Annotated in this window: 61 protein-coding genes and 2 pseudogenes (1 of these 63 running past the window's edge); 28 read left to right on the forward strand and 35 right to left on the reverse strand. The window is 44.5% G+C overall.

From position 1 onward, the window contains the following. Positions 1–181: 181 nt before the first annotated feature. From GVY04_21285 to GVY04_21300, 4 genes are all read right to left on the reverse strand, one after another. Positions 182–1,384, reverse strand: coding sequence for a family 10 glycosylhydrolase (locus GVY04_21285; protein NBD18565.1), 1,203 nt, complete (start codon positions 1,382–1,384; stop codon positions 182–184). Positions 1,385–1,460: 76 nt separating this feature from the next. Continuing rightward, positions 1,461–2,108, reverse strand: coding sequence for a cobalt transporter CbiM (cbiM, locus tag GVY04_21290; protein NBD18566.1), 648 nt, complete (start codon positions 2,106–2,108; stop codon positions 1,461–1,463). Continuing rightward, positions 2,108–2,581, reverse strand: coding sequence for a carboxypeptidase regulatory-like domain-containing protein (locus GVY04_21295; protein ID NBD18567.1), 474 nt, complete (start codon positions 2,579–2,581; stop codon positions 2,108–2,110). The genes cbiM and GVY04_21295 overlap by 1 nt, the downstream gene beginning before the upstream one ends. A gap of 18 nt (positions 2,582–2,599) precedes the next feature. Next, a complete protein-coding gene (locus GVY04_21300; protein NBD18568.1) occupies positions 2,600–3,445 on the reverse strand; it encodes a DUF4382 domain-containing protein in 846 nt (281 codons plus the stop codon). A gap of 335 nt (positions 3,446–3,780) precedes the next feature. Here GVY04_21300 and GVY04_21305 point away from each other — a divergent pair, with 335 nt between their 5' ends. After that, positions 3,781–4,902 (forward strand): tetratricopeptide repeat protein, encoded by a 1,122-nt coding sequence (locus GVY04_21305; protein NBD18569.1) that lies wholly within the window; start codon positions 3,781–3,783, stop codon positions 4,900–4,902. Here the strand turns inward: GVY04_21305 and GVY04_21310 are convergent. Continuing rightward, entirely contained in the window at positions 4,888–7,437 is a 2,550-nt protein-coding gene (locus GVY04_21310; GenBank protein NBD18570.1) for a DUF3536 domain-containing protein, read from the reverse strand. The two genes, GVY04_21305 and GVY04_21310, sit on opposite strands and share 15 nt — an antisense overlap. A 191-nt stretch (positions 7,438–7,628) precedes the next feature. On the opposite strand from GVY04_21310, the gene cax reads away from it, so the two are divergent. Beyond that, positions 7,629–8,750 (forward strand): calcium/proton exchanger, encoded by a 1,122-nt coding sequence (gene cax, locus GVY04_21315; GenBank protein NBD18571.1) that lies wholly within the window; start codon positions 7,629–7,631, stop codon positions 8,748–8,750. Between the two features lie 28 nt (positions 8,751–8,778). Here cax and GVY04_21320 read toward each other — a convergent pair whose 3' ends face one another. Further along, positions 8,779–9,354, reverse strand: a complete 576-nt coding sequence (locus GVY04_21320) for a hypothetical protein (protein ID NBD18572.1) — start codon at positions 9,352–9,354, stop codon at positions 8,779–8,781. Positions 9,355–9,521: 167 nt separating this feature from the next. Here GVY04_21320 and ilvD point away from each other — a divergent pair, with 167 nt between their 5' ends. After that, positions 9,522–11,207 (forward strand): dihydroxy-acid dehydratase, encoded by a 1,686-nt coding sequence (gene ilvD, locus GVY04_21325; protein ID NBD18573.1) that lies wholly within the window; start codon positions 9,522–9,524, stop codon positions 11,205–11,207. A gap of 53 nt (positions 11,208–11,260) precedes the next feature. Here ilvD and map read toward each other — a convergent pair whose 3' ends face one another. The 13 genes from map to cysE all read right to left on the reverse strand — a co-directional run bounded on the left by map (position 11,261) and on the right by cysE (position 18,877). Beyond that, the gene (gene map / locus GVY04_21330) at positions 11,261–12,025 is read right to left on the reverse strand and encodes a type I methionyl aminopeptidase (GenBank protein ID NBD18574.1); all 765 of its coding nucleotides are present in this window, start codon (positions 12,023–12,025) and stop codon (positions 11,261–11,263) included. A 39-nt stretch (positions 12,026–12,064) separates the two neighbouring features. Continuing rightward, the gene (locus GVY04_21335; GenBank protein NBD18575.1) at positions 12,065–12,718 is read right to left on the reverse strand and encodes an ATP-binding cassette domain-containing protein; all 654 of its coding nucleotides are present in this window, start codon (positions 12,716–12,718) and stop codon (positions 12,065–12,067) included. 195 nt (positions 12,719–12,913) lie between these two features. After that, positions 12,914–13,129 (reverse strand): 4-oxalocrotonate tautomerase, encoded by a 216-nt coding sequence (locus GVY04_21340; GenBank protein NBD18576.1) that lies wholly within the window; start codon positions 13,127–13,129, stop codon positions 12,914–12,916. A gap of 136 nt (positions 13,130–13,265) precedes the next feature. Next, on the reverse strand, positions 13,266–13,874 hold the full coding sequence (locus GVY04_21345) for a (2Fe-2S) ferredoxin domain-containing protein (GenBank protein ID NBD18577.1): 609 nt from the start codon (positions 13,872–13,874) through the stop codon (positions 13,266–13,268). Positions 13,875–13,894: 20 nt separating this feature from the next. Then, positions 13,895–14,857 carry a cysteine synthase A gene (cysK, locus tag GVY04_21350; GenBank protein NBD18578.1) on the reverse strand — a complete coding sequence of 321 codons (963 nt, stop codon included), beginning with the start codon at positions 14,855–14,857 and terminating at the stop codon, positions 13,895–13,897. Positions 14,858–14,872: 15 nt separating this feature from the next. Continuing rightward, positions 14,873–15,139 carry a hypothetical protein gene (locus GVY04_21355; GenBank protein NBD18579.1) on the reverse strand — a complete coding sequence of 89 codons (267 nt, stop codon included), beginning with the start codon at positions 15,137–15,139 and terminating at the stop codon, positions 14,873–14,875. Between the two features lie 18 nt (positions 15,140–15,157). After that, positions 15,158–15,313 carry a hypothetical protein gene (locus GVY04_21360; protein ID NBD18580.1) on the reverse strand — a complete coding sequence of 52 codons (156 nt, stop codon included), beginning with the start codon at positions 15,311–15,313 and terminating at the stop codon, positions 15,158–15,160. Positions 15,314–15,403: 90 nt separating this feature from the next. After that, complete coding sequence (gene fdxB, locus GVY04_21365; GenBank protein NBD18581.1) at positions 15,404–15,703, reverse strand: ferredoxin III, nif-specific; 300 nt, start codon at positions 15,701–15,703, stop codon at positions 15,404–15,406. 78 nt (positions 15,704–15,781) lie between these two features. Further along, a complete protein-coding gene (gene nifT / locus GVY04_21370; GenBank protein NBD18582.1) occupies positions 15,782–15,982 on the reverse strand; it encodes a putative nitrogen fixation protein NifT in 201 nt (66 codons plus the stop codon). A 46-nt stretch (positions 15,983–16,028) separates the two neighbouring features. Then, positions 16,029–17,153 (reverse strand): homocitrate synthase, encoded by a 1,125-nt coding sequence (gene nifV, locus GVY04_21375; protein ID NBD18583.1) that lies wholly within the window; start codon positions 17,151–17,153, stop codon positions 16,029–16,031. A gap of 43 nt (positions 17,154–17,196) precedes the next feature. Then, a complete protein-coding gene (locus GVY04_21380; protein ID NBD18584.1) occupies positions 17,197–17,739 on the reverse strand; it encodes a DNA starvation/stationary phase protection protein in 543 nt (180 codons plus the stop codon). A gap of 12 nt (positions 17,740–17,751) precedes the next feature. Beyond that, positions 17,752–17,994 (reverse strand): hypothetical protein, encoded by a 243-nt coding sequence (locus tag GVY04_21385; protein ID NBD18585.1) that lies wholly within the window; start codon positions 17,992–17,994, stop codon positions 17,752–17,754. Between the two features lie 145 nt (positions 17,995–18,139). Beyond that, positions 18,140–18,877, reverse strand: coding sequence for a serine O-acetyltransferase (gene cysE, locus GVY04_21390; protein ID NBD18586.1), 738 nt, complete (start codon positions 18,875–18,877; stop codon positions 18,140–18,142). Between the two features lie 858 nt (positions 18,878–19,735). On the opposite strand from cysE, the gene nifB reads away from it, so the two are divergent. The 3 genes from nifB (at position 19,736) to nifS (ending at position 22,914) form a co-directional block, all read left to right on the forward strand. After that, complete coding sequence (nifB, locus tag GVY04_21395) at positions 19,736–21,178, forward strand: nitrogenase cofactor biosynthesis protein NifB (GenBank protein ID NBD18587.1); 1,443 nt, start codon at positions 19,736–19,738, stop codon at positions 21,176–21,178. Positions 21,179–21,239: 61 nt separating this feature from the next. Continuing rightward, entirely contained in the window at positions 21,240–21,605 is a 366-nt protein-coding gene (locus GVY04_21400) for a 4Fe-4S dicluster domain-containing protein (protein ID NBD18588.1), read from the forward strand. Between the two features lie 103 nt (positions 21,606–21,708). After that, the gene (gene nifS / locus GVY04_21405; protein NBD18589.1) at positions 21,709–22,914 is read left to right on the forward strand and encodes a cysteine desulfurase NifS; all 1,206 of its coding nucleotides are present in this window, start codon (positions 21,709–21,711) and stop codon (positions 22,912–22,914) included. Between the two features lie 3 nt (positions 22,915–22,917). On the opposite strand, the gene GVY04_21410 is transcribed toward nifS, so the two are convergent. Further along, a complete protein-coding gene (locus GVY04_21410) occupies positions 22,918–23,286 on the reverse strand; it encodes a four helix bundle protein (GenBank protein NBD18590.1) in 369 nt (122 codons plus the stop codon). A gap of 110 nt (positions 23,287–23,396) precedes the next feature. On the opposite strand from GVY04_21410, the gene nifU reads away from it, so the two are divergent. From nifU to GVY04_21500, 18 genes and pseudogenes are all read left to right on the forward strand, one after another. Then, positions 23,397–24,290, forward strand: a complete 894-nt coding sequence (gene nifU, locus GVY04_21415; protein ID NBD18591.1) for a Fe-S cluster assembly protein NifU — start codon at positions 23,397–23,399, stop codon at positions 24,288–24,290. A 171-nt stretch (positions 24,291–24,461) separates the two neighbouring features. Beyond that, on the forward strand, positions 24,462–25,340 hold the full coding sequence (gene nifH / locus GVY04_21420; GenBank protein ID NBD18592.1) for a nitrogenase iron protein: 879 nt from the start codon (positions 24,462–24,464) through the stop codon (positions 25,338–25,340). Positions 25,341–25,428: 88 nt separating this feature from the next. Then, positions 25,429–26,874, forward strand: coding sequence for a nitrogenase molybdenum-iron protein alpha chain (nifD, locus tag GVY04_21425; GenBank protein ID NBD18593.1), 1,446 nt, complete (start codon positions 25,429–25,431; stop codon positions 26,872–26,874). A 184-nt stretch (positions 26,875–27,058) separates the two neighbouring features. Further along, the gene (nifK, locus tag GVY04_21430; GenBank protein NBD18594.1) at positions 27,059–28,633 is read left to right on the forward strand and encodes a nitrogenase molybdenum-iron protein subunit beta; all 1,575 of its coding nucleotides are present in this window, start codon (positions 27,059–27,061) and stop codon (positions 28,631–28,633) included. Between the two features lie 84 nt (positions 28,634–28,717). Then, positions 28,718–28,978: a nitrogen fixation protein NifZ gene (locus GVY04_21435; protein ID NBD18595.1), complete on the forward strand. Its 261-nt coding sequence runs from the start codon at positions 28,718–28,720 to the stop codon at positions 28,976–28,978. A gap of 60 nt (positions 28,979–29,038) precedes the next feature. Next, positions 29,039–30,412 carry a nitrogenase iron-molybdenum cofactor biosynthesis protein NifE gene (gene nifE, locus GVY04_21440; GenBank protein ID NBD18596.1) on the forward strand — a complete coding sequence of 458 codons (1,374 nt, stop codon included), beginning with the start codon at positions 29,039–29,041 and terminating at the stop codon, positions 30,410–30,412. Between the two features lie 102 nt (positions 30,413–30,514). Continuing rightward, complete coding sequence (nifN, locus tag GVY04_21445) at positions 30,515–31,840, forward strand: nitrogenase iron-molybdenum cofactor biosynthesis protein NifN (protein NBD18597.1); 1,326 nt, start codon at positions 30,515–30,517, stop codon at positions 31,838–31,840. A gap of 19 nt (positions 31,841–31,859) precedes the next feature. After that, positions 31,860–32,252, forward strand: a complete 393-nt coding sequence (nifX, locus tag GVY04_21450; protein ID NBD18598.1) for a nitrogen fixation protein NifX — start codon at positions 31,860–31,862, stop codon at positions 32,250–32,252. A 26-nt stretch (positions 32,253–32,278) separates the two neighbouring features. Then, complete coding sequence (locus GVY04_21455) at positions 32,279–32,755, forward strand: NifX-associated nitrogen fixation protein (protein ID NBD18599.1); 477 nt, start codon at positions 32,279–32,281, stop codon at positions 32,753–32,755. 142 nt (positions 32,756–32,897) lie between these two features. Next, a complete protein-coding gene (locus tag GVY04_21460; protein ID NBD18600.1) occupies positions 32,898–33,134 on the forward strand; it encodes a hypothetical protein in 237 nt (78 codons plus the stop codon). After that, positions 33,131–33,475, forward strand: a complete 345-nt coding sequence (nifW, locus tag GVY04_21465) for a nitrogenase-stabilizing/protective protein NifW (protein NBD18601.1) — start codon at positions 33,131–33,133, stop codon at positions 33,473–33,475. The genes GVY04_21460 and nifW overlap by 4 nt, the downstream gene beginning before the upstream one ends. Further along, on the forward strand, positions 33,472–34,260 hold the full coding sequence (locus tag GVY04_21470; GenBank protein NBD18602.1) for a protein hesA: 789 nt from the start codon (positions 33,472–33,474) through the stop codon (positions 34,258–34,260). The genes nifW and GVY04_21470 overlap by 4 nt, the downstream gene beginning before the upstream one ends. A gap of 101 nt (positions 34,261–34,361) precedes the next feature. Next, positions 34,362–34,730, forward strand: coding sequence for an iron-sulfur cluster assembly accessory protein (locus tag GVY04_21475; protein NBD18603.1), 369 nt, complete (start codon positions 34,362–34,364; stop codon positions 34,728–34,730). 35 nt (positions 34,731–34,765) lie between these two features. After that, complete coding sequence (locus GVY04_21480; protein ID NBD18604.1) at positions 34,766–35,080, forward strand: 2Fe-2S iron-sulfur cluster binding domain-containing protein; 315 nt, start codon at positions 34,766–34,768, stop codon at positions 35,078–35,080. Positions 35,081–35,145: 65 nt separating this feature from the next. Then, positions 35,146–35,943 (forward strand): TSUP family transporter, encoded by a 798-nt coding sequence (locus tag GVY04_21485; protein ID NBD18605.1) that lies wholly within the window; start codon positions 35,146–35,148, stop codon positions 35,941–35,943. A gap of 90 nt (positions 35,944–36,033) precedes the next feature. Beyond that, positions 36,034–36,657, forward strand: a complete 624-nt coding sequence (locus GVY04_21490; GenBank protein NBD18606.1) for a GTP-binding protein — start codon at positions 36,034–36,036, stop codon at positions 36,655–36,657. After that, a pseudogene (locus GVY04_21495) lies at positions 36,623–37,979 on the forward strand (ferrous iron transporter B). The gene GVY04_21490 and the pseudogene GVY04_21495 overlap by 35 nt, the downstream one beginning before the upstream one ends. A 1-nt stretch (position 37,980) precedes the next feature. Beyond that, positions 37,981–38,235, forward strand: a complete 255-nt coding sequence (locus GVY04_21500; protein ID NBD18607.1) for a ferrous iron transport protein A — start codon at positions 37,981–37,983, stop codon at positions 38,233–38,235. Between the two features lie 93 nt (positions 38,236–38,328). On the opposite strand, the gene GVY04_21505 is transcribed toward GVY04_21500, so the two are convergent. Further along, entirely contained in the window at positions 38,329–38,538 is a 210-nt protein-coding gene (locus tag GVY04_21505; protein ID NBD18608.1) for a transporter, read from the reverse strand. 93 nt (positions 38,539–38,631) lie between these two features. Here GVY04_21505 and modA point away from each other — a divergent pair, with 93 nt between their 5' ends. Beyond that, positions 38,632–39,459 carry a molybdate ABC transporter substrate-binding protein gene (gene modA / locus GVY04_21510; GenBank protein NBD18609.1) on the forward strand — a complete coding sequence of 276 codons (828 nt, stop codon included), beginning with the start codon at positions 38,632–38,634 and terminating at the stop codon, positions 39,457–39,459. A gap of 38 nt (positions 39,460–39,497) precedes the next feature. Here the strand turns inward: modA and GVY04_21515 are convergent, their stop codons facing one another. Together GVY04_21515 and GVY04_21520 are read right to left on the reverse strand one after the other, a co-directional pair. Further along, the gene (locus GVY04_21515; protein NBD18610.1) at positions 39,498–39,752 is read right to left on the reverse strand and encodes a CopG family transcriptional regulator; all 255 of its coding nucleotides are present in this window, start codon (positions 39,750–39,752) and stop codon (positions 39,498–39,500) included. A gap of 2 nt (positions 39,753–39,754) precedes the next feature. Further along, positions 39,755–40,021, reverse strand: coding sequence for a BrnT family toxin (locus GVY04_21520; GenBank protein ID NBD18611.1), 267 nt, complete (start codon positions 40,019–40,021; stop codon positions 39,755–39,757). 113 nt (positions 40,022–40,134) lie between these two features. Between GVY04_21520 and GVY04_21525 the strand changes: the two genes are divergently transcribed. After that, positions 40,135–40,722, forward strand: a complete 588-nt coding sequence (locus GVY04_21525) for a methyltransferase domain-containing protein (GenBank protein ID NBD18612.1) — start codon at positions 40,135–40,137, stop codon at positions 40,720–40,722. Beyond that, positions 40,719–42,551 (forward strand): molybdate ABC transporter permease subunit, encoded by a 1,833-nt coding sequence (modB, locus tag GVY04_21530; GenBank protein ID NBD18613.1) that lies wholly within the window; start codon positions 40,719–40,721, stop codon positions 42,549–42,551. The genes GVY04_21525 and modB overlap by 4 nt, the downstream gene beginning before the upstream one ends. A gap of 106 nt (positions 42,552–42,657) precedes the next feature. Here the strand turns inward: modB and GVY04_21535 are convergent, their stop codons facing one another. Beyond that, on the reverse strand, positions 42,658–44,265 hold the full coding sequence (locus tag GVY04_21535; GenBank protein ID NBD18614.1) for a helix-turn-helix domain-containing protein: 1,608 nt from the start codon (positions 44,263–44,265) through the stop codon (positions 42,658–42,660). 488 nt (positions 44,266–44,753) lie between these two features. After that, positions 44,754–44,918: a CopG family transcriptional regulator gene (locus tag GVY04_21540; GenBank protein ID NBD18615.1), complete on the reverse strand. Its 165-nt coding sequence runs from the start codon at positions 44,916–44,918 to the stop codon at positions 44,754–44,756. 653 nt (positions 44,919–45,571) lie between these two features. On the opposite strand from GVY04_21540, the gene GVY04_21545 reads away from it, so the two are divergent. Beyond that, positions 45,572–46,255, forward strand: a complete 684-nt coding sequence (locus tag GVY04_21545; GenBank protein ID NBD18616.1) for a dinitrogenase iron-molybdenum cofactor biosynthesis protein — start codon at positions 45,572–45,574, stop codon at positions 46,253–46,255. A gap of 106 nt (positions 46,256–46,361) precedes the next feature. Here GVY04_21545 and rsgA read toward each other — a convergent pair whose 3' ends face one another. From rsgA to GVY04_21595, 10 genes and pseudogenes are all read right to left on the reverse strand, one after another. After that, the gene (gene rsgA, locus GVY04_21550) at positions 46,362–47,414 is read right to left on the reverse strand and encodes a small ribosomal subunit biogenesis GTPase RsgA (protein NBD18617.1); all 1,053 of its coding nucleotides are present in this window, start codon (positions 47,412–47,414) and stop codon (positions 46,362–46,364) included. Positions 47,415–47,416: 2 nt separating this feature from the next. After that, positions 47,417–47,683 (reverse strand): sulfurtransferase TusA family protein, encoded by a 267-nt coding sequence (locus GVY04_21555; protein ID NBD18618.1) that lies wholly within the window; start codon positions 47,681–47,683, stop codon positions 47,417–47,419. Beyond that, positions 47,680–48,816, reverse strand: coding sequence for a molecular chaperone DnaJ (gene dnaJ / locus GVY04_21560; protein NBD18619.1), 1,137 nt, complete (start codon positions 48,814–48,816; stop codon positions 47,680–47,682). Before dnaJ ends, GVY04_21555 begins: the two co-directional genes overlap by 4 nt. 103 nt (positions 48,817–48,919) lie before the next feature. Beyond that, positions 48,920–51,130 (reverse strand): molecular chaperone DnaK, encoded by a 2,211-nt coding sequence (dnaK, locus tag GVY04_21565; GenBank protein NBD18620.1) that lies wholly within the window; start codon positions 51,128–51,130, stop codon positions 48,920–48,922. Between the two features lie 115 nt (positions 51,131–51,245). Next, entirely contained in the window at positions 51,246–52,001 is a 756-nt protein-coding gene (grpE, locus tag GVY04_21570; protein ID NBD18621.1) for a nucleotide exchange factor GrpE, read from the reverse strand. Between the two features lie 151 nt (positions 52,002–52,152). After that, the gene (gene chlP, locus GVY04_21575) at positions 52,153–53,373 is read right to left on the reverse strand and encodes a geranylgeranyl reductase (GenBank protein NBD18622.1); all 1,221 of its coding nucleotides are present in this window, start codon (positions 53,371–53,373) and stop codon (positions 52,153–52,155) included. A 132-nt stretch (positions 53,374–53,505) separates the two neighbouring features. Beyond that, entirely contained in the window at positions 53,506–54,072 is a 567-nt protein-coding gene (locus GVY04_21580) for a DUF2854 domain-containing protein (protein NBD18623.1), read from the reverse strand. Positions 54,073–54,323: 251 nt separating this feature from the next. Further along, a complete protein-coding gene (locus tag GVY04_21585) occupies positions 54,324–54,719 on the reverse strand; it encodes a response regulator (protein ID NBD18624.1) in 396 nt (131 codons plus the stop codon). A 144-nt stretch (positions 54,720–54,863) separates the two neighbouring features. Next, on the reverse strand, positions 54,864–56,870 hold the full coding sequence (gene speA, locus GVY04_21590) for a biosynthetic arginine decarboxylase (GenBank protein ID NBD18625.1): 2,007 nt from the start codon (positions 56,868–56,870) through the stop codon (positions 54,864–54,866). 331 nt (positions 56,871–57,201) lie between these two features. Then, positions 57,202–57,203 (reverse strand): annotated as a pseudogene (locus GVY04_21595) (transposase) (it continues 809 nt past the right edge of the window).

The raw sequence follows: 57,203 nt of genomic DNA on the forward strand, positions 1-57,203 counted from the left end.
GTTTCTTGAAAGAGAGATTTTCGAGAGTCGGTTAATTCGATGGAGTCTGTGTTCATTAACCTTCCGTCGATACATGACTTCTCTTTCATTGTAAAAGGACGATTTATTTATTGCAGCACTCTAAAGGGTAAGGCGTGTTGTCTCATTCTTGACTCGCTTTTTCCTACTCTGTCAACAGAACCTAGGAAAATGACATAAAAATTTCTCGACTGGCTGGAAACAAAAAGAGATTGTAAAGGGCTTTTTCTCGTTCAGTGGGCGACTCTTCTCCCCATTTCCAGAGACTTTCATAGAAAAAGAACGACATTCCGGCAAAACCGCGATCGCGCACTTCTTTGACTTGCTGCTCAAGAATGGGCATCGGCATCGAACGATTTTTTAAGCCACTTAAAATGCCAATCGCAACTGGAATATGAGAGTTGGCTAGCTGCACTTCTGTGCGTTGTAATTCATCTACAAAACGCTCCATATCGGAGCGATAAACTTGTAAGACTAGTTCTTCAATATAACCTTTTCGTTCCCAAGTTAACCAATCTTGCAAATGGGCCGGTAAAGCAAAATGAAGGGGGTTGGGAGAAACCGAAACCAAACAATCCGGATTGGCCGCTTTAATTGTATGAAAAACTTTCCCCATAAATTCATTGAGTTGATCCGCACGCCAACGCACCCAAAAGGTTTCTCGGGGTTCCTCAGGGGGAGTCTCATTCACATCCCACTGGTAAAGCTGAGTCGTGTAGTCATCATAACCAAACGCAACCGGTAAACCAAAATGATCGTCAAATTGAATCCCATCCACATCGTAATTGCTAACAATTTCTGTGATTAAATCCAAAATAAATTGTTGCACGTCGGGATGAAAGGGGTTTAACCAGACGACTTCATCTTCACCTTTGACCTCAACCGTACTGCCATCGCGGCGCTGGGTTAACCATTCGGGATGTTGTTTAGCCAAGGGCGAATCAACGGGTAGCATAAAACCAAACTCAAACCAAGGAATCACGGTCATTCCTAATTGATGACCTTTGTCTAGCACTTCTTGCAACATATCTCGTCCTTGCAAGCGTGAGTCAGGATAAATGCTTTCGCCAAAGCGATTGGTGGTGACCTGACTGGGATAGAGAGAATAGCCTCCTTGCCAAACGGTCGGATAAATCGTGTTCAGGTGAATATTATCTAAACGCTTTAAAGCCGACTCAACGCCCCGGGCTGAAAATAAAATTTCGCTATCTACATTCGTCAGCCAAGCCCCTCGAATTTCTCTTTGGCTTGGCAATCCATAACTTTTAACAACCGCTTGTAAACCGACAATAACACTGACAAAAACGGCCAGAAAAATAATGAATTGATGTTTCCTTCTCAAGGATGGCTTCCCCCAAACAATCATGGATCTGTAATTGTGCGATTAGTTACAGTTAACCAGCAACTTCATTCCTAATCCCTCTATTTTTCAGGGGAATTGATCAATTGTCAATTGCATCGGAAAGGAGTTCCGGTTTAACCCGTCGGAAAAAGGAAACGAGCAGCATGGTAAAAGTTCCCTCAATTACGGCTTGCACACTGTAACCGGCTAAACCAATATAGATCGCTCGCCGTTCTAATTCTGCATTAACTTCTGCCGGAATGGTTGTCACTACTAAAACCGTAAAAATCAGTGCGGCTAGCCCTAAGGCACCGCCACCGGCGAGGAAAGCAAAGGCATTTGCCCACCGTTCTCCTTGGGGGAAAGAATGATGGAGTTGAAAAAGATGATAAGCGAGTATGGCAGGAATCCCCATCATCGCTGCATTCACTCCCAGAGAAGAAAGTCCGCCATGTTGGAACATAACCGCTTGAAAAAATAAACCAATCAAAATGGCAGGAAAGGCAAAGTATCCTAAGACGACGCCGACTAACCCATTCAATACTAAATGAATACTCGAAGGGGGAATGGGAATATGAATTAAGGAAGCGACAAAAAAGCCAGCTGTCAGTAAAGACGCTTTCGGAATTTGCTCACTGGGGTTATGAGAACGACTAATTTTCCGTAGAGAGTACCAAGTCATCCCCCCGGTGATCGCATAACCGCCGATGGCAACTGTAGGTGGTAAAATTCCGTCTGGAATGTGCATTATTTTTTCTCGGATTGATTACGGGCAAAGAAAAGGGCAGTACCAATAAATCCCCAAATCCCCAAAGCAGCCATCATTGCTTTTTGTAGTGGGGTGTAATTTCCCCCTCGCCAACTATCACTCGCTTGGGCTTGATTAGCAGCGGTAGTTGCTTCCGTATTCTCTACCGGAATACTCACCAAGTCGCCATGTCCGGACTGACGGACTTTCACATCCCAATCACCGCTGATATCGGGATCCGGAACAAAGACAAATGTCCCCTCTTCTGTCGTCGTTCCCTTTAACCAAGGCTTGGTGGGATCACTGGGGGCATAAACGGTAACTTGCGCGTTTGCCATCGGTTCCCCACTGTCGTAAGTGGCACGAATTTCGATCGCGCTGGTTCTCCGATGTTCAATCGCCGCCCCATGAGCGAATACGGGGGCAGCACTGAAGAAAGAAAGGGTTAAATAGAGAAAAAATTGCCAACGCATATCAAAATTGAGTGGAGTTTAAGCTTCTGTTTCTTTACAATGTCCTTCGCCCACATGACCTAACCCTTGAATCGCTTTCTCTAGAGTTTGATAGTTTTCTGGGGAAAGTTCTTGCTCTAAGGTTGCCAGATCGACATTCAGGCTACCATTATCGGCTAGTTCTGCCATGGGATCAAAGCCCACGGCACCGGTATTAATCGCATCATCAGCCGGTGCTTCGGCATCCCCAAAAATATGATCAAAGTGGAAGGTGGTTTCTAATTCCGTTTGCGTGTCGGCTTCTAAGAAACCTTTGCGGGCATCGCCCACATATTCCCCACATTGATAGGCCAGGGGTTTGTCTAGATTTAAGACAAAATCAATGGTGCGGTCCTCTTTTTGTGCCGTTCCTTCTAGAACCATCGCACTATTCACGTCTCCCGCTTCTGGCGTGACAAGTTGCCAGGCCAGGGCATTGTACATACCGGGGCTGGCTTTTTCTTCCGTCACCTGAATTGGAGCGGCTTCTGCGCCTCCAGCGGCTAAATCAACTGTTGTCGGTTCACTGACTAAGGTCACTTCGTTTTTTGCCTGAATGTCTTGATCTTGATCAGGGTCAAACGCTGGCTCACTTTGATAGGCGGTCACATCATTAAGGGTGACGTAAACATGATCAAAGTCAACTTGCCAACCATCTTTAGTAACAAATCCTTGACGCACAAAATCTTCACCATTGGCAACGAGTGTAATTGTTCCGGAACCGCTTGTTGATGGCGATTCGCTGGTTGTTGTTTCTTCATCGGAGGGGGTTGTTCCACCACAACCGAGTGTAAATAAGGGAAGTCCAATCGCGAAAGCGGTTAATAATACTTGTTGTTTCACCAAATTTTGCCCCTACAATCTTCTTACAATCTCTCTTGCTTAGCTTGCTAGTTTTTGCTTAGAATTTCAATACCCCCCTAGGGGATATCTCAAAATTGGATCAGAGTGACCATTATTTAAACATTAGGGAAATACTGTCTTGATGCAAGCGTTTTTTCATCGTTGATAACCCCTAATTTTCCTAGCCGTTCATCATCCCCAATCCAAGCGAAAGCAATAACCAATGTTGACGATTGGGAACACAGATCAAAACAAGCGTTTGCGATATTGTTAATTTGTCCCTTGCACCATAAGATATCAATTGTTAAGTCTTGCTTTATTTAAAAGTGATTGAATGAATGATTGTGCATAAAATTAGCCGTCTGGGAAGTCTCGTCATTGCTGCTGCTGTTGCGCCAATTGTTTTCTTGCCCTCGATCTCGCTCAGTGAAAGGATAGAAGTGAACTTTCAGGAAAATACCCAGCTTGGCCAAGAAAATCGCCAAGATGAATTGCGTCAGTTATTGGAGCGCGGACGAAAATTGGCAGATGCGAAGGAATATGAAGCGGCAACGGCAGTGTATAAAAAAGCGGCTGGTCTCGGTGCGAATAATCCTAAGATTTTCTCAGGTATTGGCTATCTCGAAGCCCAACAGGGGAATTATGAGACGGCGGTTTGGGCGTATCGCCGAGCGGTAGAACTGGCGCCCGATAATGCTGAGTTCTATTATGCTTTGGGTCATACCCTAGCGAAAATTGAAAAGTATTCCGAAGCGTCCACCGCTTTTTTCCGGGCAACCGAATTGGACGAGCAAAAGCTAGAAGCCTATTTAGGGTTAGGGGCAGTGCTCTTACGTCAAAATGATCGGGCAGGCGCTTCGGCAATCTACCAAAAACTTTTGACCATTCAACCTAATCACGTAGAAGCGAATGCAATTTTGGGGTCTTTACTCGTCCGACAAGGGAATTATCCCGCCGCGATCGCGCACTTAAAAAACGTTATTCAGATCGCTCCCCAGGAAAGTTCAGCCTGGTTTAATCTCAGCACAGCTTATCAGCAACAGGGCCAATTCTCTCAAGCTTTGGCAACCATTGAAACGTTCTTGCAACGCTACCCGAATCAGGGGATGGGCTACTATTACCAAGGAAAACTACTGGAACAAGGAGGTGACCGACAAGCGGCAATATCAGCTTATCAACAAGCGATCCGTCTCGATCCGCAACCGGTTACAGCCTTAGTTGCCTTAGGAGAAATCCAACTGAAGCAACAAGATTATTCACAAGCGATCGTTACGTATCGTCGCCTCACCGAACTCGTTCCCGATAATCCCAGTATTTATTACAATCTAGGGCTCGCCCTCAAAGGACGCGAGCGACCCAGTGAAGCCAGACAAGCCTTTCAAACCGCTTATGAACTGTATCGGAAAGTGAAGCATCAAGATGGCAAAGATCGCTCCCAGATGCAACTACGAACCCTGTGATTCCAATTTTTGTAGCCAAGGACGAACATCAACTGCTAAATCGAGTCCCAGTTGCAGCAAACTGCGTAGTTCTTGAGACAATCCTTGTTGGGAATGGTTTTGTAACCAGTTGTAGTAGAGTTCTTGGCAGCGATCGAGCATTAGTCCGACATCGAGTAAGTGTCCCAAATCAATCAGCCGTTTCGTATATTTGCCAGTTGTCGGATCTTGGGGACAGTTATGAAGTAAATGCCACAGCGATCGTAAAGTGAGCCGTTCTAAAATTTTTCTGCCCTCTGGAATCTCCAAGGTGAGTTCTAAACGATGGGCTTCATTGGTCGTCATTTCCAATTCCTGCAACAGCTCGTTGCGCGCGGCAATATCCTCTTCCACTTGTTCTAGCTGCTGTAAACTGTTTAAGCAGCGCTGAGAAAGCGTAATTTCGGCAGCCACCTGTAGCTCTCGGGGAACGGGTAAGCGATCTTGATGAAATGCCACTAAAATACTGTAATTATCGCGATAGATCTGAGTGTAAAGTTCGTGCAAGCGGTTTTTAGTTTGTTGGGCGAGTTGCTGCATAATCTCCATCCGCTTCTCCACCAAGAGATTTTCTAAGCCCAATGACTGTTCTCCAAAGTGGGCTTTCATAGCTAGAATTGTCTTCCCTACGCTGCCGTGTTTAAAGGTGCCAAAGATTTGTTCGAGCTGCATAACATAAGTAGTTCGTCCCGGAAAGGGTTGCACGCAGCAATGAAAGTCCCATCCCCCTAGATGTAAGACAGCAAAAACGACATGGGCAATTTCTCCGGTGGTGCGGGACTGCATTTTTAATTCCCCCATGGCTAAGGTGAGAGCGCCAATGGTTTGACGATGGTAGTCTTTTTGTGTCACATTATATGCGTAATGATAATCTTGCTTCGGTTGCGCTTGGAATAAAGAACTAAAGGCGTAGTGGGCAGCAATTTGTTCGAGGGTAATTTGAGCGGGCTTGACCAGATACTGATAAACCTCAGCACCATTTTGGAAATTTTGGTTATTACTGGGGGCTTGGGCGAGTCGTCCTATAAACTCAGTTTCCAGGAATTGGCCGGAGACGGTTTCTGCTAATTCGATCGCGCGGCAGGCATACTGTAAAATTTGTACCCCTTCGGGACGAGAAATTTCCTCAAAGAACCAACCGCAACTGGTGTACATGAGCAGGGCATTGCGTTGCATTTCTAGCAAGCGTAAAGCGGTAACTTGTTCTTGGGGGCGGAGCGGGTGATTGCGATGATGCAGGAGAAACGACATGACCTGAGCGCGATCATGCAAGACTTGCAGATAGTCATTACGAGCTGCCCACGGATCAACAAACAGTTTGCTCCCTTCTGTCGTAAAAATTTCTGCCAGCTGATCTCGCAACCAATCTAAACTTGTTCGCAGCGGTTGGCGCCAATTTTGCTGTGAGTGAGCACTGCCCCCGCAACCGCAAGCACTGCGCCAGCGTTCTATCCCATGGGGACAACTCCAAGAACTGACGGGCTTAAGCATCACTTCCCAGGTTGGGAGATTTTGGCTAAGATAATGCCCATAGTTGGTCACTTGCCAATCTCGGGCAGGAAATTCACGAGTAAAGGCATAAGCTAGGGATTTTTCGGTTCCGGGTTTATGGTGACCAAAGGTTTCGCCATCTGTCGCCACATTAATCAATTGTGAGGGCAGATGACCCCCTTGAATGGCTTGTCGGAGGCGTTCGGCAAAATATTGCGAGGTCTGTAAGACATCATGAAAGCCCATATCTGCCGAAATTGGACCATCGTAGAAAAAGATATCAATAAATTGGTCAGAGTCAACAAAACAGCGATAGGGGCGGGAGGGATTAATTTGAGACCCGCCGACTTCGTGCCAGATCCGAGGGGTCGAATTGTCCTGACTCGGCAGAGGACGACAGCGCTGGGCTTGGGAAGGAGAGAGGATAATGAAACGAATCTTTTCTGCAATCAGGGCTTCTAAGGTGGGATAGTCCACAGCGGTTTCCGGTAGCCACATGCCTTCCGGTTTCCGTCCAAACCGCCGTTGAAAATCTGCTTTTCCCCAGCGAATTTGCGTAATTTTATCTTCCCAGTTAGCCAGGGGAAGAATGAGATGATTATAGGGTTGCGCGATCGCGTTGCCATGTCCATTGAGGCGTTCACAACTGGCGCGATCGGCTTCAATTATCTTTTGATAAACCTCTAAATCGTATCGTTCTAGCCAGGACATCAAAGTCGGACCAACATTAAAACTGAGGTACTCAAAATTATTAACAATATCAATCACTTCTCCTCGTTCATTCAAGACTCTCGCAAAGACATTCGGGCGATAACATTGATGATGAATCCGTTCATTCCAATCATGGAAGGGTTCTGCCGTTGGTTGCCGTTCAATGGCTTCTAAAAAAGGATTTTCTCGTGGCGGCTGATAAAAATGCCCGTGAACCGTCACATATACCCCCGTCTTGGTTTCTGATTCTCTTGCTGGATGAAGGGGTTTTAATAATTCTTTCATCACAGTAGCCCGACTGTCTTGACGATCCATATTGCACACCCTCCTTCTTAACTGACTTTAACTCTGACAATGATTATTTTTCTAAAAGTAATTTTGTTCAGGGAATTGTGCTTAATCTTACTTTTATATAAAGACTTTCAAAAAGTATCCCTGTATTCTATGATCAATGTTCAAATTAGGGTATTATCTATCATTAATTGTTAACTCTCCAGCTTAAAATGATGTTCAATCGCAATACCTTATGGTTTATTCTATTACTATTTGTTCCCATTTCAATCATTGGTCATTGGTTACATTGGGATGAAGTAACGATCTTTATCATGGCGAGTTTAGGGATTATTCCTCTCGCCGCTTTTATGGGTGAAGCAACAGAAGAAATTGCGGTTGTTGTGGGACCAACATTAGGGGGGCTCCTCAATGCAACTTTCGGTAATGCTACTGAATTAATCTTAGCTTTTATTGCTCTAAAAAGTGGTCTAATTAATGTCGTTAAAGCAACAATTACTGGATCAATTATCAGTAATTTATTATTGGTCATGGGCTTTGCCATGCTTTTAGGGGGATTGCGTTATAAAGAACAAATTTTTCAGTCGGAAGTGGCGCGGGTCAATGCGTCTTCTATGAATTTAGCGGTGATTGCCATTTTACTGCCAACGGCAGTTGAACATACCTCAAATGGAATTGGCGAAGCCACGTTACAAAAATTATCGGTTGCCGTTGCCATTGTGTTAATTATTGTCTACGGATTAACGCTTTTATTTTCAATGAAAACCCATGCCTATCTTTGCGAAGTCGGAGCAGTGGATCAACAGTCACAATTATCAGTTGAGTCCACTCCAACAGAAGCAGAAAAAAAGCCAGAAGATGTGAATCTTTGGTTCTGGGTTGGAATTTTATTTGTTGTTACAATTACAGTCGCGATCGAGTCAGAATTATTGGTGAGTTCGTTAGAAGCAGCCACAGAAAGTTTAGGGATTACTGCTTTATTTACAGGGGTCATTCTGCTTCCTGTCATTGGCAATGCAGCAGAACACTTTACAGCGGTCACGGTTGCCATGAAAAATAAAATGGATTTGTCTTTATCAGTTGCTGTTGGTTCAACGCTCCAAATTGCCCTATTTGTTGCCCCTGTCTTAGTAATTACAGGTTGGATAATTGGTCAACCCATGGATTTAGACTTTAATCCCTTTGAGTTAGTCGCAGTGGCCGTTTCAGTTTTAATTGCCAACTCTATTAGTTCCGATGGCAAATCCAATTGGTTAGAAGGAAGTTTACTCTTAGCAACGTATATTGTGATTGGGTTGGCGTTTTTCTTTCATCCGGTTGTCCCCGGAATTGGTTAACGTTTAATCACGATTCGTCATAGCCAGACTATCCTGTGACAAAAGGAAGACTCAATCTGTCATCTTGATAGAAACGATACAGTAATTCCTCGTCTTTAAACTCATGTTTATCCCAAGTGTGGTGTAGCCAACCTTGATCAATCAGTGACTGTCCCACTTTAACGGCATCCTTGCGGGAACAGTTGAGATAATCACATAACCAATCGACTAGTTCGGTTCCAATAATGGATTTTGGATAGACTCTCAGCTTCTGGCGATTGTTCTTGATTAAGCCGGAAGTTTCACGTATGGCTTCCACAAGTGCTGCTAAATCTTCCTTGGTTTCTGTCGTGGGCACGTTTTCGTCTAAGGGTTCCAGTTCCGAATCTTGATAGCACAGTACATATTTTTGATTCCGCTCATCCATTACTAAAATACACAGTTTGCCGGCATCCAGTTTTTCTCGGGCTTGTTGAATTGCAATCTCCCGTTCTGCTGCTAAATAAGATTCTCCTTTGGTAAATAACCATTGCCGATAAGCAATTGCAACCAGTTTTTCGACTTGTGAGTTATGACGTCGAATGGCTCGCTGAGGGCTAACTTGGTCAGCAGTAAGAATAAACATAGGATCAACCAGTCTGAATGGTATTACACTTATTATTGATTTTAATCATACATTTTTATTGCGGAAAGTAAAGTTTAAGGTGAAGAAATGCTTAAAAATCCCTGAGCATTCTTCCTCATTTTGCCCCAATCAACGCCAAAATAGAAAAGGACTTTGGAGAATTACGAATGTCAGATAATTTAAGAAGTAAAGCCGTTACTCAAGGGACACAACGCGCTCCCAACCGGGCCATGTTAAGGGCAGTCGGATTTGGGGATGACGATTTTACGAAGCCGATTGTGGGACTCGCTAATGGATATAGTACGATTACTCCCTGTAATGTGGGGATTAATGATTTAGCCCTCCGGGCGGAAGCGGCTTTTAAAGAAGCGGGAGCGATGCCCCAAATGTTTGGTACGATTACCATTTCCGATGGTATTTCCATGGGCACGGAGGGAATGAAATATTCTCTTGTTTCCCGTGATGTCATTGCCGATTCCATTGAAACGGTGTGTAATGGACAGAGTATGGATGGGGTGCTAGCGATTGGCGGCTGCGATAAGAATATGCCAGGGGCAATGATTGCCATGGCACGCCTCAATATTCCCTCGATTTTTGTTTATGGCGGAACAACCAAACCGGGACATTATGAGGGGAAAGATTTAACCATTGTCAGTGCCTTTGAAGCGGTGGGAGAGTATAGTGCGGGCAATATTGATCAAGCCCATCTCACTGAAATTGAACGCCATGCTTGTCCGGGGGCTGGTTCATGTGGGGGAATGTTTACTGCCAATACCATGTCCTCGGCGTTTGAAGTGATGGGGATTAGTTTGCCCTATTCTTCCACTATGGCAGCGGAAGATGCGGAAAAAGCCGATAGTGCTGAGAAATCGGCGTTTGCTTTAGTCGAGGCGATTCGTAAGCAAATTTTGCCCAGTCAACTTTTAACACGGAAGGCCTTTGAAAATGCGATTTCTGTGATTATGGCAGTGGGTGGCTCGACGAACGCAGTTCTGCATTTACTGGCGATTGCGAATACCATTGGTGTGGATCTGACCTTAGAAGATTTTGCGACAATTCGCGATCGCGTTCCGGTTTTATGTGACCTCAAACCGTCCGGTCGGTTTGTGATTACAAACCTCCATGATGTGGGTGGAATTCCACTCGTGATGAAAATGCTCCTGGAACATGGTTTACTTCACGGTGATACCCTCACAATTACCGGAGAAACCACCGCAGAAATCTTAAAAGATGTTCCCAGTACCCCACCCCCCAATCAAGAAGTGGTTCGCCAGTGGGATAATCCTGTGTATGCCCAAGGACACTTAGCGATTCTGAAAGGAAATTTAGCTGCAGAAGGGGCAGTGGCAAAAATTAGCGGCGTGAAAACACCAAAAATTACCGGTCCGGCGCGAGTGTTTGAGTCAGAAGAAGACTGTTTAGATGCGATTCTTGCTGGCAAAATTAACGCCGGAGATGTCGTCATTGTCCGCAATGAGGGTCCGAAAGGGGGTCCTGGGATGCGGGAGATGTTAGCCCCCACTTCAGCGATTATTGGCGCGGGTTTAGGCGATTCCGTGGGCTTAATCACCGATGGACGTTTCTCCGGTGGCACTTATGGTCTGGTGGTGGGTCATGTAGCCCCTGAAGCGGCGGTTGGTGGCAATATTGCCTTGGTAGAAGAAGGAGACACCATTACTATTGATGCTGCAGCGCGATCGCTGCAGCTTCATGTGAGTGATGAAGAATTAGCCCAACGTCGCAGCAACTGGCAACCGCCAGCGCCCCGTTATCCGCGCGGTGTTCTCGCTAAGTATGCCAAGCTCGTTTCTTCGAGTAGTTTGGGTGCAGTTACCGACTTAAATCTCACTTAGATCGGTCGAGTCATTGGGGCGGATCACGGTTCGCCCCAACTGAAATCCTGGGTCTATGCCGGTAAAGTTAAGATTTCAACTCCTTCTCGGGTCACCGCGATCGTATGCTCAAATTGAGCGGATAACTTCCCATCTTTTGTTACGGCTGTCCACTTGTCATCCAGCACTTGCGCTTCATAAGTCCCTTCATTAATCATCGGTTCAATGGTAAAAACCATGCCCGGACGGATCCGTTTTCCTTTTCCTTTAGTCCCGTAATGGGGGATTTGCGGTGCCGTGTGGAACACGCGATTAATGCCATGCCCCACAAAGTCGCGTACCACAGAAAACCCTTGGGCTTCTGCATACTCTTGAATGGCAGCGCCAATATCACCGATTCTTCCCCCCGGCTTGACCGCCGCAATCCCACGCATTAAGCATTCTTTGGTGGTTTCCACTAACTTTTTCGCTGCCGGTGAGGGGGTACCCACAATAAACATTCTGGAGGTGTCGCCATGATAGCCATCTAAAATTGGCGTGACATCAATGTTGATAATATCGCCATCTTTCAAGATTTCTTTTGCATTTGGAATCCCATGACAAATCACTTCATTGACACTGGTGCAAATCGATTTCGGGAAACCGTGATAGCCTAAAGGCGCACTGGTTGCCCCGTGGGCTTGGGTCCAGCGTTCCGCTTCATCATTGAGTTCTAAGGTGCTGACCCCAGGTTTAATCATTGTTTCTAGATGATCCAGGAGTGCTGCCGCTAACCGTCCAGCACTGCGCATTTTTTCAATTTCTCGATTTGATAATAAAGTAATCGTTTCGCTTCCCATGCGTTTGATTGATTCCTAGCAGATTCTATAATACTAAAATTAGCGATTTCCAATGGCTTGTGGCATCTCCACCGAGGATAATTCCCCATTTTGAATCCGCCAACACTGATCGGCCACTGACACTAATTCCTTAGCATCATGAGTGACCACTAATAGTGTCCAATGTTCTTTTAATTTTGCCAATAATTTCACTAATTGGCTGCGCATTGACCAGTCTAACCCGGCAGTGGGTTCATCTAACATCAGGACATTGGGCTGGCGGATTAATTGCACCGCTAAGGCTAAACGTCTTTGTTGTCCACCACTTAAGGCATGAGGCGAAGTATTCAAGGAAAGATGATCTAATCCCACTTCTTCTAAGGCATTTTTGACTTGGGTGAGACTTAACTCGGGATGACCAAAGCGCAATTCTTCTAGAATCGTTCCGCCACAAAAATGCCGTTCTGGAAACTGGAAAACCAGTCCGGCTAATTCTTGCAGATTATAAGACATGAGGGATTGACTCCCCCACAAAATTTCTCCTTTTGTTGGTTCGGCTAACCCCGATAAAATTTCTAAGAGAGTGCTTTTTCCAGAACCGCTAGGACCGATAATCAATCCTAACTGTTGGGGAGGAAGTTGTAGCGTGATTCCTTTTAAGATGGGTTCGGGAGTCGCGGGAGGATGATAAGTTAAATTTTTGAGATATAACATGCAGTGAGAGTAAAGACCTTAAAAGTATCAAGCCGAGCTATTCACTATTTTAAGGGAAAGCATGATTGTGGTGAGAGTCGAATTAATTTAGTAACTTCTATTTTGATATGCTTATTAGTTCTCTCAACTGCGTGTTCATCTGTTGGCACTTGCAAGCGCAAAGGATTAGTGCCTAAGGCATAATGTTGGCGACACTTATTCTTTGAGCACTGTTTGTTTGCGACTTGGCTTATCAATATGTAATTCACCGCCAACTGCCCAATTTTCTCGTTCAAATTCATCGATATGAATAGTGACCCATTCTGGTCGGGTTCCTAAATTTGCTACGAGGGTATCGGTAACAGCTTTCGCCAATTTACGCTTGTCTTCAACGGAATGACCGTCGGCAATTTGAATGGTAACAAATGGCATGGTATAACCTCCAATGTTAGTCAAGGTGATTCAGCATCAAACAGTCGATTTTTATTAAGACTGCATCTTTATTATCAAATTAATAATGATTAATTAATCCTTGATCGCTTCTTGCTTTGAGTAATAGTTCAACTGATCAGGCATTTGTTGCATGAACTGTGCGATCTGGCGAAGGGACTGCCCTTTGATCATCGCACTGATAATGATTCGCTAACAAAGCAGTCAGATTCTGTGGATCGACATAATTATATACAACTTTACCCGGCATCAGAATAAAGCTTGGGGCTTTTTTACATTGTTTTTGGCAGCCAGTGAGTTCAATTGAAACTTGATTTTTTAAGCCTAATTTTTCAAGCGCTTCTGCTAAAGCAAAATAGAGGTTTTTACCTCCCTTTTTCGCACAGCCAGATTTATAACAGAGTAAAATCTTCCCTTTTTTAGTCGGTGAAGTTGAGCCAAAAACAAGCGGTTTACGATCAGTATTCAGCTTTTCCAGGTGTTGCGTTTTCAGCTTTAAGCAACTCCCTTTTCCTACTCCTTTTTTCTCCAAGCTAACTAATAAATGATCGCCCTTGACCAGTTTTTGACTCACGGGTTTCCGTAAGTCTTTGGCAAGTTTAACCGCTATTGTCCGTTCTCCCACTTGCAACTGCATATATTTAAACGCGTTCTTGGGGTTGGGTAAAAAGCCGAGAAATTCGCCTTCGATTTGATGGGTTGCGATTGGTGCTTTTTTCTGTTTCATGAAATTGTTCCTTGGTTTTACTAAGTAACGACTAATGTTTTTTCCTCTTCTAAATCCTGAAAGAGAGGGGTACTCAAATACCGTTCGCCAAAACTGGGCTGAATCATGACAATCAGCTTGCCAGCATTTTCTTTTCTTTTGCCCACGGCAATGGCAGCGGCTAAAGCGGCGCCGGTGGAAATTCCAGAGAGTAAACCCTCTTCGCGGGCGAGACGACGACCATATTGAATCGCGTCTTCATCAGTAACGGTTATGACTTCATCAATGACATCAACCTTCAAGATTTCGGGTACAAATCCCGCACCAATGCCTTGAATCTTGTGGCTTCCAGAACTGCCTCCAGAAAGGATAGGGCTATTGGCGGGTTCAACCGCGATCGCGCTGAGTTCAGGTTTGCGCTGTTTGAGGGTTTCTGCCACGCCAGTGAGGGTGCCCCCTGTACCGACTCCAGCAATAAAAAGGTCAATTTCGCCATCGGTATCAGACCAAATTTCTTCGGCAGTGGTTTGGCAATGAATTTGGGGGTTAGCGGGATTTTGGAACTGTTGCGGCATAAAGCTATCGGGGAGACTGCTGGCGAGTTCTTCTGCCCGCGCGATCGCGCCTTTCATGCCGGCATTAGCCGGAGTTAACTCTAACTGCGCCCCATAAGCTTTCAACATCGCCCGTCGCTCTTGACTCATGCTTTCCGGCATGGTCAAAATAATGGAATAGCCTTTGGCTGCTGCTGCCATCGCCAGGGCAATGCCTGTATTGCCAGATGTGGGTTCAATGAGGACTGTTTTTCCAGGGGCAATTAAACCCGCTTGTTCAGCGGCATTAATCATACTAACGCCAATGCGATCTTTCACTGAAGCGGCGGGATTCATACTTTCTAATTTGACCACAATTTGAGCCAAACAGCCTTCAGCAAAGGGAATGGAATTTAAGCGAACTAAAGGGGTTTTTCCCACTAATTCTGTAATGTTATCGGCAATTTTCATCGGTATAAAAGGGACTTATTCTTGAGGTGAAGATTGGTTAGCAAGTTCGGGATAAAACCCTAATTGTTTAGAAAGCTCACGGGCAATAAACATTAGAAATTGAGAGGCTTCTTGATTATTTCCATGTGCCATTGCTGTCGCCACTTGGATTAAGGTTTTAATGAAGTCTTGATCCAGCAAATCGCTTCTAGAATCTAAGACATCTGGTTCTTTTCCATTTGGGCAATGGAGTAAGCGGTCAATTAATTCAAAATATTCTTCTTGGCGTTGATTATCAGTCATGATCGCTTTTCTTCTCTCTTATTTAAGACTTGTGGCTTCTATCAGTGATAATTTTCCCAAAAGAGGTGACTCTTTAAAAAGCTCTGGACTGTAGTAAATCGAAGTTAAAACCAAAGTCAGAATTAGAGCCAAAATTGTGACACTTCCCTCTTGATAGGGGTCTGGATATTTCATGATCTCTTCCTCAAAAGATAAAACTTTGGGATGGGATGAGATCTCTCTCTGCTATCGCACAGCAGAGGAGATCAAGGCATTTTTTAGTTCTTAAACGGCTAAAGCTTCGTGAGTGTGACAATTTTTTGGACAAATGCGGGCACACGCTTCACAACCGATACATTTGGCAGCATTAATAATGGTCATGACATAACGTTCGATATCGTCATCATCATCATCTTCATCATCAATCAATTCACCAAATTCATTCATGGCTTGCATTCCCAGAACATTGCGACCACAGACTTTATGGCAGCGACCGCAGCCGAGACAAACATCTTTATCAATTGCTGTAATAAATTTCGGTTCCCAGGTAGAACCATCTTTTGTGAAAGCTGTAAGTGTAGGCATGAGTTTTCTCCTCTGTTTAATTCGTGTGTACTGAGCATCATTAATAATCAAAATTACATTTGAATTACTAATGAAAAATTACAGTTTTGTCGCATTGAAAGTTTGAGGGAGTTTACTATCATCAGTTAACCCCTTAAAAGAAAGTTGCCAACCATTGGCTAAGGTTAAAATTTTGCCATCAGCCGTAATGGATTGCTCAACCACTTCTTCTTCCAAATCTTTCTTCGGAACATAAACTGATAAATGTCCGACTTGATTTTGATGCAACATGACTTTCATGAGTTTTAAGCCTTGTAAGTGGATAAGGATCAGTCTTGAAAAGAACCTAACCAACGGGAGTATATTGAGAGACTAAGTTCAATAACTCATCGGGGGTTAAATTGCGTTTTAACTCAACTGATAAGGTACGGATTGCCTCCAGCAGCGATCGCGCTTCTTGGGCACTGAGCGTAATTCCCTGTTGTTGTAGGAAGTTCACTAGCAGATGCTTACCAGAATGTTTGCCAATAACAAGATCCCGTTTACATCCGACTTCTTCTGGGGTAAAGGGTTCATAAGTCGCCGGATCTTGTAAAACCCCATGTCCGTGAATCCCCGCTTCATGGGCAAAGGCATTTTTTCCCACCACGGCTTTCCAAGGAGGAACATCATAGCCGGTGGCGTTGACAACAAATTCCGATAGGGCCTTAAATTGGCAGGTATCAATGCCAGTTTTGATGCCATAGATCTGCTTCAGTGCCATCACCACTTCTTCTAAGGCAGCATTACCGGCTCTTTCTCCAAAACCATTAACGGTGGTATTCACTGACGTTGCCCCTGCTTGAATGCCTGCTAAAGCATTGGCAGTTGCCATTCCCAAATCATTATGGGTGTGCATTTCCACCGTAATGTTGAGGCAGTTGACCAGTTGCTGAATTTTGCTGTAAGTGGTTAGGGGATCCAAAATCCCCACCGTATCGCAAAAGCGAAAGCGAGAAGCCCCCGCCTTCTGCGCCGCCAGCGCCACCTCAAGGAGAAAGTTGGGATCCGCACGGGAAGCATCTTCCCCACCGACAGAGATATACAAACCGCGATCGCGCGCATAGTGAACTGTCTTTTGGAGGCGATCAAACACCTGTTGTTTGTCCCCTTGAAATTTCACGGCGATTTGCCGATCTGAAACGGGAACCGAAATATGCACCCGCTGTACCCCACAGGCGAGAGAGGCATCAATATCCGCTTGCACCGCACGATTCCAACTCGTAATCTGGGTTTTTAAACCGAGGTGAGTGATCGTGCGAATGGCTTCGGCTTCGGCACCGCCCATGGCGGGAATGCCCACTTCCAGTTCTTGCACTCCGATCGCGCTCATGAAACTGGCAAAGGCAACTTTTTCCGCGACGGTGAAGGCAATACCAGCTGCTTGTTCACCATCTCTGAGGGTTGTGTCATTGATATGAATGGGTTGCATAATTTTGTCCTTTGTTGTTCGTCCTTGAACCAATGACGAATGACTATTGACCAATAAAGCCTAGGGTTAAGCTGTCGGGTGCGAGGAAATGATCGAGATGAAACGCCCGTTCTTCTGTCTTCAGGAGAATTTCTTCATACAGATAACGGGTCGCGCGATCGCCGACACTTTCCGTTTGCGCTGCTTGTGAGCGGAGTAATTCGATGATGCTCTGCTCTGCTACCAAATCATGCTCAATCATTTGGCGACAGTCAAAAATGCCATCCTCTTCTGGGGTAAAGCAGCACAGTTGAGCAAGTTTGCTAAAACTAGCTGCCGGGGTTCCACCCAAGCCATTTAAGCGTTCACCAATTTCATGGGCGTGACCTTGCACCGCCTCGTAACTTTCTTGGAAATAGTCATGAATCGAAACAAATTCTGACCCTTCAATCACAAAATGATGCTTGAGGTATTGCAAATAAAGACCTTGAAAGCTAGCAAGGGCAAGATTTAACCCTTCGCACACTGAAATCGTGATGTCTTGATCAAGACGAACCGGGTTCGTTTTTACATCTCCGAAAGCTTGAATAACGGTTTTTTGTGTCATATGTTTGAACTCCTAGTGATAAGAGGTGGCTAAAATGGACGTGGTCCAGCAGCGGTCTAACCAATCGGCTAACTCGGAACGCGAATTAGTAAACTGATGAACCGTGCTGCGGAGGAGCGTTGCCCCGACACAACCCTCGATTTCAACCCAGAGCGTGCCATCTTGGGGACACCAGCAGGAAATGCCTAACTCTTTTAAGCGACGATAAACCTGCCAGCGATCGCTACGTTGAATGGTGACGACTCGACTCACCAAGGCATCAGGGCGAGCCGCCCGTTCCCTAGAATTTAATTCTGAGGCGGGGTTGTCAGAGTGCTGAAATGCATTCGGCACAGCACCTTTGGCTTGCGAGTCCGAGATGATGCCTTCCTCAATCGAAGGCACCTGCTCTGACCGTTGTTCACCGTTGGTGAATTGATTCATAGTTTTCACCTCGACAGGAGGATAGGGTTTGTATTTGTTGTTCCAAAGTCTCAATCCGCTCTAAAAGTGAGCGAATCGTTGTTGCTTCTGGATCAGGAAGTTTGCCATGTTCCAGGGGACAACCATAACCCGTGCGAACAATCCGACCCGGAACCCCGACCACCGTGCAATCTTCTGGAACATCTCGCAGCACGACCGACCCCGCACCAACGCGCACATGATCCCCAAGATTGATATTCCCTAAAACTTTTGCTCCCGCCCCCACCACAACATTTTGTCCGAGGGTGGGATGGCGTTTTCCCGTTTGCTTACCTGTACCGCCTAAGGTGACATTTTGGTAAATTAAACAGTAATCTCCCACAATTGCAGTTTCGCCAACTACCACTCCCATTCCGTGATCAATAAAGACCCCTTGACCAATGCTTGCCCCGGGATGGATGTCAATCCCTGTGAGAAAGCGTCCGCAGTGGGATAAAACACGCGGTAGGAGAGGGACTTGTTTTCGCCACAGCCAATGGGCAAGCCGATGTAAAGCCAAGGCATGAACACCGGGATAACAAAGCAGGATCTCTAACCAGTTGTTCGCTGCCGGATCACGCTCAAAGATAATTTTGATATCATCCCAGATGATAAATCGAGAATGGCGAATTGACTTGAGGTGGCAGGGGCTTTGGCTCTTTTTTTGTTTGTGGGGAACTGTAAATGAGGGTTGCATAACTGTTGTTAGGGGTAGGTGAGCCGGTTCGGTTTTCATTGCTTTGTAATGCTCCTTATAGCAATTCCCGATTTGTTGCCAACAGTCATTGCTCAAGGTTAGATTGATTAGATTAATCAGAGGGTACTCATTAACTCTCGATCCAGATGAAATCGCGGTTTGAGCATTTAAAAAATTTCTTTGGGGGGCAACCTACTAGTATTTTGACCGATACCCCTGAGTATTATTTGGTCAAGCAACGAGTATTGAGTACTCAAGATGAAATGACTGATATCCCAGACCCACTCCAGCATCTAGGGAGCCATTCTCTTCAAAAATAAGGTACTCACCCTCGTATGAGACAGTACAAAGACAAAACCCAAGCAGGGTCTGTTTTGTAGCTTTTGTTACTCTTTTTTAAAATCATTAATTATTTCTGATCAAACTCACTCAAAATAATAATGTTAATTTAGATACGGATTGAAAAAAAACTGCATTGAATTCTCTCAAGCGACAAAGTAATAAAAGACAATTGAGTACAACGAACTGAGGGGGAATTTACCTAGGTGTAGTTCCCCAAAAGCCTTGCTCTCACTACAATTGGTCGAGAGTAACGCAAATACTAGTGGTGTCAGAAATAAATACTCACGCCCCTTCTAAAAATTCTCGTCCCGCGACCCACAAAAAAATTTTTCTCTGCACTAGACAAGGGTTTCAGGGACTGAGTACAACCTAATTATTTTAATAAAACAAACTCAGCAAGGCTTTTACCCTCACCGAAATCCCCGTTGCTATAACTGTCATAACTTCATCGAACTCATCTGAGACTGAGTTTGATTTAATTTCGGTCTGAGTCCACATCATGCGGAAGGCAATGCAATGTCACCCACTCCTTATTCCACGTTCCAAAAAGCCAAGGAAACTATAGCCCAATCAACACAAAGCTGTGGTTGTACTTCTCCGATGCCTCAAGCTCTTGATCCTAAACTTCAAGAAAGAATCGAGAATCATCCCTGTTACAGCGAAGAAGCACACCACCACTATGCCCGGATGCATGTTGCAGTTGCCCCCGCTTGCAACATTCAGTGTAACTTCTGTAATCGCAAGTATGATTGTGCGAACGAAAGTCGCCCTGGGGTGGTTAGTGAACTCCTCTCTCCGGAAGAAGCCGCTCATAAAGCACTCGTTATTGCTGGCAAAATTCCGCAAATGACTGTTTTAGGAATTGCGGGACCGGGGGATCCGTTAGCGAACCCCGAAGAAACCTTCCGTACCTTTGAGTTAGTAAGAGAGAAAGCACCAGATATTAAATTGTGCTTATCTACCAACGGCTTAATGCTTCCTGATTACATTGATCGCATCAAAGCATTAGATATCGATCATGTCACGATTACCATTAACATGATTGACCCGAAAATTGGCGCACAAATCTATTCCTGGGTGCGCTATCAACGGAAACGCTGGACGGGAGAAGCTGCCGCACAAATCCTTCACGAACGACAAATGGAAGGCTTAGAGGCGCTACAAGAAGCGGATATTCTCTGCAAAGTGAACTCTGTGATGATTCCGGGGATTAACGATCAACACTTGGTTGATGTTCATGAAGCAATTCAAGCGCGGGGGGCTTTCCTCCATAACATTATGCCCTTAGTCTCTGCCCCTGAACATGGCACGTACTTTGGCTTAAATGGACAACGCGGTCCCACGCAAAAAGAGTTAAAAGCCTTACAAGATCAAGTTGAAACGGCTGATGGTGGAGCAAGTAATATGAAAATGATGCGTCACTGTCGTCAATGTCGTGCCGATGCCATTGGTTTACTCGGTGAAGATCGCTCTCAAGAATTTACGAAAGACAAATTCTTAGAGATGACCCCGGAATATGACCTGCAAAAACGCCAAGAAGTTCACGGTGATATTCAGCAAATTAAGGCAGCGATGAAAGCAGCCAAAGCCGAAAGAGAAGCTGCGAAAAAACAACGAGGCGAAAAAATCTTCGTTGCAGTTGCCACAAAAGGCGGTGGCGTTGTTAATCAACACTTCGGTCATGCTAAAGAGTTTCAGATCTTTGAAGTGGATGGTGTGGAAGCAAAATTTGTGAGCCACCGTAAAGTTGACCATTACTGTCAAGGCGGTTATGGCGAAGAAGCAACCCTCAACAACATTATCAACACCATCCAAGATTGCAAAGCAGTTCTGGTTTCTAAAGTTGGGGATTATCCGAAAGAGCTCTTACAAAAAGCTGGGGTTGAACCCGTGGAAGGCTATGAAACCATTGATGCTTTAGCGTTGAAGTTCTACGAAGAATTTGTTGTTAGTCATTAGTCATTCGTGATCAAATTCCAAAAGACAAACAACCAAAAACAAATAACAGAGGACAAAAACCATGACTTACCAAATTTCTGAAAACTGTATTGCTTGTGGCAAGTGTTTACCGAGTTGTCCAACAGGCGCAATTACAAAAACCGACAACGGTCAATTCGCGATTAATCCTGATCTTTGTAATGACTGTGTTGGGGCTTACGGTGTCGCTCAATGTATGTCAATTTGTCCAACGAATAGCGGTTGCACTCCCTTGCTTTCTAGCGTGATTCAATCAGCACAAGCTGCTACTGCAAACTACTGGGATCAATGGTTTACAACCTATCAACGCCTCACCTCTCGTTTGCAAGCAAAACGAGAAACCCAATACTGGCACAGTTGGTTTGATGCCTATTCCCAAAAATTACAACGTTTGATTACTAGTCATTAGTCATTAGTCATTAGTCATTCGTTATCGAACCACAAAGGACAAAGGTGTTCCTGAGCCTGTCGAAGGACAAACAACAAAGGACAAACAACAGAGGACAAAAATAATGAATGAACCCATTTACCTCGACAACAATGCCACCACTAAAATCGATGAAGAAGCATTTGCTGCCATGCTGCCCTATCTCAGCATCTATTACGGCAATCCTTCGAGTATGCATACCTTCGGCGGACAAGTGGGTCGCGCAGTTCGTGAGGCAAGAGGGCAAGTCGCTTCCCTGCTTGGGGCTGAAGAGTCAGAAATCATCTTTACCAGTTGTGGCACGGAAGGGGATAACGCCGCCATTTTGGCAGCACTGAAAGCCCAACCGAACAAAAAACAGATTATCACCACTGAAGTCGAGCATCCTGCTGTCCTGAATCTCTGCCGAAAACTGGAGAAAGAAGGTTACACAGTGACTTATCTTTCCGTGAATCAAGAAGGTCAGCTCGATTTAGATGAACTACAAGCGTCAATCACAGGGAATACGGCTGTTGTTTCGGTGATGTATGCGAATAACGAAACCGGCGTTGTTTTTCCCATTGAGGAAATTGGGCAAATCGTTAAAGAATACGGTGCGCTGTTCCATGTGGATGCGGTGCAAGCGGTGGGAAAAATTGCCCTCGATATGAAAACGAGCACCATTGACTTCCTCACGCTTTCGGGTCATAAAATCCATGCACCGAAAGGAATTGGGGCATTATATGTGCGCAAAGGGGTTCGTTTTCGTCCTTATCTCGTCGGTGGACACCAAGAACGCGGACGCAGAGGCGGCACCGAAAATGTCCCCGGTATTGTGGCACTAGGACGAGCCGCAGAACTGGCTGAACAACATTTAGCGGGCGTTATTAAGGAACAACGGTTGCGAGACAAGTTGGAAGCAGGAATCTTGAGCACGATTCCCAATACTGTGGTCAATGGTACTCGCGCTCATCGGTTACCCAATACCACCAATATTGGCTTTAAGTACATCGAAGGAGAAGCCATTTTACTTTCTCTCGATCAGTATGGGATTTGCGCTTCTTCCGGGTCGGCTTGTACCTCGGGTTCGCTTGAACCCTCTCATGTTCTCCGCGCTCTGGGTTTACCGTATAGCCTCCTTCACGGTTCGATTCGTTTCAGTCTCTCTCGCTTTACCACCGAAGAAGAAATTGATCGCGTTTTAGAAGTTCTTCCCCCTATTATTAATCGCCTACGAGAACTTTCTCCCTTCAATAGCGATGAGGCGGGCTGGTTACAGGAACAAGAACAAGCATTAGTCATTGGTCATTAGTCATTAGTCATTTGTTTTTCCAATGGAGTTTAGATATGCGTTTAACTTTGGAGCTAACTGATCAAGTATTGTTTTTAATTTATCTAATTGTTCTTGGGTTAGTAAATGACGATAATAAGCTCTTCTCAACCAATGCTGTGTTTCATACAAAGAACCCCTTGCTATTTTCACAAATCTTTTATTGTCTTGAAAACTACCTCGACCTACCCCCTCAGCTATGTTTGCCCCAATACTATCTGCAGAGCGAATAATTTGTTTACCTACTGTATCTTGGGCTAATGATTGCCATTCTCCAACTATCCTCCAAATTTCTTCTGATAGTTCTTCTGCTAGCCGATACACATTCAAATCTTGAAACCGCTTACTAACCATTATCAACTCTAAGTAATGATCCAAAACAACTCTACTAGAAAATTAAACAGGAAGGATCAATCAGTTTCTCAACAACGAATGACCAACGACTAAAGACAAAGGACAAAACTATGTGGGACTATACCGAAAAAGTAATGGAACACTTCCATAATCCGCGCAATCAAGGCACGATCGCGCAGAAGCAGGAAGGAGAAACAATTGTCACTGGAGAAGTCGGGAGTATTGCTTGTGGCGATGCCCTCAAACTCCACCTCAAAATCAACGAAGCGACACAAACGATTCTTGATGCTCGCTTTCAGACCTTTGGCTGTGCCAGCGCGATCGCGTCCTCTTCTGTGTTAACCGAACTCCTTAAAGGCAAAACGGTTGAGGAAGCGTTAAATATAACGAACAAAGAAATTGCGACCTCTCTTGATGGCTTGCCGGAAGCAAAAATGCACTGTTCGGTAATGGGACAAGAGGCGTTAGAAGCGGCAATTTATAACTATAAAGGGATTCCCCTTGATATTCACGAAGAAGATGAAGGAAATCTTATATGTGAGTGTTTTGGTGTAACGGATACAAAAATTAAACGCATTATTCGTGATAATAATCTTATAACAGCAGAACAAGTTACTAACTATGTCAAAGCTGGTGGCGGTTGTAGTTCTTGTCTCGCTGATGTCGATGATTTACTCGCAGAAATTGCCACTGAAAAAGAGAAAAGTCTAGAAGTTGCCACTGAACTTGCTAACACCAATCCGTCATTTTCTGCCGAGCCAAAAGTTTTAACCAACCTCCAAAAAATCACGTTTATTCAACAAGTGATTGACGAAGAAATTAGACCCGTTTTAGCAGAAGACGGCGGCGATATGGAACTATTTGATGTGGAAGGAGATGTTGTCAAAGTCATTCTTAAAGGTGCTTGTAGCGGCTGCGCCTCTTCCACTGAAACCTTAAAACTTGCCATTGAAGCCACACTTAAAGACCGAATTTTACCCACCTTAACCGTGGAGGCAGTATAAGACCATGTTAATTTCCTATCCCAGTCATGACGGAGCGCGATCGCCTCCAAAGCCGAGCTTTCACGCCAATCCATTAGTCGTCACTCCTTGATTATCGCCCAAACCACATAACCAAGGACTAATGACAAAGAACCCATAATCAACCCTCAAATTTTCACGGAGACATTAACCATGAGACAGATTGCATTTTACGGAAAAGGCGGAATCGGAAAATCCACCACTTCTCAAAACACGCTCGCAGCTCTTTCTGAAACCCAACGGGTGATGATTGTCGGCTGTGACCCGAAAGCAGACTCCACCCGCTTAATGCTGCACACCAAAGCGCAAACCACAATTCTCCACTTAGCTGCCGAACGCGGGGCAGTGGAAGACCTGGAACTCGACGAAGTCTTACTCTCTGGCTACAACAACGTGCGTTGCGTTGAGTCTGGCGGTCCTGAACCTGGCGTTGGCTGTGCAGGACGCGGCATTATCACCGCCATTAACTTCTTAGAAGAAGAAGGCGCTTATGAAGATATTGATTTCGTTTCCTACGACGTATTAGGGGACGTTGTCTGCGGTGGGTTTGCTATGCCGATTCGGGAAGGAAAAGCCCAAGAGATTTATATTGTCACCTCCGGTGAAATGATGGCAATGTACGCTGCTAACAACATTGCTCGGGGGATTCTCAAATATGCTCACTCTGGCGGAGTGCGTCTCGGCGGTTTAATTTGCAACAGCCGTAAATGTGACCAAGAACATGAACTAATTGAAGCCCTTGCCGAAAAACTGGGCACACAGATGATTCACTTTGTTCCTCGTGACAACGTAGTGCAACAAGCTGAACTGCGCCGGATGACGGTTATTGAATATCAACCGGATCACCCGCAAGCCGATGAGTATCGTGAACTCGCCCGCAAAATTGAAGAGAACAAAAACTTAGTCATTCCGACTCCCATTGATATGGATGAACTGGAAGCACTTCTAGTTGAATTCGGCATTATTGACAGCGATGAAGAGTACAAAAAAGCCCTTGAAGCTGAAAAACAAGGGACAAGCGTCTCGGTGTAACTGACTGAGTTTTTAGGGATGGGAAAGAGAGTGGGGCTCTCTCTCCTATCCCCCAAGCCAAATCTAATTATGTTTAAGGAATAACATCATGTCAATTGTAGAACGAAATCAAGAATTAATTAAAGAGGTTCTCGAAGCCTATCCAGAGAAAGCCGAGAAACGACGTAGTAAGCACCTCAATGTTCAGGAAGAAGGAAAATCCGACTGCGATGTTAAATCGAATAAAAAATCAGTTCCAGGCGTTATGACCACCCGTGGTTGTTCCTTTGCTGGGGCAAAAGGCGTGGTCTGGGGTCCCGTGAAAGATATGATTCACCTCAGTCACGGTCCTGTCGGCTGTGGTTACTACTCCTGGGCGGGTCGTCGGAACTACTACACCGGCACCACTGGCGTTGATACCTTCGGCACCATGCAGTTTACCTCTGACTTCCAAGAAAAAGATATTGTTTTTGGCGGGGATAAAAAACTGGATAAACTCATTGATGAAGTGGAAACCCTCTTCCCTTTAAACAATGGCACCACGATTGAATCAGAATGTCCGGTTGGGTTAATTGGGGATGATATTGAAGGCGTTGCCCGTAAAAAAGGCAAAGAAACGGGCAAACCTGTGATTCCCGTTCGTTGTGAAGGATTCCGTGGGGTTTCGCAATCGTTAGGTCACCACATTGCTAATGATACGGTCCGAGACTGGGTATTCCCAAAAGCGGATGAATATCGCAAAACCGAAGATGGGTTTGAAAGCACCCCTTACGATGTCAACATCATCGGTGACTACAACATTGGGGGAGATGGCTGGCCCAGCCGTCTCTTGCTGGAAGCCATTGGCTTGCGGGTGATCAGTCAATTTTCAGGGGATGGCACCTTCAATGAGGTGACAATGGCGCCTTTAGCCAAAATGAATCTCATCCACTGCTATCGTTCCATGAACTACATCTGCCGTCACATGGAAGAAACGTATGGCATTCCTTGGATGGAATATAACCTATTTGGTCCGACGCAAATTGCCAAATCTCTGCGGAACATTGCGGCTCAGTTTGATGAAACGATTCAGGAAAATGCGGAGCGAGTAATTGCCCAGTATCAAGCTGATATGGATGCAGTGATTGCCGAATACCGTCCCCGCTTAGAAGGCAAAACCGTGATGATTATGGTCGGTGGATTGCGTCCTCGTCACATCATCCCCGCCTTTGAAGATTTGGGAATGGACGTAATTGGAACGGGTTATGAATTCGGTCATAACGACGACTACAAACGGACTGCCGACTATGTCAAAGATGGCACCATTATCTATGACGATGTCAGCGGTCATGAGTTTGAGGAATTTGCGAAAAAACTGAATCCAGACTTGATTGCAGCGGGGATTAAAGAAAAATACGTCTTCCAAAAAATGGCGTTGCCCTTCCGTCAAATGCACTCCTGGGATTATTCCGGTCCTTATCACGCTTATCACGGCTTTGCGGTCTTCGCTCGTGATATGGATTTAGCGATTAACAACCCCACCTGGAGTTTAATCGAAAATCCTTGGAAAAATTAGTAGCTAGCTTGGGTTGAGGTCACAAAACCCAATCGCAATTTGTTCGGGGGTGAACAACGATCCCCCCTAGCCCCCCTTAGAAAGGGGGGAACTAAACCAAGGATGTTGGGTTTCACTTCGTTCTACCCAACCTACCTTCAACTAACGACAAAGAACAAATAATAAGAACAAAGGTAACGTCATCATGACTGAGAACACAGAAAACACGAACAAGGAAAACATAGTAATCGCCTCCGATCCTCATGAAGTGCAAGACCACTTTGATCTCTTCCAGACTGACCCCTATCAAAAACTCTTTGAATACAAGCGTCAGTTTGAAGGGGCGCACAGCAAGGAAGAAATCACTGAAGTTGGCGAATGGACAAAAACTTGGGATTACCGTGAGAAAAACTTTGCTCGTGAAGCCTTAACCATTAACCCCGCGAAAGCCTGTCAGCCTTTAGGTGCTTTATTCCTAGCTGCAGGCTTTGAAGGGACGCTTCCTTACTCTCATGGCTCACAAGGTTGCGTGGCTTATTTCCGGACTCACCTCACTCGTAATTATAAAGAACCCTTCCAAGCGGTTTCTTCTTCCATGACTGAAGATGCTGCGGTGTTTGGCGGTTACAAAAATCTGGCTGACGGGCTTGCCAACTGCTACACCCTTTATAAACCGAAAATGATTGCATTATGCACCACCTGCATGGCAGAAGTCATTGGGGATGACTTGAGTGCCTTCGTTGAAAACGCCAAACATGAGGAAGCAATTCCCCAAGAGATTCCGGTTCCTTTTGCTCATACACCCAGCTTTGTCGGCTCTCATGTTACGGGCTATGACAATATGCTCAAGGCAATTCTCGGCAATCTCACGAAAGGAAAGAAAGCAGAGACCACCAACGGCAAGTATAACTTTAACCTCGGCTTTGATCCTTATGTGGGCAATATTCGTGAACTGAAGCGGATTCTGAACTTGTTTGAACTGGACTACACCATCCTTTCCGACAATGCCGATGCGTTTGATGCTCCCAATACTGGCGAGTTGGAAATGTACAACGGTAAGACGACGTTAGAGGAAGCGGGTGATTCGATTAACGCCGAAGGCAGTTTCTTTTTCCAAAAATATACGACACCTAAAAGTCAAGCCTTCTTTAAGGAAGCGGGTCAGGAAACCTTTAATTTCCGCCCCTTTGGCATTCGTGGCACTGATGAATTTATTACGAAGCTGTCAGAAATTAGCGGTAAGGAAGTTCCACAGCAACTCATAGAAGAACGCGGTCGCGCAGTGGATGCGATGACAGATTCCCAAGCCTGGATTCACGGCAAGCGCGTTGCCTTATATGGCGATCCGGATCATGTATTTGGTTTAGTTAACTTCCTCTTAGAATTAGGTGCTGAGCCCGTTCATATTGTTGTTTCCAACAGCAACAATAAATTTGAAAAAGAACTGCAAGCAGTGCTGGATGCAAGCATCTACGGTCAAAAAGCAACGATCTGGGGCAAAAAAGACCTCTGGCACTTGCGGAGTTTAATGTTTACTGAACCGGTGGATTTATTGATTGGTAACTCTTACGGGAAGTATCTCTGGCGGGATACCGAAACACCTTTTGTTCGCATTGGCTATCCCATCTTTGATCGCCACCATATGCACCGCTATGAAACCCTTGGCTATCGTGGCGCGTTTAATCTCCATAACTGGATTGTGAATACCATTCTCGATGAGCTTGATCGCAAGACCATTATTCCGGGAAAAACTGATATTTCCTTCGATTTGATTCGTTAATGATTGGTCATTCGTCATTGGTCATTTGTCATTGGTTATGCCGGCAAGTGGTCAATGACTGACTACAAGACAGAGGACAAAACTATGAAATTAGATGAGGTTGAACTCGATCGCGAGCCGGATTTTGACCTAGAGTGTAAGGTTCGAGTCCGTAAAAACATAAAAAATGATGGCACTTTCCCTGGGGCAGAAATTGGCGAAAGGCTCGTTAATAAAGGGGAAGAAGGCTACATCATTGGCATTGGTACGTTTTTGCAAACTGCTTATATTTATTCGGTTCATTTCTTAGAAAGTGGCAATGTCGTCGGTTGTCTCGCCAAAGAATTGGAACGGGTTAGTGATTAGTCACTAGTCATTGGTCATCGGTCATTCGGCTACCCAGGACTAACAACAAAGGACAAAAAAATGACAAAACCAAAAACCGCAGACCTCCTAACGGAACCGGGTTGCGAACACAATCACAAAAAAGGACAACAGGGCAAGAATAAAGCCTGTCAGCAGCAAGCGAAACCCGGGGCAGCACAAGGGGGCTGTGCCTTTGATGGCGCGTCAATTACGTTAGTTCCGATTACCGATGCTGCCCATCTCGTTCATGGACCGATCGCGTGTGCGGGCAATTCTTGGGGCAGTCGCGGCAGTCTTTCTTCGGGTGCAACCCTTTACCAACTGGGCTTTACCACCGACATCAGCGAAAATGACATTATCTTTGGCGGTGAGAAAAAGCTATATAGCGCGATCGCGCAAACGATTGAACGCTATAATCCAGCAGCGGTTTTTGTTTACTCCACCTGCGTTACTGCCCTCATTGGCGATGATATTGATGCCGTTTGCCATACCGCCAGTCAAAAGCTAGGCAAACCCGTGATCCCGGTTCATTCCCCGGGTTTTGTGGGAAGTAAAAACTTAGGCAACCGACTTGCCGGGGAAGCGTTACTGGATCATGTGGTGGGAACCGCCGAACCCGAGTACACCACCCCTTACGACATTAATTTAATTGGCGAATACAATGTTGCCGGGGAACTGTGGGGAGTGCTTCCCCTCTTTGAAAAAGTTGGCATTCGCGTCCTCTCCAAAATCACCGGTGATGCAACGTTTGAGGAAATTTGCTACGCCCATCGTGCCAAACTGAATGTGATGATTTGCTCCAAAGCCCTAATCAATATGGGGCGCAAAATGGAGGAAAGATATGGCATTCCTTATCTGGAAGAGTCTTTTTATGGCGTTGCCGATCTCAATCGTTGTTTACGGGATATCGCGCAAAAATTAGGCGATTCTGAATTACAGGCCAGAGTGGAAACGGTCATTGCTGAAGAAACGGCGAAACTGGATCTTGCCCTTGCCCCTTATCGCGAGAGACTACAAGGCAAACGCATTGTCCTTTATACCGGTGGCGTGAAAAGTTGGTCGATTCTTTCTGCGGCCCAAGATTTAGGGATCAAAGTGGTTGCCACTAGCACGAAGAAAAGCACCGAGGAAGATAAAGCCAGAATTAAGCAATTATTGGGTCAAGATGGCATTATGCTCACTCAAGGTAATGCGAAAGAACTTTTGCGCGTCGTTGCGGAAACAAAAGCCGATATGCTCGTTGCTGGGGGGCGCAACCAATACACTGCCCTCAAAGCCCGGATTCCTTTCCTCGATGTCAATCAAGAACGCCATCACACTTATTCGGGTTATGTCGGACTGGTCAATATGGCGAAAGAGTTTGATCATGCTTTGCATAGTCCGATTTGGGAACAAGTCCGGCAGCCTGCGCCTTGGGAAACAGTTAGTCATTAGTCCTTGGTCATTAGTCCTTGGTTGTTGGCTTTCATGCAAAACAAGTGACTAATGATAAATCACGACGAATGACAAATAACAAATGACGAAGGACAAATAACCATGACTACGATTAAAAGTCCTAAAAAACCCGTTGCAGTTAATCCGCTGAAGCAGAGTCCGCCGTTAGGGGCTGCGTTAGCCTTCCTCGGTTTGAAAGGGATGGTTCCTCTGTTCCATGGTTCGCAGGGTTGTACGGCGTTTGCAAAAGTGATTTTAGTGCGCCATTTCCGGGAAGCGATTCCGGTTGCTACGACTGCCATGAGTGAGGTTTCAACGATTTTGGGCGGTGAAGACAATATTGAACAGGCGATTTTGACTTTGGTGGAAAAAGCCCAACCGGAAGTATTGGGGTTGTTAACGACGGGGTTAACGGAAACGAGAGGGGATGATATGCCCCACATCCTCAAATCAATTCGTCAGTCGCATCCAGAACTTGATGATTTACCGATTATTCTGGTCTCCACACCGGATTATAAGGGCGCGTTACAAGAAGGGTATGCAGCAGCGGTGCAGGCGATTGTTGCTCATGATTATGGGACGCCAACGGAAGTTTCTCAAGACCCAGTGACGATTTTAGCGGGATCTTTGCTCAATCCCGGCGATGTGGCGGAAATTAAAGAAATCGTAGAAGCGTTTGGCTTAAAACCGTTAGTGATTCCTGATCTGTCAGAGTCGATGGACGGACATTTAGAGGATGATGATTATTATGCTAAAACCCCTGGTGGCACTGCTTTAGAGGACTTGAAACAGTTGGCGCGATCGCGCTTTACTATTGCCATTGGCGAAAGTATGCGTCCGGCAGCAGAAACCCTCCAACAAAAATATGGTACCAATTACACGGTTTTTCCCCGTTTAACGGGCTTAAATGCAGTTGATCAATTGATCTGGTTACTGGCTCAAATGGCGACTGATCTTGATCGGGGGAATGGGGAATGTCAGCCAAACATCCCGACAAAATATCAACGTCAGCGTCGGCAACTGCAAGATGCGATCCTCGATTCCCATTTCTTTTTTGGCGGTAAAAAAATAGCCCTTGCTTTAGAACCGGATCTCCTCTATCAAACCAGTTGGTTATTAACTGAAATGGGGGCAAAAATCAACGCTGCTGTCACCACTACTTCATCTCCAATTCTGGAGCAATTACCCACTGATAGCGTTATAGTTGGCGATTTAGAAGACTTAGAAAATTTAGCAACGGATTCCGATTTAATTATTACGAATTCTCAAGGAAAAAGAGTTGCTGATCAGCTCAATGTTTCCCTGTATCGGTTAGGCTATCCCATTTTTGATCGCTTGGGGAATGGGTCACGATGTTGCGTTGGCTATCGCGGAACGATGCAAACCTTATTTGAGATTGGTAATCTTTTTATCGACAATACGCATTAGAAGTTAGGAGGTTGGAAAAATGAAAGTTGCATTTGCAACCCAAGACAATATTCATATTAATGCTCATTTTGGTTGGGCAAAAAAGTTTGATATTTACGATGTTTCGGTTGAAGGCTATCACTTTCTGCAAACCATCGACTTTGGCGAAAATCTCAAGGAAGATGGCAAAGAAGATAAGTTAATTCCGAAAATGAATGCCGTTGCTGATTGCGCGATCGTCTATGTTTCTGCCATTGGCGGTAGTGCAGCGTATCGGTTACTGCAAGCCGAAGTAACCCCCCTCAAAGTAGAAAACCAAGAAGAAGAAATTACCAATGTTCTCGATAGTCTGATCCAAACCTTAGGGAATCCACCCCCTTGGTTACGAAAGACATTAAGAGGAAAAGTTAAGTTGTCTAATTTCGATGAATAAGTTCTAAAAATAATGAGGAATGACTCATGACTAAACCCGCACCAATCCCCGAAGCAGACTCCGAATTAGTGGCAGAAAATGCCTTTCTTCAAGAATTAGTACAGCAAGTCCGTGCTCAAGATAATTATGGTGTTTACCGCAGTTGGAAAGATGAATTAGTCATTGCGAACTTTGTTGTACCGAAGGAAAAGAAACGAGAAATTTCTGTAGAGAATAATGTTGATCTCGCGACACAGTTAAGAATTCTTTATTTCCATCGCGCGATCGCAGCACGGATTGAAAAAGAAACCGGAAAACTCTGTCAAGTTGCTATTGATTTATCCCACGAAGGCTTTGGCTGGGCACTGGTTTGGACCGGACATTTAATGGTTGTCTCTCGCACGTTACGAGATGCTCACCGTTTTGGCTATCCCTCTTTCAAAAAGTTAGCTGCCCAAGGGGAACGCTTTGTGGAATCAGGAATTAAAGCGATTGAACAATTTCCGGATGCTGCTAATGCTTAATGATTATCTATGAATCAAACCACAGAGACACAGAGGACACAAAGAGTTTATAAACTCAACTGTAATTTAATTTTGGAGAGAGGATGTTACTAATTTATAGTCTTTGAGATGAACATGAATAAGGAAAATGGAGGAGAAAAATATGATTCAATTTGTTACTCCAAAACCAACCCCGGAAGCTGTGGCTGATTTGAAGAAAAGAGTCAAACGTCTCAGTAGTAAAGCCGGTCAAATGAAAATGGATCTCCATGATCTGGCAGAAGGCTTACCGACTGATTACGAAAAACTTATTGACGAAGCCACAAAAACTTACGAAATCTATCAACAATTAGCTGAACTGAAACAACAACTCAAAACTTGGGAGGAACAATTACAATGACTTTTTCTGAAACCAAACCTAAAACTTTAGCTGCTTTTAAAAGTCTGACCACTGCCGAAGAGTATTTACAGTTTTTTGAGATTGATTATGATCCGCAATTTGTTAACGTCAATCGTCTCCATATTCTCAAACAATTTTCTTTATTACTGAAGGACGTTGATCAGGCGTTCCCTGATCTGAGTGAAGCGGAAAGATTAGAGAAATATCGTCTTGCCTTAGAAGAAGCCTATCAAGTGTTTCTCACTTCTAGTCCCCTAGAAACAAAGCTATTTAAGGTCTTTCAAAACAAGCCAAAAAACTTTGTTTCCTTAAATGACCTAACCGCAAAAGCAGAAGAATGATGTTAACCCCAAAAGAACGAGAACGTTACAGCCGACAAATGCAGCTTCCTGAGTTAGGGGAGGCGGGACAAAATGCCCTGAAAAATAGCACTGCCCTGGTTTCTGGGGTGGGGGGGTTAGGGGGAACCGTTGCCCTATATTTGGCGGTGGCGGGAATCGGTAAATTGATTCTCGTGCGGGGTGGGAATCTGCGTTTGGATGATATGAACCGGCAGATCTTAATGACCGATGACTGGGTGGGTCAACCGCGAGTGACGAAAGCACAGGAAACCTTGAATCAAATCAATCCTGATGTGGAAGTGAGCGCGATCGCGCAATATATTACTTCGGAAAATGTCGATTCTTTAGTTCAAAGTGCCGATATTGCCCTCAGTTGCGCCCACAATTTCCCAGAACGGGATTTACTCAATGGGGCTTGTGTGCGGTGGGAAACCCCCATGGTTGAAGCAGCAATGAACAGCATGGAGGCCTATCTCACCACGATTATTCCCGGTGAAACCCCTTGTCTGTCTTGTCTGTTCCCAGAAAAACCCGATTGGGATCGTCGCGCTTTTGGCGTTCTCGGTGCAGTTTCCGGCACACTCGCCTGTTTGGCTGCGTTAGAAGCGATCAAGGTGATTACAGGACTCGGTAAACCCTTATCAGGCTATTTACTCAACATGGATTTAGCCCATAGCGAGTTCAAAAAACTCCACCTGTACAAAGATCCGAATTGTCCCGTGTGCGGTGAGACTAACAACGCCAGAAGTCCACTCACCCAAAATGCTATCCCGATTTGTCCTTAGTTGTTAGTCCTTTTTCCCAATGACGAATGACGAATGACCAATGACTAATGACCAATGACTAATGACCAATGACCAATGACTAATCCAAAAGGAGACCTCCCATGACTGTTTACTTAAGCGAAAAAGCAGCTTTCAAACTTAAGAGTCTTCTCCGCCAAAACAACGGCGATCGCGTTCGAGATCGAGGGATCCGAGTTGCTGCTGTTCACGGCGGGTGTAACGGCTTTGAATATGCCATGAATATCGTCGATCGCGCTGAAACTGATGATATTGCTGATCAACAATATGACATCAATATCTATCTCGATCGCCCTAGTGCCCCCTACTTAGACGGGGTTGTTATCGATTTTATCGAAGGCTTAATCGAAAGCGGTTTTAAGTTTGAAAACCCCAACGCAACCGAGGCTTGTAGCTGTGGCAAATCTTTCTCTGTCGCAAACTGCAATCCCACGGCTGTGCCTTGCAGCTAATCAACTTAATTCTATTGAAAATAAGGAGAATCATCATGACGACTACTTACAAAGTTCGCCTCATCAAAGGTAAAAAGAAAAAACCCCCCGAAGTTGATGTCACCCTTGAGATTCCTGAAGACGAATATATTCTCGATGCAGCCGAAGAACATGACGTAGAATTACCCTCTACCTGTCGTTCGGGCGGGTGTTCTAGTTGTGTCGGCAGAATGGTGGAAGGAGAGGTCGATCAAGACGATCAAAGTTTCTTAGATGAAGACCAAATTGCTAAAGGTTTTGTCTTACTTTGCGTCGCTTATCCTAAATCCGACTGTACTATTAAAACCCATCAAGAAGCCTATTTGGTCTAGTTTTGTCCATTGAAAATCAATATCGGGGTTAACAGCAGTTAGCCCCGATCGTTACAGAAGCCACCATGATCAAAACTACTTTCGCTTGGAAAAATCTTCTCCCTTTTTTTTGGGGAAGTTTAGTGGGAATAATGGGTGGATTAATTGGTTTGGGAGGGGCAGAGTTTCGATTACCAATTTTGATCCAAATTTTTAGATATCGTACCTTACAAGCGATTATCCTCAATTTAGTGGTTAGCTTAATTACTGTTATTTTCTCATTATTATTCCGTAGTGAAACCATTAGTTGGAATTTGTTATTCGCCAACTCACCCATTATTATCAATATCTTAGCCGGTTCGTTATTTGGGTCTTATATTGGAGTTAACTCTGCAACTCGAATTAACGAAAAACAGTTAAATAAAATTGTTGTTATCTTCCTGATTTTTATCAGTTTTATTTTAATTGGACATGAGCTAATTTTTAATCTGGATACGTGGGAAATTGCCAGCTATTTTCAAATCATCGCAGCCTTAGTTGCTGGTGTCGTAATTGGAATTTTCAGCAGTTTGCTAGGTGTTGCCGGAGGAGAACTCATTATTCCCACAATTATTCTGATTTTTGCGGTTGATATTAAACTCGCAGGGAGTTTAAGTCTTGCCATTAGTGTTCCCACCATTTTAATGGGTTTATTTAAGTATCATCGCCAACATAAACTACGAGAGATTAAATCCGAATCGGGTTTTATTTTGATGATGGGGATGGGATCAATAGTTGGTGCATTTATTGGCAGTTATCTGTTGCAATATTTTGCCAGTTCTATTCTTTATTGGATTCTGGGCACAATTTTATTGATTTCTGCCTTTAAACTAGCAAAGCATTAATCGCTTTACTAAGAAGATATTTTTTGTATTTTGATTGACAGTTTTCTTCAGATAATTTTCGCTACTTTGATAAAAATGGAGGAAGCATAAATGAATTGTTACGATTGCCATCAAAGCTGTCATCCTAAACGACGTAGGGGACGTTGGCATTTCTTAAACTCTCTTTCCCAACCCCGAGCCAAAAATAACGTTTCTGCAGAGGGAACAAAGATTGCACTGGTTGGTTCTCCAAATGTCGGTAAAAGTTTAATTTTTAACTTACTCACTGGAACTTATGTTACTGTTTCTAACTATCCCGGAACAACAGTTGAACTGACAGCAGGAAAAGCGATTATTGCCGGTGAAAAAGTGACGTTTTTTGATACGCCCGGAATGTATTCTCTGCTACCCATTACGGAAGAAGAGAGGGTGAGCCGAGATTTGATTATGAACCAAAAAATGGATTTAATTATTCATGTAGTAGAAGCGAAACATTTAGGGCGAATGCTGAACTTAACACTACAGTTAATTGAAACCCAATTGCCGGTTATTTTAGTGGTGAATATGATTGATGAAGCCGAAAAATTGGGCATTCACCTGAATGAAAATCGACTGACAGCAAAATTAGGCGTTCCAGTTGTTTTGATGTCAGCAGCACGCAAAGTCGGACTTAAACAATTAATCGCTCAACTCACCCACTATGTCCAGCCCACTCTTATATCCGTTACCCATTGAACGTGCGATTTCTAAGATTGAGTCCTTATTAGAAAATCGTACAGATGCCATTTCTTCTCGTAGCATTGCTTTACTTTTATTGCAACAAGATGCGACTTGGAAAGCGCGTCTGCAAAATGAGCCCTATTTCCCAGAAATTGAAAAAATTATAACGGAAACTCAAGCCAAGTTTTCCGACTCTCTTGGCTTAGAAATTGCCCAATCTCGCCATCAACAAGCGATGGCAATTGCCGAGGAAGTAACAACTCACAACACTAAAAAACAAGCGGTAAAGCAGGAGTGGTTACATCAATTAACCACGCATCCGCTTACCGGAATTCCCATTCTTTTTTTAGTCCTCTATTTTGGAATTTATCAGTTTGTCGGAGTCTTTGGTGGGGGAATCTTAGTCGATGGCATTGAAGGCTTTTTTGAGTCGCAAATTAACCCCGTTGTTAATACCATTATTGCAACGATTTTTCCTTGGCAAGTGCTGCAAGATTTATTGGCCAATGAATATGGAATTATTACCTTAGGGATGCGTTACGCGATCGCGATTGTTTTACCGGTTGTTGCAACGTTCTTTTTAATGTTTTCCCTATTAGAAGATAGCGGCTATTTACCCCGCCTTTCCTTATTAGTGGATCGTTTATTTAAAACCATTGGCTTATCCGGGCGATCGATTATTCCCCTGATTTTAGGCTTAGGCTGTGGGACAATGGCAACGCTGGTGACGCGTTGTAGCCCTCCTCTCCCAAGAACCTGCAGCCTTATTGGTTTGGGCGTTAGTGATGATGGGAATCTTTTTAGGCATTGGTTTCTTAGCCGGAAAAGCGGTTCCCGGACAAGCCTCGTGTTTTTACATGGAAATTCCCCCGTTAAGAGTTCCCCGCTTACAAGCAATTCTTACCAAAACTTACGTCAGATTGAAATGGTATTTCTGGGAAATTTTACCCTTATTTATCGTTGCTTCGGTTTTAATTTGGATGGGCCAACTCACCGGTTTATTTAATGTCGTTGTCAGTGGCTTAGAACCGGTTGTGGTGGGGTTAGGTTTGCCTACAGAAGCAGCACCCACTTTCCTTTACGGCTTTTTCCGTCGCGATTATGGGGCAGCCGGAATGTTTGATTTGCATTCCTCAGGCATTTTAGCAGGACAACAATTAGTGGTCGCAGCGGTAACATTAACCCTGTTTATTCCTTGCATTGCCCAACTGCAATTTATGTTCAAAGAACGTGGGTTAAAAACGACGATCGCGATCGCGAGTTTTGTCATTTTCTTTGCTTTCTCTACAGGCTACATTCTCAATCAAATTTTTACCCTCATGGAGTTCAATTTTTAAGATGCTAACGCAAGGTTTTTCTGTTTACTATTCCCCGCTCAACTTTTTAGAAGCACGAACTGAAGGCAAAATTACTGCCATTAGAAATCAAGACGAGGAGATGCTCAATAAATTATTAGCAATGGGACTTTATAAGGGAAGTTATATTACCCTTGAACAAACTTTTCCTGCTTTTGTGATTAAAGTCGGTCAAACTCGCCTTGCCATTGATGAAGAAGTTGCCCAGTCCATTAAAGTGAGAGTCACTTCACCATAATCATGGCTTCAGCTTGCTACGAAAGTAGCAGGAGATACAGATGCGTCCTTTATCATGGGACTAGCCTAAATAATGACAAAGGACGATTTAGAGTTACTCAACCGCGATCGCGACATCCGTTGATTTAATTAAAGCATACGCTTCTTTTCCTTCGACTAACTCTAACCGTTCTGCTGAAGACTTTGTAATCACAGAAACCACTTCTACTCCCGGTGCAATTTCTATTGTGATTTCAGCATTAACTGTTCCTAAATTGACGTTTTTTACCGTCCCTTTAAAAGAATTTCGAGTGCTTAATTTCATCAGTTACTCCTCTGATCATTTAGCTAAATTTACTAGACACTAAGTATTATATACTAACCCCTTAAAAATCACTATATTTTTGGAGAAAAGAACATGAAAAATCGCAAAATTTCCAGTTTTTTGAGTCTTGGTATTGTCTCTTTACTATTCCTAACTGGATGTGAAAGTCCTGAAACCAGTCAATTAGAAAATTCGAGTCAAGAAACTACTGCTAACCAATTAACGGTATCCGCAGCAGCAAGCCTGCAAGATGTCATGAAGGCGATCAAACCCCTTTACGAAGAAGCCTATCCCGACCGAGAAATTGTTTATAATTTTGCCTCTTCGGGGTCGCTGCAACGCCAAATTGAACAAGGCGCACCTGTAGATGTATTTATCTCTGCTGCGGTTGATAAAATGGATGCCCTTGCAGAAAAAGATTTAATCATCACTGAAACGCGACGCGATCTATTAAAAAATCAAATGGTTTTAGTGATTCAAGAAGGCAATAAAGCCCGTATAAATATCACTGATTTTGAAGATTTGAATACAGAAAAAGTTAACTTAATTGCACTGGGAGAACCCGAAAGTGTCCCTGCGGGAAGATACGCCCAAGACGTCTTAAATTCCTTCAATATTGCCGATAAAGTCAATGCGAAAGCCGTTTATGGCAAAGATGTCCGTCAAGTATTAAATTATGTCGCAACGGGAAATGTGGAAGCAGGGATTGTCTATCGCACCGATGCGCAAGTTTCTGATAACGTGGAAATTATCGCCACTGCACCGGAAGAGAGTCATTCTCCTGTTATTTATCCCATTGCGGTGATTAAAGATAGCGATACCCCAGAAACTAGCAAAGAATTAATCCAATTTTTAACCACAGAAGAAGCCCAAGTCGTCTTTGAAGACTATGGATTTGTTCCAGTGACTAATAATCAGTAATCAATCTTTCCAAAACCTAATCGAATCTTTAGTTGTAATCAATGATTTTGATTCAATTCTTCTCTAACGACTCTCCGTAGGGTTTCTTCCAACGATTCGCGGTTTTCTTCAATATATTGCCGTAATGCTTCATTAATCAACGCTTGATAGTCTCCACCTCCTGAAAGATGGACTGAGCGCCGAAACCAATCCAAAATATCATTGTCAATAGAAATGGTGATGCGAGTTTGTCTTGATGGGGTTGGGTCGATTGCCCCTCGTTTTCCTTGACTAAAATCATATTCTGCTTCCATCGCTATCCCTCCTGATATTGTTGTTGTTCTTTCCGAGTTGCTTTCCGCGCTGAAATGAGACGAATTTCATCACCACGCACAGTATAAACAACGACCAAAACCCTTCCTAAAGCATCTATCCCAATGGTGACATATCGTTCTTCCTCAAATCGTTCATCAAAAATTGTAATTGCTAAATCATCTTTAAAAATGGATACTGCATCAGCAAAATCAATACCATGTTTTTTGAGGTTACCAGTTGCCTTTTTATTGTCCCATTGATATTTCATTTCAATTGGAAAGTGTACATTACTGGTAGATTTTAATCGGTCTCAGTAGAAGCGCGATCGCGCCATTGAGTAACCCAGTTGCTGATAGATAACTAATAACATCACCAATCACCATGACTAAAACAAAACGCGACTGGAAAAATTACTACAAAGCAATTGGAGAACGTCCACCGAGAAAGACAATTTTAACCGCCCTTGCTAACTTTGAAAAACCGGGATTTGCCATCGACCTCGGCTGTGGAACTGGGAGAGATACCGTCCCAATTTTAGAACAAGGTTGGACGGTTTTAGCGATTGATAAAGAACCAGAAGCCATTGCCAAATTACAAGCAAAATTTGCCGATCATCCCCAACTCACGACTCAAGTTTCTACCTTTGAAAATTTACAAATTGCTCAACCGGTTGACTTGATTAATGCCAGTTTTTGCCTCCCTTTTTGTTCTCCTGAAGCCTTTCCTAGCCTCTGGAATCAAATCTTTAATGCTTTAAAGAATGGGGGAAGAGTTTGCGGACATTTATTCGGCGATCGCGATTCGTGGCAAGACGGCGGTTTAATTCATTGTCAGACTCGTTCCCAAGTGGAAACCTTACTCCAGCCCTACGAGATTGAACTCCTCGAAGAAGAAGAACATCCCGGAACAACCCCTCTCGGAGAAGACCGCTACTGGCACATTTTTCACATCGTCGCGAAAAAACCATGACTGATTTTTCTCCCATCTGGATCTCCCTGAAAACAGCCATCACGGCAACCCTGATTACATTTTTTATGGGTATCGCGATCGCGCGGTGGATGCTAGGCAATAAAGGAAAAGGTAAGGGATTTCTAGAAGGGATTTTAACTGCCCCCTTAGTGCTTCCACCAACCGTCGTCGGGTTTTTATTACTCCTTTTACTCGGAAAAAACGGCTTCCTCGGTCAACTTTTAGATGCCTTTGGGGTGAGAATTATTTTCTCTTGGTGGGCAACGGTTATCGCTTCGACTGTGGTTGCCTTTCCCTTAATGTATAAAACTGCCTTTGGGGCATTTAAGCAAATTGATGGCAATCTCATCGCCTGTGCGCGCACGCTTGGGGCATCAGAATGGACGATATTTTGGCGGATTCTGTTACCGTTAGCCAAACCCGGGTTAATTGCCGGAACTTTACTGGCCTTTGCCCGGGCTTTGGGGGAATTTGGGGCAACCTTAATGTTAGCGGGGGCAATTCCAGGAAAAACGGAAACCATCCCTATAGCCATCTTTCTAGCAGCGGAAGGCGGATCAATGGATCGCGCCTTGATGCTAGTTGTAATCATGCTGGTAATTTCCCTGGGCGTGATTACTGCTGTAAATTATTGGACCCATGACAAGCCCAATTATGCCTCTCATCATCCCTTGACTCCCTTGTTTGCTAAGTTATCCAGTCGCGCTGCCTCCAAACGCAAACCGGTAAAAAAAACGCCCTTACCCCCAGCGCCCATTGAATTAATCGTTGAAATCAAAAAACAACTCTCCGATCTCGATCTCGATGTTGCCTTTACCACCAACCAAACTCCACTCGGCTTACTGGGTGCATCCGGTGCCGGAAAAAGTACCCTTGTCCGCTGCATTGCTGGATTGGAAACCCCAGATCAGGGGAAAATTATCTTAAATGGGCGGGTGTTATATGATTCCGAAAGAGGGATTAATCTGCCGCCGCGCGATCGCGCTTGTGGGTTTTTATTCCAAAACTATGCCCTGTTTCCTCACCTCACTGTCACGGAAAATATCGCCTTTGCCATGGCAAAAGGAAAACCGCATCGGGAAATCAAGCAGGAAGTAGAAAAAGCCTTAATTGCCGTCAATTTAGAAGGCATGGGCAATCGCTATCCGGGGGAACTCTCAGGCGGGCAACAGCAGCGAGTAGCACTCGCTAGGGCAACAATCAATCAACCGGATATCTTACTCCTCGATGAACCTTTTTCCGCTTTAGATACTTATTTGCGCGATCGACAAGAAAAACTGCTGCGCCAAAACCTCAGTTACTATCAAGGGGTTACCCTCTTTATTACCCATAATCTAGAAGAAGCCTATCGCGTTTGTCCTAACTTACTAATTGTGGATGATGGTAAAGTAATTGCCAATGGGTCAAAACAAGACATTTTTGAACGTCCCCCCAACTGGCGCACTGCCCAACTTACTGGCTGTAAGAACTTCTCTCGTGCCGTGGCTTCCGCTCAAAATCAGATTCGCGCGATCGACTGGGATTGTACCCTCGATGTCATTGAACCGATCCCGCCCTCTCTAGAATATGTCGGTCTTCGCGCCCACCAATTCATCTTTCCCGACACAGAAGAAGAAAGCAATACGTTTCCCTGCTGGCTAGCGACGGTTAGCGAAACCCAACACCGCATGACTCTCTATCTCAAGTTAAATCAACCGGCAAACCATCCCGATGACTATCACTTGCAGGCAGAAGTGTTTAAGGAAAAGTGGCAAGAATTAAAAGCCCGTCCCTTTCCTTGGCCAATCCAACTTTCGGAATTACGATTAATGTTGTTATCCCGTCTTTAAATCAGGTGAGAGACATAGCTGTAATTGGCTGTTGGCGAATCAACCAAACACCTAATAACAAAGCTAAAATATGTCCCTCCCTCAGCGTGAAGATAACGAAAAAGAGTTACGCCTCAATTTGTAAAATCTTCTGCAACTTAATCCGGTCGTTTAACTTGGCAGAAAAGCGACCATTTTCTAAATCTCGAATCCAACTTTGGCTTTTATCGAGATATTGGGCTAACTTTCTTTGACTGAGGCCTAAGCGTTTTCTGGCACTGGCAATTTGTTCGGCACTCAAGGGGAAAGCTTTCTGCTTGCGATGTTTATGACGGGTTTTTTGTTGTTTCTTGTTTTCCCAATGCGAGAGTTGTTCATCCCATTCTGGGGGCAATTCAAATTTCAGAATTCGTGCTTTCATCAGTAAATTCCATTTTCCCCGGGGGGCAGCATCAGTAATACGAGTATCATTACAGGCATCGTTAATCCAAAACTCCATTGCCTCATCTGCATCATCAGGAATATCGCTTAATCTTGCCCACAATGGCTGAATATTTGTTGGATAAGTAACCGGATCAAAAACTGGTTTGATGCCATATTCATTCAGCGATTCTAGGTCACTTTCAAATTTCCGCATCAGTCGTTTGCGGGGTTCTCGACTGAACGTCGCTTCTTTGACTTTATCCTCCCCGTAGGCAACATACATCAATTTCGGAACTGTAATCCGTTGTTCTCTGCCCATTTTCGCTTTGAACAACAGCCACAGCATCATGCGAACTGCCCCTTCATGTTGATGCCAAATCGTCATTACAGTTGAAAGAATAAACTTGGGCAAAGTGCCATATTGATAGAAGGCAACAGATTTTTTATATCCCTGTTTGTTGAGGAAATACTCTGCCCAAGCACCGGCTTTAATCTTAAAGGTCATGCCCACTAAATGCTTATAACCTTGGGCATCTTCCTGAAAGTGATTTTCGATGCCCATCAGATGCCAAATCCGGTCTTTTGCCACCGAAAATGCCTTAATTTTCCCTTGTCGCGGCCAATCAATGGCAGTTAGTAGTTTACAGGGTTGTTGAACTAGAGATTTAATCAAACTCAGTTTGGTGGCTTTATTCAGGTCTTTGCGTTTATCTAACCCTAAATAAGCTTCAATTTGCTTATTGTCAATGGCAAACTCTTGTTCCCAGGGGCGCTCGATCGCGACGGCATAAGCAGCAAAAATCAGATGCAAACAAGCCGCCCGCATATCCATTCCTTCTACTGTTGGTACCGCTTCAATCGAGTTGAGAATCTTGGGATCATTGGACACCACATCATTCGTTAGCCAAAAGTCAATTTTCCCTTTGCCTTGTTTCACCGGACGTTGAAAATAAAGTTGGTCGTCTTTATTCGTTTGCCAGGATACGGCTGACCCTTTTGCTAAAATATTGCAGGCTTCCCAAACCACCATTGCCGTCGCCATGGGATTGGTTTGACCATTGGCAAACAGACCATGCGTATTTAAGACGCGGGGTTCAGCTTTATATCTGCCTTTTTTGGCAGGTAAGGGTAAGGGTAAATGATCCGGACAACTACTCACACACAGCGGATTCTGATTTTTATCCTCACAGTGGTTACACAGCGTCGGTTCCACCCAATATTCCTCTTTGCCATCGAGTTGAATTGCCCCTGTTGGACATTCGGGCAAACAGATACCGCAATGAGTACAATTTTTCGGAATGGTATAAGACATAGCAACTTCCCTTCGCAGACAATTTTTGTACAGACAACACGAGACCAGGCCTCCAAAAGTTAAACGGGTTCAATAACAGCTTTTACTCAGTCAAACTGTTATTGAACCATCAGAAACTACACCGGCTTTAAGAAAAGGTGCTTGTTCTAACCGTAAGTCAAAAAAGCATGACATAATGAAACTGTATCTTCCTCTACATTTTCGATTTTGCTTTTTTCCTTACTGAGACTTTCGAGTTGACTCTTTACTCTTCCTTATTTCTATAAATATTGCTCGATATCGGCAGACAATTTTGTTAAATATGTTAGTTTTTAGCCGTTTTTAAGGATTCTTTATAGTCTTTTAATTTTTTATTTAAAGTGAATCAAACAGATCATTGCTGCAAAATAAAACCTTACAATTGCTCTAGAGTTAATTCAATCTAATTCCCTAGATTCGTCGTAATTAACTCAAAGATAATCCAATATTCAACTGTGTCAAACTCTACTTTAGGGATCCTCTTTATGTCCGTTTTGAGCGGCTGCCTTAGTGCTAGGCGTCCACTCTCGAATCAGTTGCCGAACCACATCATTCATGGAAATATGAAGTTCTTCACAATAACTTTTGAGCTTGAAATATTCTGCTTCTGTTAATCTCAAAGTAAATCTTTTCATGGTATTAATATGACATCAATTTGGCATTCATTACGACTAGCAAGAAACGATTAAATGCCAACATGGTATTATTTTGACACCATTTTGACATCGCTAAATTTTTAACCCAAAAATCATAGAAATGAAATTGAAAATAAACTTAGTGGTTTCAACCGTTGTTTTATTATCTTCTCTAACGGAAGTTTGATGGTAAGCATACAGTTGAAATTGATTGAATTAGTTAAGGATGTACTCAAAGCGCCTCCCTCTGACTTCGTAGGACTCGAAGCTTTAGTTAAGGAAAGAAGGGTCAGTATTTTCGGGGTCTGGGATGAGTATTCATAGGTAAAACGACTAGTATTTTTAACAAAATTGCACTCTGGTCATCCCAACTGATTGGAGCGTAAAGATAAAAGGTCAATCTCTGATCCTGTCGGGAGTAGCTGCTCTGATTCGATTTTGGATGAGTATCATCATAATTTGTTGGTTTCCCGTAGGGTGGCAAAAAAATGCTCGTCCCTTGTGCCAAACCGAATTTGTATTCCTGATTTGAAAACCGTTTGAGAAAGATGAGTACCCTCTTGATCAATTTAATCTCAATCTCTAATGCCTCTTGTTTGATGAGGAGCTGTTATAAGTTCTATACAGACTGATTTTTGCTACAGGAGTTTCCCATGCCAACCCCCTCTATTTCCAATGCAGTCGCCCTGAGAATTGCATTGGCATCTAAAAACTTGCCTCAGCTCTCTCTCCCCAATTTAATTACTGCTTTGCAAACCCAGCTTGATGATGAGGTAACGGAAACATCACTAAGTCAACTAACAGTGACTCAATTAGAACAATCCTTGAGCAATTTTGAAGACGCAGAGATTGACCGCAGCACTCTCAAAGAAGTCCTCCGCATCTTGTGGGGAGAAACTGATGAAGACCTACCGATCATCCCCTATCAAGAAGGAGATTTACCCCACTCAGTAAGAATTGCCGTGGCTTCTAATACGGGAGAAGAACTGGATGGACATTTTGGATCCTGCCATCGTTATTTGATTTATCAGTTAGCAGTGGATCAGATGCAATTGATTGATGTCAGATCGGCAATTGAAGCCGATTTCGCCAAAGATAAAACAGAATTTCGCGTGAACTTAATTAAAGATTGTGCCTTGGTTTACCTGGTTGCCATCGGTGGACCGGCAGCAGCAAAAGTCATCCAAGCCAATATTTACCCCATGAAGAAAGAAGAAGGAGGCGCCGCCAGAGAGCATTTAGCGGCTCTGCAACAGGTACTTGCTACTTCTCCACCCCCTTGGTTAGCCAAAGCCCTCGGTTTAAAGCGCAAGCAACCCCTGGTCAATACGAACTAATCGGTGATCCATTTTGTGTTTAAGGATGAGGGTGCTGAAATTGTCTCCCTTGTCTTCCTTGTCTTCCTGATCTCCTCTGACTGCTCCTTGCCAAACTAACAGACAACTAGAGTTCTTCCGCATCTTCCCAATCTTTACACCATTCCTGTAAATCTTGATTCTGTTGTCGTCGCGAGTCCCGACGGTACTTTTTACGCTCTAAACGCGGTTCGTAGCGACGTTCTCCTGAGCCTTTCATTTTGACTTTTAAACTCTCCTCCGCATCCGTTGTTTGTTCTCGCTCGATGGATTGCGCGATCGCGCTTTCTAGGAACTCTAAATAGTGCTCATACCGTTCCCAGTCGCCCCGCACGACACAGTTCGGTTCATCTCGATGCAAACAATCACTAAACTGACAGCTCTCCTGAGCTAGGCGTGCTCTGGCTTCAGGAAAATAGTGAGCTAAGGTGGCAGGCTCACAATTGAGATCCGGTTGATTAAAGCCTGGGGTATCCGCTAGCAACCCCCCCTCAGGCAAGTTAAATAACTCCACATGGCGCGTAGTATGGCGTCCCCGTTGCAATTTTCCGGATACTGCACCCACCCGTAACTGCGCTTGGGGAATCAGGAGATTAATCAAACTCGACTTTCCCACCCCAGAAGGACCGGCGAGAATAGTAATTTTATTCCGGAGTTGGTGCTGGAGTGCCTCTAAGCCAGCGCCCGTTTCCACACTGATCAAAAAGGGCGCATAGCCCCAGCCTTGCAAACGACGATTCCATTCCTGTTGTGCCTCTTCCGAAACCAACTCTTGCTTATTCAAGCACAAACATAAATCAATTCCCGTTGATTCGGCTTTCACTAAAAAACGGCTGAGCTGGAATGGTTCCAACGGCGGTTGGGCGAGAGCAAAAACAAGGACTAACTGATTAGCGTTAGCAACCGGTGGTCGATCGAGTTCCGTTTTGCGGGGAAAAACCTTGGTAATCACGCCTCGTTGATCCGTCCAATCCGGTTCTTCCACCACCACGCGATCGCCGACCATGACCTTCTGTCCAATTTTTTTCAAGCGCGATCGACGGGTACATAACAAGCGGGTTTCATCTGTGTCCAACTGTACCTGATAAAAGTTGGCTTGTACCGCAACCACAGTTCCTGTCAGTTGATCTTGATCCGCCATATTTACTCTGCCGAGCGTCGCACCCGCAGTGCAAAAAACTCACCGCGATCGTCAAGACTTTCAATGGGGTAGCCTTCCATTTTCAGGCTATCAGGAACTTGCTCGATCGGTTCGCCGGGATCTAACCAAACTTCTAATAAAGTGCCGGGTTCCATTTGTTCTAAACGGAGTTTCGTGCGCACAAAGTTAATCGGACAAGGCGTTCCTCGTAAATCTAACTCAGCATCAGGAAGCGATTGTGGATTAGTAGAAGAAATTGACTGACTCATCCACCAAACACCCGTCCTAAAAATCCTTCTAAGCCACCTTTACCAGTGCTCTCTCCTTTGATCTTAGCGAGCTTTTCCAGCAACTCCCGTTCTTCGGCATTCAAACGGGTGGGAATTTCCACATGAATTGTAATCAACTGATCGCCGCGACTGACGGGATTACCCAGTTTTGGCACCCCCTTGTTTTCCAAAGTGAGCACTGTATCCGGTTGCGTTCCTGCAGGAATATGTAAGTCTTCTTCACCGTCAACTGTATTCACTTTGAAACGACAACCCAAAATAGCCTGTAAATAACTCACTGTAATTTCAGAGTGAATATTGAGTCCATCGCGCTTAAATTCAGGATCCGGTTCAACCGTCAAATAGACATATAAATCACCGGGAGAACCACTACGCAAACCGGCATCGCCTTCTCCAGACACTCGCAGCCGCGTGCCATTATCAACACCGGGCGGAATTGTAATCTTCAGTTTTTTCGTTTCTCGTTTGCGACCAGCCCCGCCACAGCTTTCACATTTTTCTTCAATGACCCGCCCTTCGCCATTGCAGGTGGGACACACTGACACCTGAGCAAAACTGCCAAAAGGCGTGCGAGTGGCTCGTCTCACTTGTCCACTGCCCGAACAAGTGGAACAGGTCGTAGCACTGCTTCCCGGTTTGGCACCACTCCCTTCGCAAGTCTGACAAGTTTCCAGGTGAGGAATCCGAATTTCTTTTTCGCCGCCAAAAACCGCTTCTCGGAACTTAATTTTCAAGTCGAGGCGTAAATCGTCGCCACGGGTGGGTCCGCTTCGACGGCGAGTGGAACCTGCCGCACCAGCACCGCCAAACCCACTAAAGATGGTTTCAAAGATATCGGCAAATCCACCCATATCGGTGGCAAAGTCTTGGTAACTTGCACCACCAGCACCAGCACCAACGCCTGCTTCACCAAAGCGGTCATAACGCGCTCTCGTTTCCGGTTCAGAGAGAACTTCATAAGCGCGGTTAATTTCCTTAAATCGTTCTTCCGCTCCCTCTTCCTTATTCACATCAGGATGATATTGTCGTGCTAGACGACGGTAAGCACGCTTAATATCTTCCTTACTTGCGTTGCGGGAGACTCCTAAGAGTTCGTAATAATCGGCAGCCATAGAGCAGTCGTTTAGTGTATAGTGTTTATCTTAAATAATTATGTCTTCTTTTGAGAGTAGCAAGTGTTGACAAAGGCTTCAATAATGATTCGTTTAACTCTGGTTATTCCACAGCCTCGAAATCATCACTCCAGGATTCGTCTTCTTCCTCAAATTCTTCAAACTCCTCAAAGGGGTTAAAGTCTTCATCGTCAAGGTCAAACCTCGTCTGGGTGTTCTCGCTTGCATCTCCTAAATCTATCGCATCATCAGATGGGGTGGCAACATCGGAACTTTGTGTTTGATCGTCAAATGTGCTAAAAACTGCTTCTAGTTCAGACGTATCTTTATCTTTATTGGCTTTAGGTTGAGGTGGACTGAAAGTTTGATCAGAATTTGTTGTTTCCCTAGCACGGTCAAAATTAGAATGGGTTGTTTCCCGGGTAATCTCTTCTTCGCCAACAGTTTCGTAATCCCGCGACGATGATTCTCCCCTATAGCTACTGCCTTGATTGTATACCTCGGCTCCCATGGTTAAGACAGCTTGTCGATAGCCCTCAAGGCGAGTTTGCAGCACCCCCAGGTCCACTTTCGGATCGTCTAATACTTGCACTAATTCCTCTTTTTTCTCCTCAGCAGCTATTTTGAGTTTTTCTGGAATCAAACCTTCATTATCTCGCAGTGTGCTTTGATGGCTATAGAAGAGACTATCAGCTTGATTACTCAGTTCAATCCGTTGCATCCGTTTGCGGTCTTCTTCTGCATAGTGCTCTGCTTCTTTTTGCATGCGGTCAATTTCTTGTTGAGAAAGACCCCCAGTTTCTTTAATCACAATGCTTTGCTCACGCCCCGTGCCTTTATCTTCAGCAGACACCTTTAAAATGCCATTAACGTCAATGTCAAAGCTAACTTCAATTTGGGGCACGCCTCTCGGCGCCGCAGGAATTCCGGTGAGCAAGAACTTACCTAGGGTTTTATTATCCTTCGCCATTGCGCGTTCCCCTTGCAAAACATGAATTTCAACGGATGTTTGTCCATCACTCGCCGTGGAAAAGACTTGGGAGCGACTGGTTGGAATTGTTGTATTACGCTCAATTACTTTGGTCGAGACTTCACCGAGAGTTTCAATCCCTAAAGATAAGGGAATGACATCTAACAGTAAGAGATCATTCACTTCCTGTTCTTGCCCTAAAACACCGCCTTGAATCGCTGCGCCCAGTGCGACTGCTTCATCCGGGTTAATTGACCGCTCCGGTTCTTTACCATTAAAGAAATCTTTTAAGGTTTCTTGCACCGCCGGAATCCGGGTTGAGCCTCCAACTAACAAAATGCGATCAATCTCTTCTCTGCTTAAGCCTGAATCTTCAATCGCTTGCGTTAAGGGTTGAATCGTCTTTTGGACTAACTCCCGGGAGAGTTCATTAAATTTGGCTCGACTTAAGTCTAATTTCAAGTGTTTGGGACCTAACTCCCCCCCGCCTTTACTAAAAGCGGTAATAAAAGGCAAATTAATTGATGTGGTGGGGCGGGTAGACAGTTCAATCTTGGCTCGTTCTGCGGCTTCCCGTAGCCGTTGCATTGCCATTTTGTCTTCATTGAGATCAATGCCTTCTTGCTCCTTAAAGGCTAAAAGCATCCACTCAACGATGACATTATCAAAATCATCTCCCCCTAAATGATTATTTCCGGCTGTGGCTTTAACTTCAAAAACACCATCTCCTAGTTGCAGAATGGAAACATCAAAGGTACCGCCTCCCAAGTCATACACAAGAACGTTCTGTTGTTGTTCTTGCTTATCCAGACCAAAAGCTAGTGCGGCAGCGGTGGGTTCATTGACAATCCTCATCACATCTAAACCCGCGATGGTTCCCGCGTCTTTGGTCGCTTGCCGTTGCGCATCTGTGAAATAGGCAGGAACAGTGATCACAGCTTCAGTGATAGTTTCGTTCAGATAACTTTCTGCACTGGCTTTCAGAGTTTGTAAAATCATCGCTGACAGTTCTTGGGGCGTGTATTGTTTGCCCCGGCATTTCACATCTACTGTTTGATCTCGTCCCGGAACGCAACGATAAGAAACTCGACTGCGCTCTTGTTCTGTATCTTCCCAGCGTCGCCCAATAAACCTTTTGATGCTGTATATGGTATTTTCTGCATTCGTCACCGCTTGCCGTTTTGCGAGTTGACCCACTAAACGCTCTTGTTCTTTCGTAAAAGCAACAATACTCGGTGTGGTACGCCCTCCGTCTAAATTCTCAATAACTAGGGGCTTGCCGCCTTCTAAAACAGCAAAGCAACTATTTGTGGTGCCGAGATCAATACCAATAACTTTTCCCATGAGCTTTGGAGATAGATGAGGGTTTTCAAAGATGAGTGATGATTGAGAAGTTTACAGAAAGTTTTCCCTCCCGAGTCAGGGAAAGTTACGGAGAGTGAAAAAACTTTCAGTGGATTCAAGCCAGTTGTTCTTCGTTATTGTTATGCTCATTACCACTTTCCTCTGATTCAGTGGTGGGTTCTGGTGCCGCTGCTACCTTGACCATAGCATGACGGAGAACACTATCGCCCAACATATATCCTGATCTCAACTGTTCAATCACAGTGCCTTCAGTATAGTCATTCGTCGGTTCTCGTAGCATTGCTTCGTGGTAATAGGGATCAAAGGGTTCTCCTTCCGGACGCATTTTAGAAACACCGAGGCTTTTGAGGGCTTCGACGAGTTGTTTATAAACCCCTTGGTAACTTTTGTGAATATTTTTTTCGCCTTCAGTTGTCGGTTTGATTTGCGATCGCGCTCTTTCAAAATTATCGACAATTTCTAAAATTTTAGATAAAGTCTCTCGCTTTTCATTTTGTTTAATTTCTTCTTTTTGCGTCTCACTGCGGCGACGGAAATTTTCAAAATCAGCAGCAAGGCGTTTGGCTTGCGCAGTGACAGCTTCTCGTTGCTGGGTTTCTTGTTCTAATTTTTGCTGTAGCGCTTGGATTTCTGCTTGTAATTGCTCTGTGTTCGCTGATTCCTCAGTTTGCTGAGGTTGTTGTTCGCCTTCAGCCTCTAACGATTGAGCCTCTGCTTCTTCGGATTGATTTTCTACGACTTCTGCCGAAACAACTTCCTGCTCTTGGGTTGCCGATTCTACATCTTGCGTTTGTTCTTCTTGAGGAATTTCATTATTCATTGCGTCTTGTTGTTTATGCTCGTCCATCATAATTGATCTTTTTTCACACTCTATCGCATTCTAGATTAACAGTTTTCATCCTCTTCTCAATCAGTGTAACCGGTTCGGTTTTAACAATAAAAAACCAGCATCTAATCCACTTAAAGATGCTGGCAATGATGACAATTTTAGAGGTTTCAATTTAAGGGGCGAGGGCGTGTCCTCGTAGTAAACTACCGACGGTTTTTGCGGTAATTTTCATTTGGACAAAAGGATTGCCAGGGGTGACTGTTTTATAAAGATAGCTATCAAAGGTCATCCGTTGGACATCTTTATCGGAACACATTTCCACAAATGCTTCCCGGCTGGCATCAGAACGATAGAAGACCCGTTGCAGTAAATCAAGAACCAGATAGGTCATGCCATACTGTTTATCCCAGCGTTTGAGGTACAGTTTCAAATCTTTTTCCGTGGGAACGCGCTGTCCATTTTTGGAAGTTTCCACAATGGTTTCGGCGCACATCCGGGCTGATTTGGCAGCAAAGTAGATCCCTTCACCCGAGGATTTCGTCACCGTTCCCGCTGCATCTCCGACGAGAGCAACGCGACCGCGTACCCGATGGGGACGAGGATGTTCCGGGATCGGATGGGCTTCCACTTTAATAATTTCGCCACCGGTAATCCGTTCAGCAGCCCGGGCGCGAATTCCTGCTTGTAGGTCTTTGATCTTGGCTTTATTGACTTTCATCGTACCGGTTCCCACTGCCACATGGTCGAATTTCGGGAAGACCCAAGCATAAAAATCCGGAGACACATCATCGCCGACATACATTTCGGCGAGTTCCTCGTAGTAGCCCATTTTGTTTTCGGGAATCCGAATCCGTTCTTGGAACGCGATCGCGTAATTGTAATCACCCGCATCAATGGCTTTGGCGACACGGGAATTGGCCCCATCCGCACCAATGACTAAATCCACTTGCAAGGTTTTTGCCGTCCCGACAGAACTGCCATCGGAGTGGTCGGCATAGTGCAGAGTGTAAGGCTCATGATCACTTTGCGGTAAGTCTAAGCGATGCACCGTCCCATTAATTAAATTGGCCCCAAGCTTAGCGGCGCGGTTTCTTAAAAAGCCGTCCAGGACTTCCCGACGGCACATACCAATATATTCGTCTTCGTTTTCTAAATTAATATCAACCGTGACATTTGAAGGTGAAATCATCTTCATTTTTCTCACCCGACGATCAATAATTTCGGGCGGGAGATCAAATTCACTGACCATGCAGAGGGGAATTGCCCCACCGCAAGGCTTCGCATTGTCCAGTTTCCGTTCAAATAAATACGTTTCGATTCCTGCTTTGGCCAATACTTCTGCCGCAGACGATCCCGCCGGTCCTGATCCGACAACAGCAACCCTTAACACCAAGGTTTATCTCCTCTACTTAGCTATTGAATACTCACCTTTGGCATCGTACCACGCTGTTTTCCGGTGTTCCCCCCCCAACTCTACAATTTAGGAACATTTTGAAACACTCTTTAACACTGCTCAAACAAATCTTCATATTTCCGGATTGGAGACTTCCGGTTCTGCAATTAAGGCTAATTCGACGCAGTCGGGTTGAGGCTGGCTCAGTTTGACTCGGATATTGGGACCAAAAAAGCGCTCGATTTTTTCTTGCTTTTCTTGCCAAGTCTCCCAAGAGACAAGAGAGGATTCAAACTCTAAAATTAGGGCATAAGCGCCATCAATTGCTTCTTCGCGCAGTCCGGTTAAAATGGGTCGTTCTTCATCGGTTGGGCTGAGTCCGAGGCGTTCTAACGATTCTTCAAGATGCACTTGCTGTCCGTAGCGATAACGGGTAACATCTTTGCGAATTTGATTTTGGGTGGGGGTGGCTTGTTCTTCCCGTAATTTAACCACCTCTGGCGGTGTTTCTTTCGTATAAGGAGTTGGCTTTAATTCCGCTGCCTTGAGGGCGAGTCCGCCTAAAAAAAGGGGAATCCCGTAAAAAAAACCGGCTAAATTGAGAGTGGCATTCCCCGCACCGTAAGCGATAAAGCCCATGATCGCCAGCGTTCCCCCAACAATCATTCCCCATTTTCCTAAAGAGATTTGACCGAGCATCTTGACATTATGGTGTATTGAGCATTTATAGTCTATCGTAGAGCTACGCCAGGAAGATCATAATTTGGGGTTATGGATAAACAAACGCTCATTGAACGAATTCGTAGAATTGAAAGCAAGCGTGAGGTTTTGGTTGACCTAATGGAGCAACCTAACATCGGTAATTTACGTTTAGATGTCAATCAAGCTTTAGAAGAATTAGACGATTTACTCGAAGAATTCAAAGCCACGTTTCCCGAAGCACAATAAAATTAATGGTTATGTCCCAGTTGCTTGATGAGATCAACTAACTCTTCGGTGGATGTTTCTTTCGTGCAGAAGGCATCAATTGGAGCGGATTGGGACATTGCCTCAGTTTGTGCATCTTCGAGGGAGGAGTAGGCAATAATCTGCGCCGTTGAGTATTCTTGCTTAATGGCAGTTGATGCTTGCAAGCCATCCATGACTGGCATTTGTAAATCCATCACCAACACATCGGGAGCGTGTTTTATTGCCATCTCTAGGGCTTCTTTCCCATTACAAGCGGTTCCAACAAGGGTGATTGCCTGTCGGGTCGATAAGACAATTTGCAAAGCGTAGCGAGTTAACTCGTGGTCGTCAGCGATCAGGACACGTAAGGTTTTTTGCTGTGTGGCTGGTTTACTCAAGGCTCACTGGGGGTCACTTAACTTCTAATCATTATGCATTCTAGGCTGGTTTACTGTCACTTTTCCTCTGTCATTCGAGAGAAGTCTTTCCTGATAGTTTCAACAGTCATTTCTTCAGATCGAAGTTAACAGAGGAGGGATAGGCTATTCTCGATAGTTAGCATTGAGATAAGTATAGTTTCCTAGCCCTTGCTGATAATTATTGAGTAAACGACGTGACTCAGGGAGGGAAATTAAGTTTTTTTCTAAGGCTTGTTCGGTATGACGGCGGAGATTTTCCAGTAATTCTTCGCTAGAGTATTGGGTTTGGGCGAGGACTTCAGTAATGGTATCGCCACGGACAAACTGTTCAATTTTGTAGCCTTTGGGATGGGTGCGAATATGCACGACATTGGTATCGCCAAAGAGATTATGGAGGTTCCCCATAATTTCTTGATACGCCCCAACTAAAAACATGCCTAAGTAATAAGGTTGATTTTCAGTTAAGGGATGAAGTTCTAAAAAGTCTTTCGGCTTTTGTCCTTTGGGGTTAATAAAGTGACTAATTTTACCGTCACTATCACAGGTTAAATCAGCTAAAATAGCACGCTTGCTAGGAACTTCATGCAAGCGATGAATGGGCATAATCGGAAAGAGTTGATCAATGGCCCAATGATCAGGCGTAGATTGAAAAACGGAGAGATTAATGTAATAGATGGCAGTGAGAATATTGGCAATTGATTGCAATTCCTCACTTACGGTTTCTTGATGTTTAATAATTTCAAAAACTTTGGCACAACACGCCCAATACAGTTGTTCTGCTCTTGCTCGTTCTTGTAAAGTTAAGTAGCTAAAATTAAATAAACCAATGGCTTCTTGTTTGAATTGAATGGCGTCGTGATAGTGTTCTTGGTAATTTTCGTCGTTAATCAGTGCATAAGTTTCCCAAAGATTGCGAATAATTAAATGTTCTTCTTCTTCGATCACCGGTGGTGGGGTGATGGGCGGTTCATTACTGCCTAAAACATCAAAAATGAGCACCCCTTGATGTGACGCGATCGCGCGACCGCTTTCACTAATTAGGGTGGGAACCGCAATCTCTGCTTGGTCACAAGCTTCTTTGACTTCCGCGACAATATCATTGGCATAGTTTTGCATATTGTAGTTTTTGGAAGCATTATTTTTATTGGTTTTTGACCCGTCGTAGTCAACGGCTAAGCCGCCCCCAACATCGAGATACTTTAAATTTCCGCCTAAAGCAGTGAGTTCAGCGTAAATTTGGGCGGCTTCGCGAATCGCTTCTTTAATCACGCGAATGGAAGAAACTTGCGACCCCACATGAAAATGAAGGAGTTGTAAACTGTCTAATTGGTTGTAAGCTTTGAGGGTTTCGACCGCTTGTAAGATCTGCCAAATCGTTAAGCCAAACTTAGCGCGATCGCCAGTGGAAACGCCCCAGCGTCCTGTTCCCCGCGTTCCCAATTTGGCTCGGATACCAATCACCGGAGAAATGGCTAATTCTTCACTAATTTCTTGGATCAGTTCCAATTCTTCTAACTGTTCGACAACAATAATCGTTTGATAGCCTAAGCGCCGAGAGAGTAATGCTGTTTCGATATACTCACGGTCTTTATAACCATTACAGATTAAGAGGGATGCTTGTTCTTGCTTGGGGCTAGTGGGTAAGGGATTCAGCGTCGCTAAGGCAATCATTAATTCCGGCTTTGATCCCACTTCTAATCCCAGTTGGTGTTTGTTTCCGCATTCGACTAATGATTCGACCAAATGGCGATGTTGGTTACATTTAATCGGAAATACACCACGATAACTTCCGGGATAGTTGTAGCGAGAAATAGCGCGATCAAAACAGGCATAAAGTCGTTCCACGCGATCGGCTAGAATTTCCGGAAAGCGAATGAGAATGGGCAGCCCGATGTTACGTTTTCTCAGGGCAGTGACCAGTTCATATAAATCTAGAGAAGTACCACGATCGCCCTGTGGGGAAACTGTGATATGTCCAGCACGATTGATGGAAAAATAGGGGTCGCCCCAGCCTTGAATTTGATAAATTTGTTCACTCTCTTCGATGGTCCATTCAGGTTGATTTGATTCATTTTTCTCTGAGTTGACACTCCCTTCCAGTGAAGAAAAAGACTGGGGTTGAACAGACATAGCAATGAGTAATGCTTCGTTAACAATTATCTAATATAACGCCAGTTCAGGATACACTAATAAAATTCACCGATGCACGGGAGGCACACGCTCTACCCAAAGAGTGAGCATTGATGAGGAAGAGTGCGTTTAAGTAAGGGGGACTCTGCGAGAAGCCGCTTTGCGCCAATGATGTCAATTCTTTTCAGGATAGTTGCTCTATGAGAGCGCGATCGCGCCGAACTCAATTAGGCATTTACTCGAACTCCTAACTGAATCAGTTCTATATGAACTACACGCAATCCGCCTTCGCCTGAGATTGCGGTTTCTGACGCTTCCTTGCGGTTTCCCGCT

Source organism: Cyanobacteria bacterium GSL.Bin1 (assembly GCA_009909085.1).
Lineage (GTDB): Bacteria > Cyanobacteriota > Cyanobacteriia > Cyanobacteriales > Rubidibacteraceae > Halothece.

Bases quoted from the DNA above. Each gene is read 5' to 3' on its own strand.
- map (NBD18574.1), bottom strand. From the start codon at position 12,025: ATGGGAAGCGAAACGATTACTTTATTATCAAATCGAGAAATTGAAAAA.
- nifE (NBD18596.1), top strand. From the start codon at position 29,039: ATGACAAAACCAAAAACCGCAGACCTCCTAACGGAACCGGGTTGCGAA.
- nifU (NBD18591.1), top strand. From the start codon at position 23,397: ATGTGGGACTATACCGAAAAAGTAATGGAACACTTCCATAATCCGCGC.
- nifB (NBD18587.1), top strand. From the start codon at position 19,736: ATGTCACCCACTCCTTATTCCACGTTCCAAAAAGCCAAGGAAACTATA.
- fdxB (NBD18581.1), bottom strand. From the start codon at position 15,703: ATGCCTACACTTACAGCTTTCACAAAAGATGGTTCTACCTGGGAACCG.
- nifH (NBD18592.1), top strand. From the start codon at position 24,462: ATGAGACAGATTGCATTTTACGGAAAAGGCGGAATCGGAAAATCCACC.
- GVY04_21470 (NBD18602.1), top strand. From the start codon at position 33,472: ATGATGTTAACCCCAAAAGAACGAGAACGTTACAGCCGACAAATGCAG.
- grpE (NBD18621.1), bottom strand. From the start codon at position 52,001: ATGATGGACGAGCATAAACAACAAGACGCAATGAATAATGAAATTCCT.
- cysK (NBD18578.1), bottom strand. From the start codon at position 14,857: ATGAAAATTGCCGATAACATTACAGAATTAGTGGGAAAAACCCCTTTA.
- modA (NBD18609.1), top strand. From the start codon at position 38,632: ATGAAAAATCGCAAAATTTCCAGTTTTTTGAGTCTTGGTATTGTCTCT.
- GVY04_21295 (NBD18567.1), bottom strand. From the start codon at position 2,581: ATGCGTTGGCAATTTTTTCTCTATTTAACCCTTTCTTTCTTCAGTGCT.
- GVY04_21545 (NBD18616.1), top strand. From the start codon at position 45,572: ATGCCAACCCCCTCTATTTCCAATGCAGTCGCCCTGAGAATTGCATTG.
- modB (NBD18613.1), top strand. From the start codon at position 40,719: ATGACTGATTTTTCTCCCATCTGGATCTCCCTGAAAACAGCCATCACG.
- GVY04_21485 (NBD18605.1), top strand. From the start codon at position 35,146: ATGATCAAAACTACTTTCGCTTGGAAAAATCTTCTCCCTTTTTTTTGG.
- nifD (NBD18593.1), top strand. From the start codon at position 25,429: ATGTCAATTGTAGAACGAAATCAAGAATTAATTAAAGAGGTTCTCGAA.
- GVY04_21505 (NBD18608.1), bottom strand. From the start codon at position 38,538: ATGAAATTAAGCACTCGAAATTCTTTTAAAGGGACGGTAAAAAACGTC.
- ilvD (NBD18573.1), top strand. From the start codon at position 9,522: ATGTCAGATAATTTAAGAAGTAAAGCCGTTACTCAAGGGACACAACGC.
- GVY04_21490 (NBD18606.1), top strand. From the start codon at position 36,034: ATGAATTGTTACGATTGCCATCAAAGCTGTCATCCTAAACGACGTAGG.
- rsgA (NBD18617.1), bottom strand. From the start codon at position 47,414: ATGGCGGATCAAGATCAACTGACAGGAACTGTGGTTGCGGTACAAGCC.
- GVY04_21525 (NBD18612.1), top strand. From the start codon at position 40,135: ATGACTAAAACAAAACGCGACTGGAAAAATTACTACAAAGCAATTGGA.
- nifK (NBD18594.1), top strand. From the start codon at position 27,059: ATGACTGAGAACACAGAAAACACGAACAAGGAAAACATAGTAATCGCC.
- GVY04_21335 (NBD18575.1), bottom strand. From the start codon at position 12,718: ATGTTATATCTCAAAAATTTAACTTATCATCCTCCCGCGACTCCCGAA.
- GVY04_21435 (NBD18595.1), top strand. From the start codon at position 28,718: ATGAAATTAGATGAGGTTGAACTCGATCGCGAGCCGGATTTTGACCTA.
- GVY04_21535 (NBD18614.1), bottom strand. From the start codon at position 44,265: ATGTCTTATACCATTCCGAAAAATTGTACTCATTGCGGTATCTGTTTG.
- GVY04_21540 (NBD18615.1), bottom strand. From the start codon at position 44,918: ATGAAAAGATTTACTTTGAGATTAACAGAAGCAGAATATTTCAAGCTC.
- GVY04_21500 (NBD18607.1), top strand. From the start codon at position 37,981: ATGCTAACGCAAGGTTTTTCTGTTTACTATTCCCCGCTCAACTTTTTA.
- GVY04_21310 (NBD18570.1), bottom strand. From the start codon at position 7,437: ATGGATCGTCAAGACAGTCGGGCTACTGTGATGAAAGAATTATTAAAA.
- GVY04_21455 (NBD18599.1), top strand. From the start codon at position 32,279: ATGACTAAACCCGCACCAATCCCCGAAGCAGACTCCGAATTAGTGGCA.
- GVY04_21305 (NBD18569.1), top strand. From the start codon at position 3,781: ATGATTGTGCATAAAATTAGCCGTCTGGGAAGTCTCGTCATTGCTGCT.
- GVY04_21380 (NBD18584.1), bottom strand. From the start codon at position 17,739: ATGACACAAAAAACCGTTATTCAAGCTTTCGGAGATGTAAAAACGAAC.
- GVY04_21345 (NBD18577.1), bottom strand. From the start codon at position 13,874: ATGAAACAGAAAAAAGCACCAATCGCAACCCATCAAATCGAAGGCGAA.
- nifV (NBD18583.1), bottom strand. From the start codon at position 17,153: ATGCAACCCATTCATATCAATGACACAACCCTCAGAGATGGTGAACAA.
- GVY04_21285 (NBD18565.1), bottom strand. From the start codon at position 1,384: ATGATTGTTTGGGGGAAGCCATCCTTGAGAAGGAAACATCAATTCATT.
- GVY04_21355 (NBD18579.1), bottom strand. From the start codon at position 15,139: ATGACTGATAATCAACGCCAAGAAGAATATTTTGAATTAATTGACCGC.
- GVY04_21555 (NBD18618.1), bottom strand. From the start codon at position 47,683: ATGAGTCAGTCAATTTCTTCTACTAATCCACAATCGCTTCCTGATGCT.
- speA (NBD18625.1), bottom strand. From the start codon at position 56,870: ATGTCTGTTCAACCCCAGTCTTTTTCTTCACTGGAAGGGAGTGTCAAC.
- GVY04_21340 (NBD18576.1), bottom strand. From the start codon at position 13,129: ATGCCATTTGTTACCATTCAAATTGCCGACGGTCATTCCGTTGAAGAC.
- GVY04_21360 (NBD18580.1), bottom strand. From the start codon at position 15,313: ATGAAATATCCAGACCCCTATCAAGAGGGAAGTGTCACAATTTTGGCT.
- GVY04_21320 (NBD18572.1), bottom strand. From the start codon at position 9,354: ATGTTTATTCTTACTGCTGACCAAGTTAGCCCTCAGCGAGCCATTCGA.
- GVY04_21515 (NBD18610.1), bottom strand. From the start codon at position 39,752: ATGGAAGCAGAATATGATTTTAGTCAAGGAAAACGAGGGGCAATCGAC.
- nifT (NBD18582.1), bottom strand. From the start codon at position 15,982: ATGAAAGTCATGTTGCATCAAAATCAAGTCGGACATTTATCAGTTTAT.
- GVY04_21520 (NBD18611.1), bottom strand. From the start codon at position 40,021: ATGAAATATCAATGGGACAATAAAAAGGCAACTGGTAACCTCAAAAAA.
- cbiM (NBD18566.1), bottom strand. From the start codon at position 2,108: ATGCACATTCCAGACGGAATTTTACCACCTACAGTTGCCATCGGCGGT.
- dnaJ (NBD18619.1), bottom strand. From the start codon at position 48,816: ATGGCTGCCGATTATTACGAACTCTTAGGAGTCTCCCGCAACGCAAGT.
- nifN (NBD18597.1), top strand. From the start codon at position 30,515: ATGACTACGATTAAAAGTCCTAAAAAACCCGTTGCAGTTAATCCGCTG.
- cysE (NBD18586.1), bottom strand. From the start codon at position 18,877: ATGCAACCCTCATTTACAGTTCCCCACAAACAAAAAAAGAGCCAAAGC.
- GVY04_21475 (NBD18603.1), top strand. From the start codon at position 34,362: ATGACTGTTTACTTAAGCGAAAAAGCAGCTTTCAAACTTAAGAGTCTT.
- GVY04_21410 (NBD18590.1), bottom strand. From the start codon at position 23,286: ATGGTTAGTAAGCGGTTTCAAGATTTGAATGTGTATCGGCTAGCAGAA.
- GVY04_21580 (NBD18623.1), bottom strand. From the start codon at position 54,072: ATGCTCGGTCAAATCTCTTTAGGAAAATGGGGAATGATTGTTGGGGGA.
- GVY04_21400 (NBD18588.1), top strand. From the start codon at position 21,240: ATGACTTACCAAATTTCTGAAAACTGTATTGCTTGTGGCAAGTGTTTA.
- nifX (NBD18598.1), top strand. From the start codon at position 31,860: ATGAAAGTTGCATTTGCAACCCAAGACAATATTCATATTAATGCTCAT.
- nifW (NBD18601.1), top strand. From the start codon at position 33,131: ATGACTTTTTCTGAAACCAAACCTAAAACTTTAGCTGCTTTTAAAAGT.
- GVY04_21480 (NBD18604.1), top strand. From the start codon at position 34,766: ATGACGACTACTTACAAAGTTCGCCTCATCAAAGGTAAAAAGAAAAAA.
- GVY04_21460 (NBD18600.1), top strand. From the start codon at position 32,898: ATGATTCAATTTGTTACTCCAAAACCAACCCCGGAAGCTGTGGCTGAT.
- dnaK (NBD18620.1), bottom strand. From the start codon at position 51,130: ATGGGAAAAGTTATTGGTATTGATCTCGGCACCACAAATAGTTGCTTT.
- cax (NBD18571.1), top strand. From the start codon at position 7,629: ATGTTCAATCGCAATACCTTATGGTTTATTCTATTACTATTTGTTCCC.
- nifS (NBD18589.1), top strand. From the start codon at position 21,709: ATGAATGAACCCATTTACCTCGACAACAATGCCACCACTAAAATCGAT.